We start from the raw sequence: 57,671 nt of genomic DNA on the forward strand, positions 1-57,671 counted from the left end.
TTCGCGCCTTTTTCTATGTCTCCTAATGTATCACGGAAAAATGGTCATATGGAGTTCAACATAGTCTCAATATGAGGTCAAGTAAGGTTCATATTTGGACCAAATAATTAAGGACCTCATTTAGTTGGTATGCCAGCATAGAAACTTTCCATTTTGCTGGTATAGTCATAAAATGACAAGCGGGCTCTTATTTTCGAATCATTGCTCTTTAAAGTTTGAGTGACAATATTTGATCTACTATGGTCTCCGTTTAATTCAATTGGTTCCGAAACATCCTCAATTATTGCAGTGAGACATAACTTCAAATCTTCAGATGCACCATTAAGATATTGAAATGTGTTTGAGTAAACATCCGATTGACTCCATTCTTTAGACATCCCTGATAACTCTTTTTTTATTTGTTCCAGCTCGGGAAGTAATGATTTAGCTTCGGAAACGGATAAGTTTGAAGCATCCTCATTTATACCTTCTGTTATAGCAACAAGTCTCTCGTATATTGGTTCTATAACTTCATTAAATCTCTTTGTCTCTGCCTTATTATTTTCCCTCAGTAGTGCCTCTTTCGCCATTGTTTTTAAGGCTGCTGCATCTTTACTATTAGGCTCTTCTATCAAAGCGTTTTGTATGTACTCCAGTGTTTCCTCGTATTTACCTTCCTTCATAGAATCTTTGGCTTTTCTCATGTATCCTTCGTATGCATTAAACATTGTACAAGCTGAACAAACAAGCACTATAACAATTAAAAATAAAATAATTTTACGCACCGCTACTCCCCTTTCTAATGAAAATTTTGTAATCTTCAAGTTATTATACCATCTACCCATTTAACTATTACATGAAAATGACTGATCACTCAATAAAATAGGGCGAAATAGTTTCGCCCCTGCTCTCACTGATCGTTTCTTTGCACGAATATCCTTGAGCGTATATCTCACTCCACTGCTGTTAATGTTATCTTTTTATTGTCACACCTCCTATTGCGGGAAGCATCATAGACTGAGGTGTTCCCAGCAAATATTCTCCGAAAGTGAGTACATATGCGTCTGCCCTGTCAGGCGACTTTAATCCGCGCTTTTTCATGTCCTTCTTACTCTCAAGTAGTATCTTCCCCTTACTGGTCATTGACCATTTTCTTGCGGTCAATTGAGAAGTAAGTACATCATCATCAGGCAATTGTAAAACAGCAAGATCACCATTCATGTAATTGCTCATGTTCTGCTCCAATTGTCCTTTTATGGATGCCCACATTTCTGCGCCTAAATTTCCGTAATGTTCATCCAATGAGGATGATCCGTTATTTATCGGAATTACTTCATAAGGAAGCCCTTCTTCGGCAATAATCTCATTCAGTCGATCCGTCACTCCACCACCCACGCCGGTATCATCAATCCTGATTCTCGTATGGACAACTTCCGGGTAATGTGGCAACAAGTCCCTTATCAAATTCAAAACCCAGCCGGCAGTGACCATAGTATCTTTCTTGAAATGATGATGCTGTCCAACTGTTACCGGCCCTATCCCTGCGTAAATGGACGTCTCATCGTCACCAAAACGAGCAACGTCACAGCCAATCGTCAAGATGTCACCGACTGGAGAAAGATTTACTTCCTTGGCAGCGAATTCAGCCACTTCCAACGCAATAAATGTTTCGGATTCCCCTCGTGGGAACTCACCTTCAACCCGGACACGCCATACATCAGATCCTTTACCGTATTTGCGTTCAAGCATAGCTATGTTCTCTTTACTTGTACGAGGACTGTTCAAACAGGATACTTTATGTGTATTGTAGTCAGCACGATCTCGGTTGTGAGAATCATAAAATACTCCGCTGGTTCGGGTTGGGTTACCACACATAAGCAGCTTATTGTATTCACCTGAGAGCGTACCCAGGATTGCTTCCATGATACGATCTTCAACCCCAGAAGCTTCGTCTACGATGAACAGCATGTAGTCTTCATGGAAACCTTGCATGTTCTCAGGTTTAGTTGCTGTCCGGGCTGTAGCAAACCATCGTTCCTCATAATTTCGCATGTAAATCTTCGTTTTAGTCCATTTGAGTATTCGCTTGAGCAGAGGACTCTTCTCTTGCCATTTACTTATCTCTGCCCAAAGTACATCATGTAGCTGCTGACGTGTAGGAGCTGTACAGATAACTTTCGGAAACGGGAAACATGATAGAAACCATAATGCCACCGCAGCCTCAAGACCGGTCTTCCCCACACCCTGTCCAGATCGCACCGACACCCGTGGACTTCCCGCTATATCCATTAACACTTCTGCCTGCCACTCATCAGGAGTGAATTTCAGTAATTCCACACAAAAAAGAACCGGGTTCTTCCGGTACTCTGGAATACGTTTTTTGAATGCAGCAAAGCGGCGTTTTGTTTGTGGAGACTCTTTACTCACCAGACTCCACCGCCTTTACCCAATCTTCTATGAGGTCATCCTCGGTATCTCCATCACCGTTCTTCAGTTTCTCGATCTCAAGGCGGGTTTTATCAACTTTGGCCTGCATCTGATCCAGTTTCAATCTGCGTTCATCTTCCTGCGGTGCAATATCAAGGAATTGTTTGATGGCTCCCCTAATCTCGCGCATGACCGTGGCCTCTGCTTTAATGAAACTAGCGTATTTATCCCAAGCGAATTGAATTTCCCATTCATATTCATCTCCATACTCACCTGGTTTCTCTTTTTTCAACTCTTTGGTCATATCCTCTTTGTCTTTGATGAAGAAGATACGTTGCGCCCAAATGATTTTACGGAATCCCTGGGTGATGTTATGCCAGATCATGTCTATAGGTTCCATTTGCTGAACGATATCTATGAGTTCTAGATACTCAGGATCTTGCGGCTCGAACTTACGGAACAATCCATGTGTCACAGCTTTCTGATTGCCGAGCGGACCTCCTTTACCACCTCTGTTGCCTTTAGCATTCTGATTACCACGAGGAGCACCAGGTTTAGCGTTCGCAATCTTCCCTTCCCATTGATCCAGTGATTTCCACTTCCGGACCGATTCAGGTGTTATTCCCAACTTTTCTGCAATCTCTTTCGGCTTCATTACAGCGCCACTATCTTTCCAAATTTTGAACGCCTTCTTACGATTCGGATTCTGCTTCCTGCTCACAAAATTATCACCACTTTCATCTAATTGAGTTGGAATTCCTATTTAAGGTCAGTAATAGTCAAACGTTACGAATGAGTTTGAGCGGTTGGACGCCATATTCCTTGGCACAACCAGCCTTAACCAGCTATAAAATGTCAATCAAGTTCTCCTTAATACGTATTGTGTGTAATTACTTAATTGCTCAGATTCCTTTTCACTACCAGTTTTCTACCGTTTTCCCCATTTTGAATTCATCATTACCTGTTTGAAGTGAATTCGTTACAGCTCAAAGTCCTCTAATGCATCGTCCAAGGTGTCCTGAAGGATGCCAATGTATCTTAAAGTCACCTTTTCTTCTGTGTGATTGAATAGATCCATTAGTAACGCTATATCCTTCTTTTCGTTGTAAAATTTGTGCCCAAAGGTTTTCCTCATTGAATGCGTGCCTATTTCAGTTAATCCAACTTCAACAGCCGCATCTCTGATGATTTTGTAAGCCATACTCCTGGTGATCGGTTTCTGATCAGAAGTTGATTTTCTATTGCGACTAGGAAATAAGTACTCCCAGTCCATTTTTCCTGCAATGTATGCATCCAGATCCTTGCGCAGTGATTTACGAATCAAAACCTTCTTCTCTTTCCCTGTTTTACTTTCATATATCAGAATGTGACTTCCCTTAACGTCCCTGACTCTTAATGGCAATATGTCCGATATCCGAAATCCGGTATTAGTACCGACTTGAAAAAGGATATAGTTCCTCTCATTCTTTTCTTTTAGATTAATCTTTATCGTCTTTAACTTCACTGGATCACGGATGGGTTGTACGAATTTCATTACATTTCACCCCTTTCAGTTTAGATTTTTTAGGAGATGGTAGCATGCATAATTGATTCACTCCTGTCCATGTACCCCATCCACACCCACGACATAGTTCCGGCTGCTTGTCCGATACCCTTGGAATAGCCGGTTCATTTCTACTGAAATAGTTGCCCTCCACGTTCTTCCCTCCAATGCAAAAAGGCCGCTCAAAAGAGCGACCTTCTCATTTACGTTATTATATGGATTTAAGATAACATGCATTTTATTCGGAATTACTTCGTTTTTGTGACTACCACGCCAAGAAATAATTTCCTTAGTTGAGTATGCCACTCTTAAACAAGCATTAACTTTACGTATGAAGGATTTTACATATCGTTATGGGGAGGGGGAGCGAGTGTTCTTTGATAATCACAATAAACACTCACCGAACAACAAGCCTTACTCGCAAACCTCGAAGTTCAACTGGCTGCGTTGAGGTAGGTGCGTATAAAATGTGCGTAGAATGTGTTCAATAACACATAAATAATATGGTTGTAAGTTCTACAGATGTTTAATAAAATGAAAGTAAGACAAAATAGGAGTAGCCACGCCAATGGCTACTCCTCTACAGTATTTGTGGTGGGATTATCTCCGAGTCTGTTGCACAATCAGAAGAATTAGCCCGCACGTTGGCTCGATACCTGTGGCGGGTTACATTCTTTTACGGTCAATGTATGTCAGGAGCGCAATAACAAACGTTGCGAACATGATAACATCCGAAAAAGCGAAGTTCATAGTCATCACCTCCCACTGGAGGCTTGTCTATACCCACCACAAATTGGCTGTACAAATTAAATTATATCAGGATAGGGACGCTCATACGAGTGTCTTTTTCTTTTACCTATTCTTTTACAAAATCGATATCTTTGGTGTTTAGGCAAAAACAACACAAGATGAGGATTCTGCCGACCGCGGGGTCCTTTTTTATTAGGAGGACATGTGATGAAGAAAAAAAACGACGGCGGGAAGTGGTTAAGATCGATTCTATCTTGTGTATCGTATGAGGGATGGACGCCCAGAACGGTGAATGGAAGCCCACATTTAACTCATGATGATGCGATTAACACTTGTGGCACTTCCATCCATCGCAAGTTCAAGGCGCTAATGACAAGACAGACGTAGCCCGCGTCACCATTGAGAAGCGGTATTTACCGTATGGCTATGAAGATTAGAACCTCGGTAAGTGTAATAAGTTGTTATTAATAGTCGAATCTGATTCACTTCTAACGTAAGGTACGCCGTCAGGAGTTCTTGCTACTTCAAGATATGCTTTCTGGTTATCCGCATAAGTATAGAAAGCTTTGGAGTTCATTTGAATATAGACAATCATACTTAACTTAGGCATCTCAATACCAGTATCCAAACGAAAATCTGTGATGTGATGTTCTGCAGTCCCTGGAGGACTTACTCTAACAGCTACAACTTGACTTTCAGCCATATGTATTCCACCTCCTCTCTCTATACTATTTTAGTAGAACAGGAGTAATATGAATAGGAATAATTTACTATTTTTTAGTTAATTCGTGTAACGAAGACTAATCGTTAAAATCTTTTAATTAACAGAGAAAAAGCCCCATCAACAACAGTGCTGACAGGTCCTTTCGCGCCTTTCATTTCGAGATAAGCAAGCCTATTTCTCCTTCGTTATTCCGTCCTCTCCCATAATCAATCGTTACAAAATCTAATGTCCTATTAAATTTCAAACTGTTAGCAATGTTGGCTATGGCCCTGCGCCGCTTATCTGCAAATGTAGTCGCCGCGATGCCAGGAACGTCCTTGCGATAACCTTTTTCCATGTATTCTTGCGCTTTCAAGTATTTCTTTCCTTCCAAGAATAACAATCTTGCTGCTACACCTTCGTGTACATCTTTTAAGTTGTTTATAGCAAATCGGACATTGTTGGATATAAACACGTATAGCTCGTAGTTGGCATGCCGCTTATCCTTCATGATAACAGCGTTTGCAGTGACATCAGCAGTCAATTCATGACCTGATTCACGTTTCGCAACCGATCCCTCTGCGGACAGTAACTCATACGCCGACATTCCATTCTCGATCTGTTTAAGTGCATATTCATAATTTTGAATGATGTCTATCATGTCTACATATTTTCCGAGCAACCACTTTGTTTTACGGATATCCACTTCATCCACGTCCGAGAAAAAGTTTAGTTGAATGATTTTATTGGTATCCTCGACATCTTCTCTGTTGACTACTACAACTACATCATCGTTATTCAATGCTTTACCTCCTCAAAGGTGATCAGGAAAATTTTCCTTATCTCTTTTTGTTGTTTTTTATTTATGTTGTTGTTTTTTGTTTTTTTTGATTTATTTTTTTTGTGTCATCTATATATCCGTTGCCAAGAGTTGTATAAATCTAAACAATCCTTGTTTGCTTCCCTTTTCCTCGTGCCCAATTTTGTCCAGAGACTACTTTTGTTTGATATAACACTCCAAGGGCGTAAATTCGGATGCAACGAATCCTACATATTAGCGATAACGTGTAAGTGTTAATTCGCCAATTTTGATAAATTGATTGCCGCGTTCATATCTCGGTCAATAATGAATCCGCAATCGCATTCATAGGTACGATCAGATAATTTCAAGTCTTTCTTGATTCGCCCACAACACGAACACAATTTCGATGAAGAGAACCACCTGTCGGCTTGGATAAACCTTGCGCCTATCTTCTCACACTTGTATTTCATTTGTCGGGTAAACTCATGCAGTTTTTGCCCTGCAATTGCTTTGCTCAAGTATCGGTTCTTCATCATCCCTTTCACATTCAAGTCTTCCATCACAACGGCGCTAGGCTTGGTTTTCGCTATCGCGTTTGTTGCTTGATGAATGTGATTGCCACGGATATTAGTTATTCTCCGATGAAGCAAACGAATGGAATTTTCGACTTTTACAATGTTACATGTCTTGACGAAACGGCTTCCTTCCTTATTCATTTCGTATTTGCGGGAAACTTTGCGTTGTAACCTCCGCAATCGTTTCTCCGTCTTTCTTACGACGGCTGTCTTGTTGATGTTCTTAAACACCATTCCGTTACTGCAGACCGCCAGTTCTTTAATACCTACATCAATACCAATCGCCTCGTCCGACAGTTCAGGGCTTTCTTGCTCCTGCTCAATACCTACGGATACGTACCAATACTTACCGTCAAATGATACTCGCGGATTGCTGTACTTGTCCGATTCTGGAAGTTGTTCAGAAGTTGCCACCCAGCCTATTTTTTCGAGTAAGACCTTACTGTCTTTGACCTTGAACTTGACTGTATCGTTGTAGAACGCTGGTTTGGAGCGCTTCTTGATCTTGAACTTCGGTTTCTTGGATTGTCCTTTGAACATCTTCTTGTAGGCATCGCAAGCATCTTTTACGGCTTGTTTCGCTACATTGTTGGACACATCGTACAGCCAAGCATATTCTTCTCGCTGCTTGAGTTGCGTCAACTCTTTTCGCAGTACGCCATCGTGCAAGAACTTCCCGCCATTCTGGTAATTCTCTATTTGCCGGGCAAGCGTCAAGTTGTACACCCAGCGAGCCGTCCCTGCCGAACGCCACAATTGCTGCTCCTGCTCAGGAGTTGGTCGAATTCTAACCTTTTTAGCTAGAATCATTTAATCACCACCTTTAGTTAAAGTGTACTATAATCATTTATATTATCGTACCACAGCCAGCTTGCAGCGCGGTGCCTGTAAAAGTGAGCCAGAAGCGTTTTGATCGGTATGCCTGCCATCTGTATCCCTCCTTGGTTAGAGGCCGGAGCCTCCAAGATCAAAAGTGCATTAATATTTCTACTGTGGCCCCTGATCGCAACACAATCTTGAATCCTGAAAGGTTGTCGTTTGCAAATCTAGAATGCGGTATGTGGTACCCCTCTTCTTCAAGCAGGCAACCAACATCTCTCGAATTTCTTCAACGTTCTCTTTATCCGCTTGGTTCATGTGTTATCTCTCCTTTGGTGGGCCTAAACCCTCAAAATAGTGTCAGTTGGCGGTTATCAAAGTTCATAAGCAGCATTTCCGTAGTATCTCTGCGCATGTTCGAATCACCAACCACCTGTTTATGTGCTTCGAAAGGATCTCGAGTAAAGTCTGAATACATTTCTTGTATCAAAGGATCGTCGTAATAAGACAGGACCACTTTTCCTTTGACGTTGTGCAGCAGTTGCGATAGGTCCCGATGATCGTCCTCGGTAAATCCTCCAGCGTAATACTTCTCTCTGCCCACGTAAGGTGGATCAACATAGAACAATGTGTGTTCATCGTCATATTTCTGAATAATGGTCCGGAAGTCGGTGTGCTCGATCATCACGCCTTTCATCCGTTCAGCGAAGTTTGTAATTAGCTTGCAGGCGCTGAGATATCCGTTTGCCGGACTCTGGCCAGAAACTGTGCTGTGTCTCCATCCTGTCTGCGGCACCTCTTCTGCGTTGCCTTTCCCGATTGCAGATCGATTGAGATAAAAGAATCTCACCGCACGTTCAAATGGATCATCTGGCATCGGTTCACGTTTCCAGGTCTCGAATAATTGCCGACTATAAGGTAATGCTTCACACGCTGCCTGAAGTCGTTCCGGATCCCGTATGTTCTGCATGATGAAATTCACGACCAGACCGTCAATATCGTTGTACACCTCATGTGTTATCCGTTGCTTCTGAGCAATAACGTGAGCTGCACCGCCGAACGGCTCCACATACTTCCGATGCTTGGGAAAGCGACTGATGATGTGGTCTGCGTATTTACTCTTTCCGCCAAACCATATTAACGGGCTTCTCGTTGCTTGCATGTCTCCGCTCCTTTGTGTGGTGGGAAGGGAGGGTATTCCCTTCCTCTGTTATGGGGTGCTACATGCTGAATGCCATTTGTCCTTGCTCCTGCTCTGCGTAACGTTCAAGAGTCAGGTTGTTTCCCGATCCTGTGCAGAGCTCCGGCAGATTCGCCCTTACCAATGCTTGAGCGAACGGTGGTGGTACTGCGTTACCGCAGCGTGCAACCTGAGCACTTTTTGAATACTTCTGTCCGTTGGCATCGACTGCGATGGTGTAGTTGCTCGGAAACCCTTGAGCTGCAAATAATTCGTGTGGCTCAAGCATCCGCATACCGATATCGATAATTTGGTAATCAACACCTTGAATTGTCACAAGCCCGAACCGATCCTTGGTTGTTATGGTGTGTAACGGCTGGTCGACTGTCTGACCGTTATCTGCGTTACCATAATATTTAAGAAGGAATGCTCTAACCTCTCCGAAATGTAATCCGCCTGCCGTGATGGTTTGAAGTGGGTCCGTAACCGGTTGCCCCGTATTGGTCCCACGCATCTTGACCAGGTGACTTGTGACTATGGCGCTTTTCCCGCCACCTCCGGCAGTAACTGTTCCAATCGGTTCATCCACTGAGCTGCCAATTGATTCTCCAAAGTGCCGAGCAATGTGAGCTGCTACAACCGCATGCTTGCGTCCGCCGGCTACTACTGTACCGAGTGGCTTTTGCAAGCCTGGAACTCTCGGCGCTTGACCTGGTCCCTCGCCATAACCAATCTCGATCAATGTAGGACTAACAAGAAGGTGTTCAGCTTTTGTTGTGATGGTTGTCAGCGGGTCCGTTACCTTGTATTGCAACCGATCTCCGGCATATCCCGTCTGACCGATCCGCGCAATATATGGTGTAACCAATCCCCATCCGTTCTTGGCCGTTATCGTCTTCAATGGCTCTTCGATAGAATCGCAGTAATGGTGATTACTTCCAGAGAAATTAACACGCATGATAAACGGATCAGGGTTATCGATTACGAATTTCTGAATTCCTCTCGCAATACGTCTCATAGTGTTATCAGCCAGTTCCTTCTTACGTTCAAAGATGGAAGGACAAGGAATGGACCAATCAATTATTTCTGCTGCCGTTCTCCATGGCAGACGCTTGCCTGCCTTTACTTCCGGACTGTTAGGTGCCCCATGTGTCGGTTCGGGCCAGACAATAGGACGCCCATCCCTCCGTGCAACCATGAACAGACGCTTGCGAATTGTAGGCGCTCCGTAATCACATGCCCTCAGCTCTTTCCACTCAACTTTGTATCCCTGTCGCCGAAGGGCATTCACAAACGTTCTAAACGTCCGGCCCTTCTGTTCCTTGTCTGGGTAACCATCTGCTGTTAACGGACCCCATGTCGTGAATTCCTCCACGTTTTCCAGCATGATAACCCTCGGTTTAACCGTTGCTGCCCACCGAACGGCGACCCATGCCAAACCGCGGATCTCTTTTGCAACCGGCTTGCCTCCTTTAGCCTTGGAGAAGTGTTTGCAATCTGGACTGAACCATGCCAGACCCACCGGACGACCTTTTACCGCTTCAACCGGGTTCACTTCCCACACAGATTCACAATAGTGCTCCGTATCTGGGTGATTGACCTCATGCATTGCAATAGCTGCTGGGTCGTGATTAATTGCTATATCTACACTGCGTCCGGTTGCCAGCTCAATTCCCGTACTAGCTCCGCCACCGCCTGCGAAATTATCAACGATGATTTCTTTCATATGCTATATCCCCTCCCTATCCCCTAATAGTCTTTAATTTTCGTTGTTAAGAGAACTAAATGTGTTTTAATCATCGAAGTGACCATATCCAAACGGTACTTGATGCTTCTCATCAACTCTTACAATATCGTTAATTAAAGTCTCGAAAATTGCGATTTGTTTATCATCCATCATTTCAATAAGCCTGATCTCTCTTGCTTTCAATGAACGTCCTGCCGCCGAAGAGATAAGTTCCTTAACTGGGTTTAAAGATTGTTCACGGTTCTGTTTCTCCTGATCGGTTTTCTGCTGCGCCTCTTGCTTCCGGTTATACTCGTCCCAATCCTGTTCATCAAACCAGAATCGGTCCCCATACTTATCGCGGAACGCAGATATCCAAAACTGGAGTAATTCCTCATTCGTTTGTATCCGATCATGACAGGGCCAGCAAAGCCGAAGGCCGTTGGTTTTAACTCCGCGTCCTTTTCTGCCTCGCGGATATACATGGTGAGTAGTCGTCCCTTCTGCAAGCTTGCAGCATTCACAAATTCCGTTTGATTCTTCGATAAGTTCAGCTATGACTTCTTTCGGGAAATCTCCGCGCTCCTTCGAGCCTGGTCTGGATTGGTGATGGGCTAAAATGTCCTTCTTCCATTCCGGTACAGGCTTTTTGACTTTCTTACTCCGCCCGAAGCTGCTCACTTTCTTTTCTTTTGCTTTTTTCTCCGGTTTCCAGAATGTCTGATGGGCCATTTCCTCATCCACCTTTCCAACGTTTTTCCTGTCCTTATGCTTATATTTTGAACCTAATTTACTACATACCCACTACGGATTTTATAGGCTCCAACAACCCAACACGCTCTAAAACAGCGTAATGAGCCTGTCTTTCCTGAGCAGTAGCCTGTACACCGTTTACTGTGTATCCAACATAAAAAGCTATAGCTTGTTGCACTTCGGTAGGCTGTTCGTCAAAATTGTTCAAATGTACAGTACTCACATCCAAACCTCCTTTACAAAGCCGAAAATTGACTCTGCTTTTCTTCAAATTTTGATTTTATATCGAGAGGCAAGTCACAAATCACCGCATCCCAAGTGTTTATCAATTCTCTGTTAGAAGAATTTAATTGTTTAACCTGTGCATACCTTTCAGATAAGGCTGTGGAGAATTCATCTTTCTCAGCTTCAGTCACAGAGCACACCTCCCAATTGACTATTAAGTTCAAGTAGAATGTTCCTTAGATGAGGTAAGGAAATGTTTCCTTTGCCCTTGGGTTCAGGGCTTTGTCCACTCATGCCTCCACCTCAGTTTCTGGAAGCTCCATCGTATCTCCCTCTTGCCTAAACTCGACTTGATTTGGATCGTATGTTGGTTCCCAATGACCGTTTTCTTGTAAGATGCGTACAACGTCTTCAGCGTAAGTTTCGTCTGTATTTACGACCAGGTACATGTTGAACCCAACTTTCCCCTCCGAAACTCGACCATACTGAATTTTATGAAACAAGCGCAGTAAGTCTTCTTTCTCCTGTTGGTTAAGGTGCTTTTTAATGTCCTCGTTTTTGATTACGGTATGTTTGATTTCCATTTTGTTTTCTCCCCTCATCTGCTCGTTTTCTTAGTGCATCCGCTGCTCGTTTACGCGCTGCTTTTTCCTTCTTGTATTGTGCAAGAGGAATGAATTCTCCGCGCTTTTTAACAAGTATATCTATTGGTAAAGTCGGATATTTCGCTTGAAATAGTTTCAGTTTGACGCGGAACGTGGAGGTCTCCACTCCTTTAATATCCACCACTCGCTGACTGTCATCTAATTCTGTTACCAAAAAGTCAGCAATGTAAGTGACCTGCGGTTTCTCTTGAAGAACAAATTTAGGATGACATTCGAAGGCTTTAATCTCCCCAAACCTCTTTTGCTGGAGAAGGAGCTGATAATACTCTCCCTCAGCAATGCTATCGAATCGTATACCGGTTATATCAAGGTTGTGCTTTTTCACGATCCATTCCGAGAACAATGTCCCGTCTTCAGTGACGATCACTTTGGTTGCGTTGTATTTGTTCATTACACTTCTTCCGTCCTATAAGGGAGTACAATGTGGAGTGATCTCTCGTCACTTTCATCCAGGATATAAATTGGCTTCAACTTGCCAGGGAAAACCAGTGTCACCTTATCTCCTTCTAATGCTTTGATAGCATCTATGAAATACTTGGAATTCAATGCAACGGCGAAATTTTCACCTTTAAATGACAATGGAACTAAACTCTCATTTGCCTTTCCAGATTCTTTTCCTTTGCCGCGAATGCTCACTTCATTCTCTGTGATGCTGATGATGATCTGGTTATGCTTATCTTCCTTAGCAAGTGTGTAAATGAGATCAAGGCAACTCATTAATTCTCTTTTTTCAACGCTTACTTCCGTAACACCATCTGGCACGATTGACATCCGGCCTAAATCCGGGAACGCTCCTTCCAAAACTCTGGAGTAAAAAGTGAATCGGTCTGTTCTCGCAAATACGTGTACTACTTCGCCGGTGAAGGATTTCGAAAATCCAAATTCAAGATTGTCTTTATCCAAGATGATCTTTTGCAATTCACCCAATGCCTTGGCCTCAATGACAGCTCCACCCAAGTTACCTACATCTGTGTCTTGCTCTGTTTTAGCTAGCCTGTGCCGATCTGTTGCTTCAATGCCAAATACTCCGTCATTAATGTAAACATGTGCTCCAGCTAGGATTGCCGCATTCTTGCCGGTTGGATCAGCAGCGTAGGTTGCTTTTCTGAATAGCCGTTTAAGTTCTTTTCCAGTAGTTTCAAACAACTCGCTGTCATCAATGTCAGGCACCCTTGGAAACTCTTCTGGATCAAATACACCCATGTCAATTTCCTTCTTCCGAGAAATGATAATCGCGTTGTTGCCTTTTTTCTCAATGCTCACATCTCCATTGAGTTTCTTGATAACTTCAAGGGATAGCTTAGGGAGTGCGATCTGACCAGGCGATTCAACTTGAACGTGTTCACTGAAAATGTATGACTGTATCGTTGTACGTGTATCCGTTCCAGTGACCTTAACACCTTCTGTACCAGCCTCGATTAAGAAGCAATCCAGAATAGGCATAATGTTCTTGCTTGCAATGGCCTTGCTTGCATCTTCCAAGGCTTCTGCCAGCAGCTCACTATCCACGACTATTTTCATAAGGTCTAATTCCCTCCTTCACTTCTTTTTTAGCTTGAGGATTGCATGTTGGGCACGGACCCAACATCATCATTGCGCCTTTAAATTGGTAAGTTACTTTTGCACCATCACATGTTTTGCACATACTGTTATCCCCTCCGTCTATTTCTTCCGCCAACTGGCAGCGACTTAACAAATGGTTCGATTCTCTCTATGATTCGAGCTGCCTTCTTTTCATCCTGAGATCCCTTGGCGTTAGCAAAATGTTTGAACAACTCTTGTATCGTTAAATTGGATGTGTATATCGTCGGCAACCTCTCCATACGTCTCTGGAGAACCGGACCAATAACTTCATCCCTAACCCATCCACTCATGGACTCCGCTCCAATATCATCCAAGATAAGCACTGGTACCGTTCTGAGAGCATCCAGTTTCTTTGCTACGCTCTCTTTGGAGCCGATGGCATCCTTAATCTCTTCGATAAAGTCGGGTACATACACCATAAGGACATCCACTTCACATTTAGCTAACTCCCGTGCGATAGCTCCGGCAAAACGGCTCTTGCCGACTCCCATTGGGCCGTACAAATACAATCCTTGTACCGTTTCTTTGGGAACAAATTCACTACAAAACTTCACTGCTCCCGCAATAGCTGCCATCCTCGGAGGATCAGGTTCAATGTCGTCAAAGGTGGCGTTCAAAATATGCTCAGGAATGAAGTGACTCTTAATTCGTTCCCCTATGCCCTGTTGCCGCTCGTAAGACTTCAACAGTTCGCATTTTTTAAGCCTAAACACCAACTCGTCCTGTTTATCTGGGTTTGGTTCTTCAACGCTCCTATGCCCCTTCTGGACGTTCTGACAGCTTAGTAGACCTGGGCACGTGGCGCATGCATCGCATTGAGCCAAATGCTCTGAAACATCCCTGTATCTTCTAGGACTTGTAAGGTCTCCCGATCGATCAGGATAGGCCTGTCGGAGCCGTTTGATTTCCGGATGGCCATCAATTTGCTGAATAGCTGCCTGCTGTCGTTCTGCAAACCTTGGGGGAATTAGTGCCTTGAGTTCCTCCTGAAAGCTGCCCATGTACTCACACTCCTTGCTTTGACCTTAGATTAGCAAGCAACTCTTTTAAATCATCTGCGGTCACGTTTGATGCCGTTTCAATCGGCGCATCTGGTACGGAAGTCGCTATTTGAATTTCGTCTGTGTTTGATTTTTCACGTTTGGCATGCAACGAATATACAACCGTTGCACAGTAACTCAGGTTTCGTATCTGATCCCATTTGTTCTTGGGTTTAAAATTGTCAAATGATTGGTCAATACCATCGATAACTGTTTGGAGCGGAATCCTCTCAGCTATGAATTCATTGACAGCATCCTCGTCATTAAAAGTAATCTCAAGTCCCTTGCCTTTTCTCTGGAGATATCGAGCTGCAACTTGATTGCGATACTCCATTGGGGAAACCTCCCGATCAGAGTCAGTATCTGCTTCGGTTTTAGGAACAGAATCCGGGTTTCCCATGTATGGTTTAAAGACCGAATCGGGATCTTCTAAACAACAACTAACTTTAATACTGTCTTTAAACATGTCTTTAGAGGTGCCTTCAGCCTTACTCCCGCAAGGGATTGAGACCTCTTCGACTTCCACTTTTCGTAACTCATCAGTTACACTTTTCGTAACTTCGGAGTTACACTTTTCGTAACTTTCGTCATTCTCTTCGCTTTCTGGAGTTACACTTTTCGTAACTTTTTTATTGCCTATATTTAAAGAGATAAGTTCTGAAAATTTCTCGCGATCCCACTCTTTCACAAGACTGACACGCCATTCATCATAGTTCTTGTTGAGAGAATAGACCTGTTTGCCATCCCAATAAATCACCTTACATTGCCCCAAATAAGTGATCTCTTTTTTAGCGTCCTGTATGCGTACTCCACATAGTTCGAAATGCTTCAAGAGAGGGATAACTGCCTCTTTCTTCTGGCATCCATACGACAGCCTTAGAATCAGCTTGAGAATCTTTTGTTGCCTTTCTGTGAACTTCCGGCTGATTATCTCATCCCATATTTCATTAGCAATCCCGATGAATCCATTCTTTAACTGGGGACTTGCCACTCTCCTCACCCCGGAAAATTCTGATTACTATCTCTTTCCACTGGCTGGATTGTTGAATTCCGCCAGAAGAACCTTCAAGCTATACTTCAACGAATTGATAACCTGATCATTACTTTCCACTGCGTTATGCCAGCGAACCTTGTCTGACTCAGCATCAGCTTCCTGAAGACGAATCTCAATGATTGCCAGCTCCGCACGCTGAGCTTTGTCTTTGCCAGCAGCAAGGTATGCTTCTGCATACACACGCTTTCTCTGGGCGTAGATACGTTTATAGTCTCTCACTGCTTCAGCAGCTCTACGGCCCAAAATAACCTGTACCTCGGTCAAAAACTCGATCTTCCGAGCCAGTGTAGCCGGATAATCGTGACTGCACTGTTCTGCTAGGCTGTATAACTCACCCAATGTATATTGTTTTTGTAGAGACAATGCAGTCACTCCTTACTTATACATGCGCTCCGATATGGAGCAATCGTTCCCTGACCTCAGGCCAAAGGTAAGCCTGTCCGCCTTCTCCATTTCTATCCTCACAGAACCATCTTGAAATGGTAGGTTTGCCACCAGTAACATAGTCACGCAATCCATTAATCCACGATGCTTCTGTACTCGACATCGGTAAATTACGCGAGTATAGCTTTACAGCCTGGGGTGGATCGTATTTCCTCTCACCAATACGTTGTCCCATGAAATAAGGATTCCCTTCTGTTTCTACTAATCCAAGACGACCATTCTCTTTCTTGATAAACTCGAATTTACGAGACATCCAATTTATTTCATACAGATAGGCTAATACTCTATTGGCTAAATCTGCCCTGCCGAATCTCCCTGCTTGCTTAGCTGAAGATTTCCAATTTTTAAAATTTTCTTCACTTGGAACGAACCTGGATTTAGGATTGTGATGACCCGATCTTTTCGAAAGCTTCCTCTTACAATTTTCAGGTTTTGTTAATAGATCAAACAGTTCGAATGCAGCCATGTTGGTGTAATGATCTTTGTTGATAATCACCCACCACATATTGTTGATATTGTGATAGACAGTTCCTCGCATCAGTACCCCTTTGCGGTCGCGGAAGTACTTAACTTCTCCATTGCTGATCCGCACACCATCTTTATCAAGAGCGTTGTAATCAGGTAAATTGTCGGATCTCCAATGTCTACTCGGTTCGTTTAACTTGTGAAACACCTTGTCATATGATGTTTTCAATTCAGAATCAGAGTCACAAGATAAACCTTCTTGCAACAGAAAATCCTCAATATGTTTTCGTTCTACCAAAAATCGTTTCTGGATCAAATAAGACATTTTTTTAAATTTGTTGAAGTCATACCTTCCACCGTTCCTGTTCTCAACATTGATTTCTTGGTAAAACTCAATACGAGCACCTGTGTTATATTTGTCGGCTATGAAAAGGAGGTCTCCCTTGCTTCCAGCGAAGTGATCTTTTGAAAGGATCGCATAATCACGATCTATTCTCGGGTCAGAACCAACGGTAAATCCTCTGCCTCTCATCATTTCCAACATCCGCAGAAAGATGGGATGGGATATTTCTTTATCTCCCCTAACAGTGATATTCGTTTCCCGTACAGCAAAATTCTTATTTTCTTTCACGGGACATCCCCCTATTTCCATTTTTAAGTTTTCATGTTATACTGCCGTTGAATATTTTTTTAAATGATCGTGTTGGTAGCACGATTAACTTAAGGACTCATTTGTTACTGTTGTTGCGGTAGACTCTTCTGCAATAGTAGTTACAAAAGAGTCCTTCTTCTTTTGGATCAGGAAATTTTTGTCCCGAGAACACTTCTCTATCGCAGTGTTTACACAAACCAATCACTGTCCCTTCAACCTTATAGCCTGATGGTTCTTTCCAGATTAGTCCTTCATATTCTGCGTTCTTATCGATTGAGCGTTCTAATTCCTCAAGATCGTTACGGAGCATCTTAATTTGTTGTTTGATGGGTTTGATGCTGCGTTCCATTGCTAATGCATCAATAGCAGTATCACATAAATCCCTAATCTGTCTTCGCAATACTCTGGTTTGCAACAAATCGTGAGAACGTATCATCATTTCTTTTTAGCAATGTTCCGAGTGATTATGGCATGTTGCAATGGCTTGTGTGACCAGATACGTGCCAAGTCATCCAGAGTCATAAATTTGTATCCCATCGGTTTCAACTCCTGTCAGATGTAGTCTTCCGGACGAAACTCCTTAATGAACTCTACCGCATCATCAAAGTCGATACGCCGTACATGGCTATATTTCGCTACCTCAAACCGATCTTTCAATTTACTCCAGACCATCCTACGATAACGACCGACCAGGTCCTTGAATTTCTCGTCAGACTCTTTGTACCTGTCCTTTGTTAACGAATTCGACTTCTTGCGGACAAGAGACTGGAGTTGGTAGCACTCCGCATCCGTAAGCGTTACGCTGTCCCGGACCTCCTGCACCATCATCTGAACCTCTCCAACTTTTTCAGCAACGTCATCTTGCATTTGTTTCATGCCATCCCACAATCCTCGGATAGCAACTCCCTGCGCCTCTGTAAGCTGCAACTGTCTTTCAACGATTGTCAGATAGTCAGGCTGATTAGGAATCAATGTCATGTTTCTCTACCACCTTTCTTGAATTAATTGCCGGACGAAGTTGGTCTATGAAAGATTGGAGCATATCAAGACCTTCTGACAATCGTTTCTTCTCACTTGTGCTTGCACCAGATACTGCTCCAAGCATGAATGATGTAATACCAACCTTCTGAAGAAACTGTTTAATATGAATGCTGATTTGAATAGTGTTACTGTCAGCTTCAAAGCGAAGTTTTTTCATCTGAGATGCCGCTTGTTGGTCATCAAAGTCATCAGGCTGTTGGAGCTTCATTGTCTCCAACTCTTCTTTTGTCCTTTGATAACCCGCTTTCAATTCTTCCACCTTCAGGCGCTCATTTTCTACATCACCCTGAAGCTTGTCCTTCCAGTATTGATCACGCTCTTTGATTTGCTTAGCAGCTTCCTGAGCTTTCTGCGCCAGGATAACTTCCGTCTCCTCGTCTCGGCGCTCAACCGCTGCCGCTACTGCCTCATCTACCTGATCTGCTGGAATTGCATCCTTATACCGCCGCTGGAGTTCTTCCTTCTCCTGCTCAGCTTGGTTAGCCCGAGTCTCAGCCTCTCGTACAGCAGCTTCAAGCCGTTCCTTTGTCTCCACATACGCTTTGTGTGTAGATATGATCCCTTCATCAAGTTGCTGGATGATTTCTGGTGTCGCATTTTCCATGATGTACTTGGCTTTGTCGTAGGTTCTGCCCGATCCAAAGCCTGCTTGATCAGCTACGATATCGCGGACTTGTCCAGCAGGATGCTCAGGAATATTTTCCTTGCCTCCAGCCATTCGCTCTTTTGCCTTAATTCGTTCAACATCCTCAAGGCGTTTGGCCCATTCGACTCGCTCCGAGAACGTGAACTCTTTTCGATGCTCGTTTTCGGAAATTTCTAATCGGAGTTGATGTTCATAATCCTCAATTTCCATGACGCGAACCGCTACTTCCTTACGCTCCAAATACTGATGAGCACGCAATCGACGTTCTCCAGCTATTAATTGATAATCTGGTGTTACAAGGATAGGATTAATGAGACCATTTTGATCAATGTCTTGCGCCAGTTCTTCGATACCGCCGAAGTCCTTACGAATTCGGTCACTGACTTTGATTTTGTTTATGTCAATTAACACCCTGATTCTCCTTCCAGAACGTTTAAAATAGAATCCTTATATTACTGGCTGTTCTGCTAGCCACTCTTCCAAAAATTCACGTGTTTCTCTTGCTGGAAAGTACCATTTACTTCCGACTTTTCTTTTAGGAAACCTTTGATCAAAGAAGAATTGATCCTGTATGAAATTCCAACTCATGCAAGTCCTGCGCTTCAATTCAGAGGCATCCCAGAAGATATACTCCGCATCGGCTTCTTTTAAAATCTCTGTCACTTTTTCCTTCAGGAGTTTTTTTATTTCTTTTTCATCAACGCTGATCGATAGCATAAAAATCTCCTTTCCCGTCAGATTGATAATTTAATTATCAATCAGGTTAAAAAAAATTATTCTATATTATTGACGATATTTATATTATCGTTTATATTAACATTAGATAATTTAATTATCGCTTTTTGCATGACTAAGAAGCCTTTCAAAATAATCAGGAAACAGTTTTTCTGCTGGATGACCGAAATATTTTGATAATTTGAACATGAGATCTCTGCCAGGAGTGAATGTTCCATTCTCAATCATTCGAACATAAACCGTTGAGATTTTATTATCTTGAGCCACTTTTGCTTGTGTGCCTTTATGTTTCCTACAGTCTGAGAAAAATTGTCGCTTTTGTGTTTCCACTAAACTGTTCACCTCCTTGCCTCTGATTATATTTGATAATTATATTATCGTCAATATGATTTTGATAATTTTATTATCTTTCTTATTAAAAAGGAGAAATTGCACAAAATGAAACTAGGTCAGAGGTTAACAGAATTACGCGAAAAAAAAGGATTGACTCAAGATCAAATGGCAGAAAGACTCGGTATCAAACGTCCTAGGTACAATTCATGGGAAAATAGTATCGCAAAACCTGACATTGAGTTTATTGATAAATTGGCGGAACTGCATCAAGTTTCAGTAGATTTTCTGCTGGGTAGAGATTCAACAGCATTTCCTGAATGGGCAACTCCTAAAGATAAAAGAGATTTCAAAACAATGCTAGAGGAAGATGGAGATGTAATGTTTGACGGGGTACCTATCTCAGGTGAGGACAAAGAAAAGATCAAACGCGTCATGGAAGCAATGTTTTGGGACGCTAAAAAGGATAATAAGAAAACCTACGGTCGTAAAAAGAAAGAGGAATAGCCTATGGACGATATCGTTCAAGGACTCATTAAACGCTTCAAGACAAACGACCCCTTTATAATTGCAGAAAGACTTAACATTAAGGTCTGGTACAGTGATCTTGGGAAGAATACACGTGGCATGTACTATCGTAAACTAAGGCGGCGCTTTATCGTAATTAACTCTGATCTAAGCGAGCCTTGGATGAGATTTGTTTGTGCCCACGAACTCGCCCATGATCGTCTCCACCCTGGCATAAGCAGATTCTTCTTAGATGAACACTCATTCTTTAATGCAGGCAAATACGAAAGACAGGCAAATCAGTTTGCAATTAAGTTACTGACAGCCACAATCGAACCAGAACTTGGCGAAACGAAAGAACAGTTACTAAGACGCTGCTCTATTCCAGCCGAACTACATAGCTTTTTGTAATCTTGCGCTTCCACCGTTGCAAGGCGGTTTAACATATACAAAAAAAGAACACACGTTCGAATGGAGGTAGAATTATGGCAAGTTTCAAGAAATTAAAAAGTGGCTGGAGATATCGGTTAAAGTATACCGATCCGTTCACTCGACAACAAAAGGAAAAATCAGAGGCTGGTTTTCGAACGAAACCAGAAGCAGAGTTAGCGGCTGCGCAATTTTTAAAGCAGACAATAGAAGGGTTTGAACAGTCCGACATTCCTTTGGTAGATTACATTCGTAATTGGATTGATAATTACAAAAAAGGTGTTGTAAGAAAGAACACAATCAAATTACATGATAACAATCTTAACACCCATATCAAACCTTATTTTAAGCGTCTGATGCTCCAGGATTTAAAACCAGATATGTACCAAGTCTTTTTGGACTCTCTATTTAAAAAGGGACTCAGTAAACGAACGGTCGAGATCATTAACTCAACAGTATACTCAGCCATAGAGCATGCATTGATTCAAGGGAAAATATTACGCAATCCATGTAAAGGTTCAATTATTAAAGGAGAGCACAAAAAGAAGACGATCCAATTCATTGATTCAGAGGACATTCCCAAATTTCTTCATACTTCTCGAGGAGATGGGTACATTTATTGGATTTTCTTTAAAGTGCTGATTGAAACGGGGTTACGAAAAGGTGAGGCTGCCGCTTTAAAGTGGTCGGATATCAATTTCAAAGAAAAGACGATCCGCGTGGATGAAACACTCGATTTCCAAGCTGAAGACGAGGACGAACTTTTCGGAGATACAAAAACCGAAAATTCTACCCGCACAATTAGTGTAAGTAACGGAATTATTAATGATTTAAGGTATCATGCTTCATGGCAGAATCAAAATAAGATCAATTTAGGGGAGTCAATGTACAGACACGATTTAAACCTAGTCTTGTGCAAAAACGACGGTAGTCCGATGCCTAAATCTAGTCTCTTTAATGCTTCGAAGAGGATTTTGAGAAAGGCTGGTTTGAGTGAGGAATTAACAATTCACTCCTTAAGACATACCTATGCCGTGGTCATGCTTGAAGCTGGGGCTGACATAAAATTTGTACAAGAGCAGCTTGGGCATGGCAGTGTGCAAATTACATCCGATGTATATGCTCATATTTCTAAAAAGCTAGAAAAGCGTAACATTGATAAATATGAAGAGTACACTTCCCGTATTTTTGGATCAGAGAATCAAAAACCGGGGGATGTTTGGGGGATGCAACCTCAATAGAAGTGCAATCTCCTCAAAACGTCCCCCGGCTAGATACTTTAAAACCCCGTAGTTACAAGGTTTTTGCTATTAATACAAAGTAATATATTGATCGCGTTCCCATTGGTGGACTTGTGTGCGATACATATCCCACTCAATTTCTTTCAGCTCATAGAAGTGAGCCAAGGCGTGGTCGCCGAGAGCGTCACAGATGACTTCGCTGCGGATCAATTCATTCAATGCTTCTTTCAGGTCAGCTGGCAGGCTTGGAATGCCTTCTTCCACGCGCTCTTCTTCTGACATGATATAGATGTTACGGTCAATTGGAGCTGGTAAGGAAAGCTCACGTTTGATTCCGTCCAGACCTGCTTTCAACAAAACAGCCAAAGCCAGGTAAGGGTTAGCAGCCGGATCCGGGTTACGAACTTCAACACGTGTACTCAGGCCACGGGAAGCTGGAATACGGATCATTGGGCTACGGTTACTAGCAGACCATGCTACATAGCAAGGCGCTTCATATCCTGGTACAAGACGTTTGTATGAGTTCACAGTTGGGTTAGTAATTGCTGCAAACGCACGCGCATGCTTGAGCGTTCCAGCCATAAAGTGACGTGCAGTTTTGCTCAGACCCAGCTCGTCCGACTCGTCAACGAATGCATTCTCATTGCCTTTGAACAAGGATTGGTTACAGTGCATACCGGAACCGTTCATACCAAACAGTGGTTTCGGCATAAAGGTAGCATGTAGACCATGCTGACGTGCAATCGTTTTAACAACGAGTTTGAACGTTTGGATCTGGTCTGCTGCTTTCAGAGCATCAGCATATTTAAAGTCGATCTCATGCTGACCTGGAGCTACCTCATGGTGGGAAGCTTCGATCTCAAAGCCCATTTCTTCAAGTGTGATAACGATGTCACGACGACAGTTTTCACCAAGATCCGTAGGCGCAAGGTCAAAATATCCACCTTGGTCATTCAGTTCGTTAGTCGGGTTTCCTTTTTCGTCTGTTTTGAACAAGAAGAACTCTGGTTCAGGACCGACGTTGAAGGAAGTGAATCCCATTTCTTCGGCTTCCTTCAGATTACGTTTCAAGATGCCACGCGGATCTCCTGGGAACGGATTACCATCCGGAAGATACACGTCACAAATCAGGCGTGCAACACGGTTCTCTGCAACCCATGGGAAAATAAGCCAAGAATCTAGATCTGGATAGAGGTACATGTCGGACTCTTCAATACGTACATAACCTTCAATGGAAGATCCATCGAACATCATTTTGTTATCCAGAGCCTTAGTCAACTGGCTCACAGGAATCTCAACGTTTTTGATAGCTCCAAGCAAATCAGTAAATTGCAATCGAATGAATCGTACGTTTTCTTCTTTCGAAATGCGGAGAATGTCTTCTTTTGTATAACTCACTATAACCTCTCCCTTTCTTATCTGCGTATTTGGCTTGCCTGTTATATTTGTACATTAGAAAGTTCCACGGGTCAAGGAGTCTCACACCAAAAGTGCATGTTTTCCCCTCACTCGCCAAGTTATGCGAATTTACTTTTTATTAAAGAATCGGGAAAGCTCTCCCTGAATGAGAGATACTTGTCCAGGTCTCTTACCTGATACAAGCTGTTGCTTCAGCAAGCGATGCAACTGCGTATCGGACAGCTCTCTGCGTTTGACTTCAGTATCTGGCGTGATAACTGTAGCTTCCTCGGATTCTTTCGAAACAGGATTCATCACTTGTTTGATCCCCGCGATGTTAACTCCTTTTTCAATCAAAGCCTTAATCTCTAGCAATCTCTCAACGTCATTAAAAGAGAACAAACGTTGATTACCTGACGTTCTCGCAGGAACGATCAAGCTGTGCTGCTCATAATAACGAATCTGACGTGCAGACAGATCCGTAAGTTTCATTACAATACCAATCGGGAATAAGGCCATATTTCTGCGAATTTCATCACCCATGTTCATCAACCTTCCAGTCATCTATTCTTCACCCTATTGTACATTTAGTTGTTACCAAGTGTCAATGACATGTTAGATAAACTCACAATAATTTACGATCTTTCATGGTCTGTAACGCCATTAAAACGCCATATTTGACATGAGAGTACGTTAATCCGCCTTGCATATACCCGATATATGGCTCCCGAATAGGTGCATCGGCTGACAATTCCAGACTTCCCCCCTGAATAAACGTACCTGCCGCCATAATGACAGGATGTTCATAACCAGGCATGTCCCAAGGTTCAGGAACCACGTGGCTATCCACAGCAGCTGCACGCTGAATCCCCTGCACGAAAGCGATCAGATGCTCGGCAGAGCTGAACTGCACAGCCTGAATCAGATCTGTGCGAGCTTCATTCCAAGCGGGTTTGGTTACAAATCCGGATTGAGCAAACATCGCGGCAGCAAACGTACTTCCTTTGATAGCTTGTCCTACAATTGTCGGAGCCATGTAAAGTCCTTGATAGATGCCACGTGTTGTCCCTAGCATTGCTCCCACTTCTCCCCCGATTCCTGGGGCTGTCAGACGATAAGCTGCAAGTTGTACGTACTGTTCCTTCCCACATATGTATCCACCGGTTTCAGCAATGCCTCCACCAGGATTCTTAATAAGTGACCCGGCCATCAGATCAACTCCGACTTCTGTCGGTTCACGTTCCTCCGTGAATTCACCATAACAATTATCCACGAATACGATGACATCTTCCTTCATTGCTTTAACACGTGTAACCATCTCAGCGATCTCAGCAACGCAGAAGGATGAGCGCCAGTCATAACCACGTGAACGTTGAATCCCAATGACTTTTGTAGCCGGTGTGATGCTTTTCTCAACTGCTGTCCAATCGACTCCACCTTCTGCAGTTAAAGCCGTCTCACGGTAACCGATGCCAAAATCGCGTAAAGAACCTGTACCATCGCCCGGTTTGCCAATTACTTTATGCAATGTGTCATAAGGCTTACCCGTGATGTATAATAATTCGTCACCTGGGCGCAGCACGCCAAAGAGAGCTGTACTAATCGTATGTGTACCCGAAGCAAAATGAGGACGTACCAACGCGGCTTCCGCGCCGAACACATCAGCATATACTTCATCGAGCACTTCACGCCCACGATCGTTATACGCATAACCTGTTGAACCTGCAAAGTGAAAATCACTTACTTTCCGCTGTTGAAAAGCATTAATGACCTTCCATTGGTTGTGATCTGTGATCCGATCAATCTGTTGAAGTTTTCCTTCTATCTGACGCTCCACTTGATGCTGAAGATCAGATATTTCTGAATCAAAGCTTACCATCTTACTTCATTCTCCTTCATAGCACGAATCTGACGTTGAATATCCATTATCGTGTCAACTTATCACATCAATATGTCATGAATATTACAATTCAATGAATTCTTCAAGCATATAACCAAATTTCTCATATTCACCTTTTTGCAATTCAACTTCATAAATCACATCATTCTCTTCAAAGCTGGTATCCACGACGTCACCAATTTTGTAGAGTACCGACGTAAGATCACCACGTTCTGCCGGAATACGGAAGCGCTTCGTGTCACCTGTCAGCTCCGTCTGAATCAATTCACGGATTTTAAGTAGATCGTCCGAGTCTAATGCGCTTACTTTGATATGGTCCTTATCCAATGGAAGCATCTCAAGCTGTTCAGGAGTACATGCATCTTTCTTGTTATAGAGCACTAACTGTGGCTTGTCCCCTGAACCAAGTTCTTGCAGAATCGTGTTAACCGTTCGCATCTGATCTTCACGCATAGCTGATGAGGCGTCAACAACATGCAGGATCAGGTCTGCTTCATTCACTTCCTCCAGCGTTGCACGGAATGCTGCAATTAGATCATGCGGGAGATTTTGAATAAATCCTACCGTGTCGGTAAGTACGATCTCTTTACCACTTGGAAGTTCCATCGTGCGTGATGTTGGATCCAGTGTAGCGAATAGCTGATCTTGAATATACACATCTGCAGCAGTTAACTGCTTGAGCAAGGTTGATTTGCCAGCATTGGTATAACCAACAAGGGCCACCTGAACAATACCTGTCTTTTTACGGCGTTCACGATGCAACTTGCGATGACGAGTCAATTCTTCCAGATGACGCTTCAGATCATCGATACGACCACGGATGTGACGGCGGTCTGTCTCCAGCTTGCTTTCACCCGGACCTCTTGTTCCGATTCCGCCTCCAAGTCTGGAAAGGTTCTTACCATGACCGGACAACCGTGGCAACAAGTAGCTATGTTGAGCCAACTCCACTTGAATGATACCTTCTCTGGTGTTGGCACGTTGTGCAAAGATGTCCAAAATCAATTGGGTACGGTCAATAATTTTGAGATCGAGGGTTTCTTCCAGATTACGAACCTGCGCACCTGACAATTCCTGATCAAAAATAGCTGTAGTTGCTCCGAGTTCCTCCGCAATTGCACGAAGCTCTTCCACCTTACCTTTACCAATGAACCATTTGGTATCACGTTTTTCCCTGTTCTGAGAAAGCACACTCAGCACTTCCACTCCAGCTGTCTCGGCAAGTTTCACCAGTTCCTCTAAAGAGTACTCCGGATTGATACCTGTACGTTTAACATCATCCGTAACAAGACTCACCAAGACGGCGCGATCTTTTTTGACCATATCTGTATCATGTGTGCCATTTGTCATGTATATGTTCACTCCCTCTTATTACTAATCCGTTGATTAATCGTTTTTGCCATGAATATGCCATGGCATGCCTTAAGCCGAACCGGTTGGCCCGGCCGGCTGGTGTAAAAACTATATTATCGCTTACTTTCGCTCAAAGTTCAAATCCTCTGTACGGATTGTCATCAGCTCCAGTTTCCCTGGACTGCCTTCTGAGTATTGTTCCAACAAGCGAACCGCCTGATGCCTGATCGAACGCTCAATGGCATTACGAACGTATCTGGCGTTACTGAACGCATGCAGCGAATCATTTTTTTCCTGAAGCAAATGTTGCTTCAACTTGAGTATGGTCTGTGGCATTAGAATATAATCACGCTCTTTGGCCATAATCTCAGAGATTTGAATCAACTGATCAATACTATAGTCTGGAAACTCTACCTGAATGGGAAAGCGGGAAGGTAACCCCGGATTCGTCTGGAGAAAAAAATCAATTTCTTCCGAATACCCGGCAAGAATCAGTATAAACTGATTTTTATTATCTTCCATGGACTTCACAAGCGTATCAATGGCTTCCTTGCCAAAATCCTTCTCACCACCGCGTGCCAAACTGTATGCTTCATCAATGAACAAGATCCCACCGAGTGCCTTTTTGACCAGATCTCTTGTTTTCTGCGCCGTGTGACCGATATACTCTCCTACCAGATCCGCACGCTCTACTTCAATAAGATGTCCTTTACTCAACACACCCATCTTCTGAAAAAGTTTCGCAACAATTCTGGCTACAGTTGTCTTACCGGTCCCCGGATTACCTTTGAAGATCATATGATACACGTGCGCGCCACTAAGTAAGCCTGCTTCGGTACGCATTTGAGCAATCTGTAGGAAAGCATAGATTTCAAATACCAAGTCCTTGATATTTTCAAGTCCAACCAGTTGTTCCAATTCACCCTGTATCTCCTGGAAGTGCGCATGTTTGGTTATACTCTTAGCCGCCTGTACTGCCGCTGCTTCGTCTTTGACCAACATCTGAGGTTCCTGGTTACGCAATACAATATTAATTTGTCTGGATGGTCTGCCTCCTGGTTGCTCTCCTGCAGCCATGACCCGTCCGTTCATTCGCCATCACCTCTATTTTATCGGGCTGAACTCTCCTGATTATTAATGTATTCTATCAGGTGCTCCAATATTAGAAGGATCATGAAGAATTCTAAGGCCAGGTACGTGTCTCAAATCTGAATGTTTTTTCGAAACTCTCCGTTCTCAAACAAACTCTGCCTGTGCTTCAGTGATAACTGAAAGTATGGGAATACATGTGCATCAATGGCATGCAGCAGTTCCTTTGCCGTCTTGTTTGCCAAGTCATAATCACCTGTCGTAATATGCTTCCGTGACAATGCATCTTCAAGCTCATCTTCGTCCAGCAAAAACACTTCTCCATCTTTCAGCACAACGACATCCAGATACAGGTCATCAAACCAAGGAACACCTTGATCGGTTATCCCCTGACTACGACATGTATCAATGTACCACTCTACAATCCGTTCCTGATCGTCAAACATCGCCGTAACTACAAAGTGTTCTCCCTTCGGATAGTATTGCAGCCAAGAATAACCTTTATCTGCGATACAGAAGGTACTGCCTCCATATGTTTTCCACAGAGGTTCTTTCAAATCCTGTATGGTGTACAACGTAATATAACCTGTGAAAATTTTGGATTGAACGAACCGGCATGTGAATTGTCGGTTCGTAATCCGGCGCCAGTTCGCGCGGTCCCCGAATTTCCGTTTCATACGAACCCCTCTTTGCCGACTACAGGCCCGTGACCTGCTCTCATATTGGTGAACAATGTAATAACGTCCGCATGATGGCTTCCAGCGCTCTGGACCCACCTTGCACAACGTATTACGAATAGTTACAGCTTACCATATTTAAGGTATACACTCAAAATCAAGCTTTGTCCCACCTATTCATTAAATGAGCTTTTATTACGGATGGTTCCGTATAACACAAAAAAACTGCTTCACCGGGTTTCCGGGAAGCAGTTTTTTCAATGTAGCTTAATGTAGCTATTTAGTGATTCAATGGCTTAGCCGCCAGTTCCCGCTTGAGAATCTGCAGGTACATCTGTGCCCCCAGTATCCCCACTCGTTCCGCTGTCCGGGGTTACAACTTCGCCAGGCGTCGTTACGGACCCATCATCGGAACCTTCACCTGTACTACCTGGATCTGTTGTCCCCTGACCAGGTGGGGTCGTATTTCCTCCCCCAGGTTGACCGTTTCCTTGACCGGCTCCACCGTTATTACCACCGTTGCCATTGTTTCCGTTATTACCATTTCCATTTCCGTTGTTGCCATTTTCATTACCATTGCCGTTATTACCGTTCGAGTTGCCATTATCCGGTGAACCACTGTCCGGATTCTCTGTACCAGGCTGCTCAGGGTCTATCTCTGTTCCAGGGTCTATGCCAGGATCAGGTTCCTCCGGTGGCACTTCCTGCGCTTCAATCATCAGAGAGATGGTGTTGGAAGGATCCGTCTCCAGTCCTGATGCCGAATCATAGGCTGTCACATAGTACTCATAGGTCAGACCAGGCAACGCACTTAAATCTTGTGCACTGGTAGCGCCTACTGCATCTATGAGATGAGTAAACTGCGCTTCAGAAGTTTCTTTGCGATATACACGATATTGTGTGCTCGCGTCCCCCGTACCCGCCCAACTCAGTGAGACGGTTTGAACAGAGGGATCATATGATCCACTCAATCCACTAACGGACAGAGTTGGCTGTTCTGGTTCTTCTACTGGCGGAGGTGCCTGCCCTCCAGCCGGTGTTTTGAATTGCTTCACGGGAACACCTTTCATCGCATCTCCCATGACTTTGGCAAAGAAAGCTGCCGACAGCTTACTGCTGTTCTTAAGCATATGATTCGCATCCGGATTGTCATAGCCCATCCAGACTGCGGCGGTCCATTCCGGTGTGTATCCAACGAACCATACATCACGGTTGGCACTGTTGCCAGAGATGCCACTTTGAACAGTTCCTGTTTTACCCGCTACCGGACGATCCAGACGTGCTGAACGTCCCGTACCGTCATTAACAACGTTCTGTAGCATCTGTGTAAGCTGATACGCATTTTGCTCACTCATGACACGCGTTGTGTCCGAGTTATCGTGTTTATACGTGGTTTTGCCTGCGCTATCCTTAATTTCTTTAATGGAATAGGCTGCTCGGTATTCGCCTAGGTTAGCAAATGCACTATAGGCTTGCGCCATTTCCAGTGTATTTGTACCTTTACTCAGACCACCGAGGGCAATAGCCAGGTTCTTGTCTTCATCTGTCAGCTGTATGCCTACACTCTTGGCAAAATTAATGCCTGTGTTAACACCTATTTTATCAAGTAGCCAAACCGCAGGAATATTTTCCGACTTCGTAATGGCTTCCGTCATACTGATGGTTGAAGAATATCCATGCAAGTTACCAGGACAATAGTTACCAAAACATTGCTTCGCATTACTCAGCGACGAGTTGGCACTGTAATTTCCTGATTCTAGAGCCGGTGCATAAGACACAATCGGTTTAAAAGCTGAACCTGGTTGTCTTCGACTCTGCGTTACACGGCTATAGCCTTTGGTCTGATAATCCCGTCCACCAAGGAGGGCAACGAGGCTACCATTCTCATGGTTCATGATAACCATGGAGCCTTGAACCTGTTGATCATCTTTGCTTGCCTCGAACAGACTATCATCCGTGAAGGCAGTTTCCATGGCTGTTTGAGCCTGAGCATCCATGGTTGTATAGATTTTGTATCCACCGATATTCAGATCATCTTCCGTTTTGCCTGTTACACGTTCAGCTTCACGGAGCACATAATCAATAAAGGCTTGATATTTCTGATCTTTTTCTGGTCGCTTGTAGTTATAGTTAATCTCTTTTGCTTCATCCATCTCCGCCTTGGTAATGTAGCCTTGTTCATACATCAGCTGCAATACCACACCTCGGCGTGCTTTTGAATCGTTTGGATTGCTCACCGGATTATAAGCAGAAGGGCCTTTCGGCATAGCTGCTAATGTGGCAATCTGCCACAACTTCAATTTATTGAGATCGGTAACTCCAAAATAAAATTCAGATGCTGCTTTAATGCCGTAACGCTGATGGCCGAAGAATATCCGGTTCAGGTACATCGTCAGGATTTCGTCTTTTGTGTACTTGCGCTCCAATGCCATGGCAATCGATACTTCCGTTGCTTTACGGAAGAACGTCTTGTCACGGGACAAGAACATGTTCTTGGCAAGCTGCTGGGTGAGTGTACTACCACCTTCCACCATAGAACGAGCCATGACATCCTTAACCGCGGCACGCCCAATGGACCAGATATCCACGCCTTGGTGATCGTAGAATCGTTTATCCTCCGTTGCGACAAAGGCTTGCTTCACCAGCTCTGGAATATCATCTTCATTGACGGGTTCCAGCTTCTGAATGGACAGCTCCCCCATTAATTGGCCATTTCGATCATATACTTTTGAAGTTTCATTAATTGTGGTTTTGTCCTTGTTGGCTTTGAGCAGATTTTCGCCACTTACCATAATAAATAAATATCCGCCTAGTGCACAGAATATGGCGATTGCCATTGTGAAAAACAGTGTCCATCCAACGCGTTTACCCGTAATTTTTTTCTTTTTAGAGGTCTTTGGCTTCGCTTTTTTGGGTGACTTGTTATTGTTGTTGCGATTGTTAGACCTCGACAACGGATCGTTTGGCATGTTACCTCCTGACTCCCTTTCGGTTGCATAATTTCTATTCGTCTGTAGGCTCAGGCATATATTAAACATATTTTGCCCGGAATGAAAAGAACAACCCTTTATTCAGGTTGCTCTGTTTCAATACCTATACTTGTAGACGAAATGGTTGGTGAAAAGGTTTCGTAATTTTTTTAAGCTTCGCCGCTGTTATCTTGCTGCATCAGCGATACGCTGCGTTGCGGCGTGAACGTGGAGATGGCATGCTTGTAGACCATTTGCTGGCGTCCGTCGCTGTCAATGACGATCGTAAAATTGTCAAATGCCTTGATCGTCCCGCGGATTTGGAAGCCGTTGGTCAGATAGACCGTAGCAGGAATATTCTCTTTCCGCAGTTGGTTCAAGAACGTATCTTGGATGTTGATGGACTTGTTCATTAGCCGTACCCCCATTGGTTCATTTGAATTCGTGTTCAAGTAATATTCAATATCGCTGAGTAGCTTTCGTGCTATTATATCATGAACAGTTTCATATAATCCACAAAAACCCCTTGTCTGCTATTTTGCACCCATTCTTGGCGTGGTTTACAACTAGAAGACTTATCCATTATACACCGCTTGCCAGATTTGCAAAAGAGGGACAAAATCTTCGTTTTTAAGCATACTCCTTGATTGTTTAGCGAAGCGTAATCCCTTCCATCTTTTCTAGTGATAAGCAAAAACCTCTATCTTTTTAAATTTCAAAAGGTAGAGGTTTACATTCGCTGATCTAATCCAGGCATATGAGATCAATACTAATCGTTGCTCAAATCAGTTAAATTTTCGTGTAATCAAGTCACTTACCTGATTGTAGTTTCCTTCAAAGTCTTCGGTATCCGTCATGTCCACCCATTCAATATCCTTCATATGGCGGAACCAGGAAAGCTGACGTTTGGCAAAACGCCGCGTATCCCTTTTCAACCACTCAACCGCTGCTTCCCAGCTCACTTCTCCTTGCAGGAACGCTGCAATTTCCTTATAACCCAGTCCTTGCATGGAAATATGACCTCTCGCCACTCCACGTTCCAACAGGGATCTCACCTCATCGACCAAACCTTGTTCGATCATCAGGTCAATCCGCTCTTCTACCCGGGCATACAACTTCTGACGATCCATTGTCAAACCAACAATAAGAAGGTCATAAGGCGACTCTTTCTTCTGTACTGCCAGCTGATCAGACCACTTCTCGCCTGTGAGGTGATGGATCTCAAGCGCACGTACAATTCGCCGCTGATCATTCGGATGCAGACGATCGGCACTAACTGGATCAACTTCCCTCAAACGATCATGAAGAGCCTGTGCTCCATGTTGCTCCGCAAAGCTGAATTGTCGCTCTCTGAATGCTTCATCTGAACCACTATCGGAAAATTGGAAGCCGTAACATACCGATTCCACATACAGACCGGTGCCACCTACAATAAAGGGCATTTTACCGCGTTCATGGATTTCACTAATCAATCGTGTGCAACTCTCCTGAAACTCGGCCACAGAGTACGGATACTCCGGTTCATGGATATCAATGAGATGATGGGGTACACCTTTCATTTCTTCAGATGTAATCTTGGCTGTTCCGATATCCATTTCACGATATACCTGCATCGAATCCCCTGAGATAATCTCACAATTAAATGCTTGGGCAAGCTCGATGCTCAATCTCGTTTTGCCTACTGCTGTTGGTCCAACCAGCACAAGCAGTTTAGGTTTTGGTTTAACTTCCGCTTTCAACATTAATCACTCCGTACAGGGTTTTTGCATTCGCCCGATCAAGTATTTCAAATCCGAGCCTGTCAAACTCCGCGCTGCCGCGCTTTTCTTTCATAACGACACGTTTACGGGCAACCCGTCTCGCTTCCATAATGCTCTGTTCGTGCAACGCATGAGCATTCGCATAATCTCGCAAGGGCTGTATAGCACTTGAATCCATCATCGGCTCTCGGAACATAGGGTCAAAATAAACGGTATCACAGCTTCGATCCGGCATGGAACGAAGCAACTCAAGATGATCCACATGCCGCAGATCTATCCGCCGGAAAGCCTCATCCACCAAGGGCTGATTACTCTTATAATGAGACATGCCCTCCAACAGCAGGGTATAGAGCGGTTGAGAACTTTCACATGCGATGACCCGTCCGCTCTTACCAGCTGCAACCGAAAATACCAGCGCATCTGAACCGAGTCCAGCGGTACAATCAATAATTGTGTCCCCTTCAATTACCAGACCAGCTTCCAGCATGGGGTCGGCTTCCCCTCTTAGCACACGTTTAGCACGAACAAATCCCATACTGGGGTGAAACTCAAGCTCCGTTGCATCCTTGCGAAACAGGCGCGCTCTGCCATTGAGCACGACCAGAATTTCATCGATACCATAATGTTCAATGAGTCTGGGTAAAGACGTTCTCTTGCGCGGTACGTAGGTACCTCCAGTCGTTTCGGCGAGCTTACGTGCACGCTCCACCTGAGAGGCAATCTCCTTGTCACCGGTTGTAATGTACATAATGTCCCCCTAAATAGCTACATCACTCGTTTAAATAGTTTCTCTAGATCATACGTTGAAAATGAAATCACTATCGGTCGCCCATGCGGACACGTGTAGGGCTGTCGACATGAACCCAGACGCTGAATCAGCACCTCTGCCTCCTGATCCGTCAGCTTCTGGTTGGCTTTGATAGACGCCTTGCAGGAGCACATAATGGATGCAGCTTCCCTCATCTTGGCGACATCTATACTGCGTTCACTAAGAACCCATTCGGACATTTCTTCAATAATGTCTTTCTCGTCCCCTTTAGGGAACCAGAACGGGTGGGAACGCACACGGAACGTCTGTCCACCGAAATGCTCCAAATATACACCCGCCTGTTCGAACCAGGCCAGTCTTGTTTTCAGCTTTTCCGTCTCCGAAGGTGTGAACTCCAGCGTAATCGGCAGCAGTAACTCTTGTGAGGCCTGGGCAGGGTTACCGAATTTCTCGTAGTAATACTCATAATTTACACGTTCATGAGCGGCATGCTGATCAATCAAATATAAACCTTGGTCATTTTGCGCAATCAAATACGTACCATGATGCTGTCCGATCAGACTCAGTTCCGGAAATGCGGGCATGGATGCATCCGATTTAATGGCAGCGGCCAGTTTGGTCGCATCAGGCAAAGCTGAAGTTTTCCACGTCCGTTCATTTCTCGCAATCGAAGACGGGCTATACGATGAACGTGCTTCCCTAACCGATGAATATACGGAATCGGAGCGGTACGTAGATGGTGTGCCTTCACCCAACGGTTTCTCTGTTGCTCTATGATCTCCGCGATCTTGAGAAGAGAGGTCAGTTTTCGGAAAAGTTTCGGTAGAACTTGTACTTGAATTTGAACTTGTACTTACATTCTTAGTGCCTTTTTGCACGTCAGCAGATGTCTGCTCCCCGTCATGACTAGCAATCTTCTGCAAGATATCCCCGTTCCAACTTTCTAACTGCTCAGGGGGGGGTGTAATCTCAGGTGGAGCTTCGGGCAGCGGCACCGACTGACCCTCTTCAGATACTGGTTGTCCTGTGGTCACATCCGCCGGAGCATCCAAATCCAGATCATCATCTTCCGCAGTCAACTTCAGCGGCGCACTACCAGGTTTCCCGAGCGGACCTTGTTGACCATATCCTTCTGCATCAGATGGATCTTTCAGAGGACCACGTGGAAAGAGGAATTGTTCCTGGATAAAGGAACTATCGTCTCCACGTCGAATCTGCTGCTTTTTGACCTGTGGAATCAATACCTCCTGCCGGAGTATCCCCCGTAGCGTCGTCTCTATAAATTCATATAGTTCTGGTTCCTTGCTGAAGCGAACCTCCAGCTTGGCCGGATGCACGTTCACATCCACGAGAGAGGGGTGCATCTCCAACTGCACCACGACAAGTGGGAACCGATTAATGGGCAGCAAGGTATGGTAGGCTTTGAGAATCGCCTGATTGAGACCGTAATTGCGAACAAATCGCCCATTAACAACCGTAGACATCCCACCACGATTCGCTCGTGTCCATTCAGGCAGGCTGATCAGCCCACTCACTCGGTAATCCAGACTTTCTCCCTGGATGGGGAGCATTGCTTTCGCTGCACTTGTACCATAGATCGCTGCAACCACTTGCAGCAGATCCCCGTTTCCCAACGTCTGAAGCAACACATTCTCATTATGGCGCAGTCTGAACGAAATGTTGGGATGAGACATCGCCATACGGTAAAGCACATCTGATATATGTCCAAGCTCGGTCTGGATCGTTTTCATATATTTGAGTCTGGCTGGTGTATTGTAAAATAGTTCTCTCACTGCAAAATCTGTACCTTGGGGTGAGGTTGCATCTTCATGAGATATAAGATTCCCGCCTTCAATTACGATGCGGCGCCCCCGCCCGTCATTATCACTTGCGGATAACACCTCTACCTTGGACACTGCGGCAATACTCGCCAGGGCTTCGCCACGGAATCCAAGACTTGTGATCTGAAACAGATCTCGGCCGTGGGCTATTTTACTGGTCGCATGACGATAAAAGGCAGTCTCCATATCCTCTGGCTCAATACCTGAACCATTGTCTTTGACACGAATACTGAGGAGTCCACCCTCTTCCACCGTGACTTCAATCTTGGTGGCGCCTGCATCCACTGAGTTTTCGAGCAACTCTTTGACGACTGAAGCAGGTCGTTCGACCACCTCACCCGCCGCGATCTGGTTGGCAATATGTTCATCAAGCACATGTATTTTCGCCACAGGTTTTCCCCTCCCTTATACTCAGGATAATTGCTGTGCCTTCAATTTGAGATCATTCAATATCTGCATCGCCTGAAGAGGCGTCATATTCATGACGTCGATATCTTTCATCGTACGGATAAATTCTCGCGCTGGTTTATCCACCGCAACTACATCCGCTTTCGTTGCCACACTCGGCTCATCATCTCCAAAGATGGACAGTTGAACCACATCCGATTGGCTCGCACTGGACTGTACTTTGCTGCTGTTTGATTTCTTGGCATGTTGCTTCCCAACCGAATCTTCAATAGAAGCTGTGTAATCTGTACTTTCCACAGTCTCATACTCCCGAATTAATGGTGCTGCATCCGTGTGCTGGAATTCTACAGCTTTGACATTCAGGCCTGCTTCCTGCTTCTCACTACCGATATACTCACTACCTACCGCTACCTGCGCAGCTGCATGCTCGAACCCATGCAACAATCCATTCGCCCGCTCAATAATGCTATCAGGCAGACCTGCAAGCCGTGCACAATAGATACCATAACTGCTGCTGGCTGCCCCGGCAATCAATTTGCGTAGAAAATTAACCTTGTCGCCGCTCTCCTGTACGGCCATCGAGTAGTTGGCCAACTTGTCCAGACTCTCCTCCAGATGAGCAAGTTCATGGAAATGAGTCGATACAAGAGCTTTACAGCCGATAATATCATGTACATATTCAATAACAGACTGAGCAATGGCCATGCCTTCGCTGGTTGACGTTCCCCGTCCCAATTCATCGATAATGATCAAACTGCGTGGTGTGGCTTTGTCCGTCATGACCTGAATGTCGGCCATCTCCACCATAAATGTGCTTTGTCCACCAATGAGATCATCCGCGGCACCGATCCGTGTGAAAATTCGATCCATAATCGGCACTTCTGCTTGACCCGCAGGTACAAAACAACCTACTTGCGCCAAAATGGAGATTAAAGCGACCTGTCGCATATACGTACTCTTACCAGCCATATTTGGACCGGTAATCAGCAGAATACGTGCCTCTTCCTTGGTCATTGCCGTGTGATTGGCAATAAATGCACCATCTCGCATGACAGCCTCAACGACCGGATGACGTCCTTCTTCTACAACCAGATCATAACCGTCGGTCAGTGTAGGTCGTACAAAGTTTCGCTCAGCACTGATCACTGCAAAAGATTGATATACATCAATTTCGGCTACCTGTTCGGCCAGCTTCTGCAATCTTGCAATTTCTTTGTTCAATCGCTCGCGCAGCTCTGCGAACAGTCCATACTCAATATCAACCATTTTGTCCTGAGCTTCGAGAATCAACGTCTCTTTTTCCTTCAACTCCGGCGTAATATATCGTTCTGCATTAGCGAGTGTCTGTTTACGTTCATAACGTCCCTCTGGCAACGAAGACAGATTGGACTTGGTGATCTCGATATAATAACCAAACACTTTGTTATATCCAATCTTTAGCGATCGTATGCCTGTCGCCTCACGCTCTCGCGCTTCCAGCTCCGCAATCCACTGTTTCCCGTTGACCGAAGCCTCACGCAATTCATCCAGACGTTCATGATACCCTTCACGAATAAGACCTCCGTCCCTTACCGATACCGGCGGCTCGTCCACAATGGCTTGCCCGATGGCTTCACGCAGATCATTGCAATCATCCATCGTATCGGCAATATGCTGGAGTGTTGCAGAAGAAGATCCAGCGCAATGCTGGCGTAGCCCTGGAATTTTCTCGAGCGATGACTTGAGCGCATTCAGATCACGACCATTGGCATTACCAAAAGCAATCCGGCCTACCAATCGCTCCAGATCATAGATGTCTTTGAGTTCTGCCCGCAGGTCCTCACGCAATATAAACTGGTTGTACAGTGTATCCACAGCTTCCAGTCGCTCATTAATCTTCCCTTTTTGCAACAATGGCTTATCGACCCACCGACGCAGCATTCTCGCACCCATGGACGTCTCGGTCCGATCAAGCAACCAGAGTAATGAACCTTTTTTGGAGCGTTCACGCACAGTTTCCACTAATTCCAGGTTTCGGCGGGTAAATGGGTCTAAAATCATGTAATGATCGGGCTCGTACGTTGAAATCTGTGTTAACTGCCCCAGAGAACGTTTCTGAGTCTCACTCAGGTAAGAGAAAAGACGTGCAATACACGCTTGACGTTCCGGCTCCAATCTTGCCCACACAGCCTCGCCAAACTGCTGACGGACCAGATCTTCCTTATTCTTTGTCCACGACGTGTAGACCACAGGGCGACCGATTGGAGATGCCTCGGCTTCTACCGTTTCAAGCAACGCTGCATCCCCTACAAGCTCCGATGGTTCATAGATTCCGATTTCATCCTTGAGCCATTCCTTGGAATAGGGTACTGATGTCACATACAATTCACCTGTTGAAAGATCACAAGCTGCAAGCGCCAGCGTATTTTGATTACCTGTAAGACAGACCATGTAGTTGTTGGACTTGTCCCCTAGCGTCTTTCCTTCCATCACCGTTCCGGGCGTAACCACACGTACAATTTCACGTCGTACCATGCCTTTGGTTACACTCGCATCTTCCATCTGCTCGCATATCGCGACTTTATATCCTTTTTCAATCAGACGCTGTATGTAATTGTCAGCCGAATGATAAGGTACACCGCACATCGGAATTTTGTCATCCGTGCCCCCATTACGTGCGGTCAGCGTGATCTCAAGTTCACGGGAAGCATTAATCGCATCCTCGAAGAACAGTTCATAGAAGTCACCCAGTCTAAAAAACAGAAAAGCATCTTGCGCTTCGGCTTTCACTTGCAAATATTGTTGAATCATCGGCGTATACTGAGCCATGATGAATACCCTCCATCCCGTTCCTATAATGTCAGGAAGAAACGCGTCCTGGAAGGACAATAAGACGGTCAGGCACTGTGTTTGCGCCTCCGCCTTATGTTTTGGCTAATCGCCACTTCCTTCAAGGGTTGCTGCTCCATATCTTCCGTTGCTATCATTTAAAAAGACTTGTTTCTTATTATATCAAAAAAACGTCCGTTCTTCATGAACCTGCCCGAATATTCCAGAGTTTGCGAATATCGCGGCTCTCATCCCAGGTTCTTCCGAGTTTTAATTGAAGGAGTAACGGTGACGCATACCGCTCATAACGTGCATATCCATCCAAGCTCTTCAGATCATCTACCAGAGCTGGAATGTGTTCCTTGATCACTTCGCGCTTTCCTTCATAAAAAGCGGTATGAACCTCCGCTTTCTCCAACGGACGCTGCCGTAATTGAGTATACCCGCTCACGATCAGACCTGCCAATGCCACAACGCCTTTCGCTACAAGGGGCGACACAAGGAAACTGGGTAACGTACGATACTCAAACCCACCGTAGGATTTCAGGCGAAAATCACCAAGTGCTCCATAACGGGGCCGTCTCCCCGATCCACGCGGGTCTTGAAGAAATGCCAGCGGCAATGCCAGATAATTGTCCAGTGCACGGAGCAGTTCCCCGGTAAGATTCACGCCACTAAAATGAATATGACCGCCTAGAGGTAATCCACGCTGTGGCATCCCTCCTGCCTGCCAGATGAGTGAGTGATCACTGATGCTGCGAGAAGCCGCTGCGAATGCCCTCATAAGATGAGCCAGTAGCTCACGCGGCTCAGAGCTGGGTGCGGGCCGCAATTCGGCAATTGGGTATATACGCCGGCCACCAATCGTCACGGAATCACAGCCTGCCATTCCTGTGCGTTCGAGAAATCTGGAGGCGGGTACAATTTTGGATTCTGGCATCTGTACCAGAACAAACTCGGGGTCCATCCCAAGTATGGGAACGGGTCTGTGATTCCACTCCTCATCCAGCAGTTCCTGCTGCTGCTTCCAGCTTTCCCTGTAGGTAGCCGCAAGGTTGGTCACCCCTTTCCAGGGGCACGGATCAATCGAAATCACCGCACAACCGCCGTTCCCGGAGGATTCCATTCGAACAGCTCCATGATCCAGTCCTAGCGTATACAGCGTTTTGATCGCAAGCCGTTCAACACGCTTGAACAAGGTTGAACTCGCTTCACGCTCCAACAGACTTTCCTGTGTCCCTCCCATGCCGCTAGTATCCTTACGCCTGATCCGGATCGCCTGCAGACAGCTTATCTCTACATCGTAGCGTACACGCAAACCTGGTTCACGCTTACGCCGATCCTGTAGTGACAATACTTCTATGCCTGCCTGTTTCAACCGTTCTGTACGTTGAGCAGAGGTCATATCTTCATATCGGCGTAGCGCTTCCTCCGCTTGTTCCATCACATTCATGACGCCCCCCCTCCCAGATCATGCAACTAAAATAAAAATAACCCCGCAATGCGGAGTCTTCCCGTGAAAGGTATTCCTGGCACATTGCGAGGCTCGTTACCACCCAATTTCAATATTTAAGAAGAAAGAGGGCTTACGCCCTCTTCATCGCGCCTTCTGGCGCATATGATACCTTAGGTTATCAACTATAAGCGTCAAACTCACAGCTCATCGTCGAGCAGATCAGGATCGAGATCGTCATAATCTCCATCGCCACTGCCAAAGTCATAGTCCTTGTCTTCGTAATCACCGCAACCATCTGTGCAGACCTTCACACAAACTTTAGTCTCGGCAACGAGTTCCACAGCGAATTCCCGTTCTACCCGGATAATTACACTGCTTCCACCTGCTGATACTGTGGCTTCCACACAGCTAGGTTCCTGCGTTGCATCCGCAGACACCTCTACTGTGGAAGTCCGGTGTTTCGGGTCCAAATAGGACAAAGGCACATGTTCTACATACGACACCGTTTCTTTGGCTACATCCGTCTGCGAATTCTTGTCATAGGAATACCAAATGTTGATATCGTAAGTACCAATAACTTCAATTCCGTCACCCGCTGATACGGCTTCATATTGGTGGTTGATAATCCAAGCCCCCAAAATACTTGTCGGACCATTTGGCGGAGTCACGGTATGTGTTACGGTAGAGAACTTACGACCTTTGCCGCAGATCGCCTTCGTGATAATCTCTCTACATTGATGTTTATGACTCAATGACATCTTTAAACCTCCTCCATACAATCATTCACTACAAGTGTATGCAGGGCATTCGTCTAGGGTGACAACTATTTTCTATTATTCGTTTGTAGATTGGGACCGGTCCGAGATTGGGGACGGTGCTTTGTCCTTCTTCGCGACTTTCAGATACAGCGCGAGTTCGCGGCACAGCTGGAGAATTGCGGAGCGAATCTCGAATTCTTCCCTTGTATCCGGCAGCTCCATACGTCTGAATTCTTCTTGCACATCCGCAAGAAGTTTTTCAGTTCGTCCAGTGTAGGATTCAGTAAGCACATCCTGACTGAGCTGATCGAACAGCTCCGATACCATTTCCGCATGTGGCATCTTCTCATAGATCTGGGACACCAGATGCATCATGTGCTGGATGGAGTCCAGCTGCGTTTTGCGCATATAGAAGTAGACACTCCATTCCTCATTCGGATGAATCACCTGATTCTCCAGAGATCGCTTGGCTGCTTCGATGCCGCCCAGAATCGCTTTATCTGCTTCAATCAGTTCTCTCCCTGCCCACGCTTCATTAGGATTACGCAGCGTCGCCGCAAATTCTTTGAAGATCTTCGAGAAAAGTTCATCGATACGTTTGCGGATGCGCAGCATTTGTGGATCGGCTGCCGGCATATAAGCAAGGTTAACTGCCATTGCTGAACCAAGACCAATCAGCAGCAAAGCAATTTGCACGAGAATGACATGAATGTCCATCTCCCCGCCCCCAAACACCCGAAACACCACGACTGATCCTGTTACAATGCCTTCCTTGAAACCTACCCGAACAATCACCGGGAATGCGATCAATATGTATACTGCCAGCACCCAATAATGGAAGCCTAGAAAGTGAAAAAGTACACTTGCAAATAAAAGCCCAACTACTGAAGCAAAAAAACGCGCCGATATGGTGCGAATACTTCGTTTTCTCGTTACATCCACGCCAAGAATTGCAAGCAATCCCGCTGATGTTGGTCCCGGCAGGCGGCACCAATCCGCAATCAATACGGCCATTAATGCGGCAATTGCGGTTTTAATTACCCTAAAACCCATTTAACATTCCATCTCCTCTAAGCTGCAAAAAAGTTCTTAGCCCGCTCGTCGCCTCATTCATTTATCATAACTAGTATGACTCATCCAACCGTAAACTAGACGACATCAACCGACATGCGCATGCATGCCGGTCACAGCAACACGCCCCGAATGAGGGACGCTGGCAAGTTAGATCGTTGCGACAGAACCTCAAGGCCCTCTTCTCCAATCATCGCATTCATTCCGGATCTCCGCGGAATATTCATACTAAATATGGTACTTGATTTTACGGTATCGGGCAACGTGACACCCCTTGTGAAATTGTATACATATTATAAACATTCATAATACGAATAAAACACGGCCAAATCACCTGCGCCCAGCCAGTAATTTGCGCTCTGCATACACAACAAGTTGATACATGGCTGTTGCAACTGCAGCAATAATTAACAGACTCGATAATACGAGCGTGAAGTTGAATACCTGGAATCCGTAGATAATCAGATAACCAAGACCTTGTTTAGCGACCAGAAACTCACCTACGATTACCCCCACCCAGGCCATGCCTACGTTAACTTTCAAGGTCGATACAATCGCCGGAAAAGAAGCAGGCAATACGACTTTCGTAAAAATCTCGGAACGGTCTCCACCAAACGTACGAATGACTTTAATATAGTTGGGATCAACTTCATTGAAGCTGTTATATACCACCAGTGTCGTGATAATGACCGTGATGGACAACGTGGTCATGACAATCGCTGTAAAACCCGCGCCGAACATAACGATAAAGATCGGGCCGAGGGCTACCTTTGGCATACTGTTGAACACAACCATATAGGGGTCCAGCACTTTAGACAAAAAAGGAGACCACCAAATTAAAACCGCAAGCAAGGTTCCCACCAGTGTTCCCAGCAAAAAACCAACTGCCGTTTCCCCTACGGTAACTCCTACATGTGCCCACAACTCACCGCTGGCGATGTCTTTACCGATCTGAGCAAAAATTTTACTAGGATAACTGAACAACAGCACATCAATCCATCGGAGTCTGCCCGCCAGTTCCCACAGCAAAAACATAGATACCAGCATGGATAACTGTACAGCAAGCACTTGATGTCGCCATCTGGCCACCTGCTGAATATGATTCCGATGCAGCTGCCCCATCCACTCGTCACGCTTTTCCTGCTTCGGATTCGTTTGATTCACGCGTCTCTCTCACCTCCCCCGGACTGGTCCAGTTCGCTCCATAACGCCTGAAACAGCTCATTGAATCCTTCTTGTTCCCTGGCATGAAATGGCTGAGATTTGCGAATTCCATCGGGAATGATAAATTCACGACGGATGCGACCTGGATTGCGATCCAGTACAATGACGCGGTCGCTGACCGCAATGGCTTCAGACAAGTCATGTGTGACAAGTACAGAGGTTTTGCCAAACTCTTTTAACGTGTCCGAAACTAGATCTTCCAGTTGCAGCTTGGTTTGATAATCGAGTGCCGAGAACGGTTCATCCAACAACAAAATTCCCGGATCGGTTGCCAGCGTACGCACCAGGGCCACCCGCTGTCTCATCCCCCCTGAAAGCTCTGAGGGGTATTGGTTCTCTGTCCCAGCCAAACCCATACTTATCAGCAGTTCCCGTACACGCTCACGGCTACGCTCATCCAGTCTGCCTGTCAATTCAAGTCCGATCAATGCATTATCCAGAATGGTCCGCCACGGAAACAGATAGTCCTGTTGAAGCATATAACCAATCTGTGCGGAGGGGCCGCCTACGAGCTTGCCTTTAATCTTGACCTCTCCTTGAGTAGGTGTGAGCAGCCCGGCGATGATCGACAACAATGTCGTTTTACCGCATCCGCTCGGTCCAACCAGACTGACGAACTCCCCTTTCTGGATCTCAAGACTCAAGTCTTCAATCACCAATGAAGCTTCCCTCTCGCTGACATAGACTTGAGAGATTCCTTCCAGTCGGATCACACTTTCGGATTCAGGCATTCTGCTCACTTCCTTTCCTGAATACCCCATTACTTCGATATCGTAGCTTCTTCCGCATAAACATTATCCACAATGGCATCCAACTCCACGCGTTCTTTCAACTCGCCGGCAGCACTCATGACATCAAGCAGATTGTTCCACTCTTCCTCATCAATGATCGGGTCCGTTGCATAGCTGCCCTGTTCCTTATAACGGTTCACACTGCTTACCAAAATGGCTGGATCGATGTCTTTGAAAAAAGGAGTAATGACTTCTGCAATCTCTTCAGCCGTATGGGAATCTACCCATGCTTGCGCTTTGTGCAGACCATTCGTAAACTTCTGCACGACATCCTTGTTGTCGTTAAGATAGCTCTGTTTCGTCATGAAGACGGTGTAAGGCAGAAGACCACTTTCTGTTCCAAACGATGCAACAACTTTGCCCCGACCTTCTTGTTCGAAGATGGATGCCTGGGGTTCAAACAATTGAACATAATCTCCCGTGCCTGAGGCGAAAGCAGACGCAATGTTGGCAAAGTCCACATTCTGAATCAGCTCCAGATCACTTTGCGGATCAATACCATGTTTGTTCAGTGCAAACTCCCCTGCCATTTGTGGCATGCCGCCTTTACGCTGCCCGAGAAATGTGGAATCCCTCAGTTGCTCCCAATCGAAGCTACCTTCCGGGTTACGTGCGAACAGGAAAGTACCATCCGTCTGGGTAAGCTGGGCAAAGTTAATGACCGGATCTTCCGCTCCCTGCTGATAGACGTATATGGACGTCTCTGCACCTACCAGCGCAATGTCCACTGAACCGGCGAGCAATGCCGCCATCGTTTTGTCACCGCCAGCTGTCGTCTGAATCTCCACCTCAAGTCCCTGCTCCTCAAAAAAACCTTGAGCCACGGCCACATACTCCGGTGCATAAAATACCGAACGAGTCACTTCGCCAATCGTAATCTTGGCTTCATTGTCTTCCTTATTACAGCTGGTGAGTGCCACAATGATAATCAGCAGAATAACGATGCCCCGGACGAACCATGGCGTGTATTTCATGTTGTTTCCCTCCTTCACTGGTTTCAGCAGTTTCTCTCTATTATGGATATGCTGATGCCCAACAAAAGGTTAAGAACTTGAATGCAAAAAAGAGCCGGGCAATGATGCCCGACTCTTCAGCTCTTCGAAATGCTACTGTAATACGCTGTTTAAGCGCTATTACAGCTTGTAAATCTCCGCATATTTAGCTTCCAGATAATCGGCTAGATAATCCGGATTCAATTCTTCACCCGTTACGGCAACAATCAATTCCGAAGGTGTGCGACTTTTGCCATATCGATAGATTTTGTCTGTAAGCCATTCCTTAATCGGAATCAGATTACCTTCGGTAATATGGGTATCAAACCCCGGCATTTCCTTGCGCAATGTATGTAGAATTTGAGCTGCATACATATTACCCAGAGAATACGATGCAAAGTAACCGAAGTCGCCACCGGACCAGTGAACATCCTGAAGAACGCCGTCTCCATCATTCGTTGGCATAATACCGAGGTATTCCTTGTATTTTGCATTCCAGGTTTCCGGCAGGTCCTTCACTTCTAAGCCATCGTTGAACAACATTTTCTCGATCTCATAACGGATAATAATGTGCAGGTTATAGGTCAATTCATCGGCTTCAATCCGAATGAGTGAACTCTCCACCCGGTTGATTGCACGATAGAAATCTTCCAGTGCAACCTCGCTCAGTTGCGGGAAATGCTGCTGCAAATCTTTGTAATAGCGTGTCCAGAACGGCAGACTGCGACCAATCATGTTTTCCCAAAGACGGGACTGGGATTCATGAATACCCATGGACGTTCCTTCTGCAAGAAGGGTACCCGCCAGACTGTCATCAATATTTTGCTCATACAGGGCATGTCCGCCCTCATGCAGTGAACTGAAGACTGCGCTCGCTACATCATCCTGCAAATAATGTGTGGTGATCCGCACATCACCCGGGTTAAGACCTGTTGCAAAAGGATGAACACTCTCGTCCAATCGTCCAGCTTCAAAGTCATAGCCCATCTGTTCCAGGATGAACAGACTGAACTTTTCCTGCTGTTCAGTGTCAAACAACTGATTCAGGAACTCTGTATTTGGCTTGTTTTCTGAAGCATTAATCTTCTCTTGTAGAGGCACCAGACGTGCTTTGAGGCGGGCAAATACAGCATCCACTTTCTCAACGGTCAGATCCGGCTCATACATATCAAGCAACGTATCATAACGTGTATCCTTCACACCCCAATAATCAATAAACTCCTGTTTGAGCTTAACGATATCTGTCAGATATGGTGAGAACCCTGCGAAATCGCTGTTATGCTTGGCATCTTCCCATGCGGTTTCGGACTTGGCCGTGAGCACGGTATACGCTTGTACTTTCTCAGGCGGTACAGACTGACTGCGATCATATTCTTTCTTGCAATCCTCAACCAAACGACGATCTATATCTTCGAGTTGTTCCAATACTGCTGGAGTAGTTAATGCATCCAGGTAGGTCTTCATGTCAGCAGAAGTTTGCAGCTTGAATGCTTCGGTGGACAACATACCCAGCGTCTCCGAACGAGTCGGAACGCCTTTTTTCGGCGCACCTGTGCGCAGATCCCAGTGAAGCAAACCAATGGCTTCATGATAGCTCTTAATTTTACGAGCCAAATTACGGAAGGATTCCAAATGTTCTAGTGTTTGTTTATCCATTGTTATCGTTCACCTCTTCAAAAAAAATGTTATACCCTATTGATGATACTTTTCCCATTGCGTATAATCAACTTTTAACAGAGGCAAATTGCATTATCCTCCTGAAGATACGTGGTCAAAAAGTCTGGTTTTCATTACCGAGAAGATGAAATGCAGATAGAAATGGTGTATCGGAGCGTAGGAAAACTACGTGTGCAACTACATGTTTCCGAAGGAAACAATCTTCGTAAGCGTCTGCTTATTTCGGCTGAATTTCAACTTCGATGCTGATGATGCTCTTAGGCATCATTCGTAATCAAAAACGGACTTTTTGAACAACCTCTAAAAAGGTTGGAGTAATGTGATCTGCTGACCGTGATATACTAATAACGCAAAGGCGCGTAGGACAAGCTGCATCAAATGCAAGTGGCCGTGCTCGTCGTATTGGATAACAGGAGGCAATGGACATGAACAACATTCAAGAGATTTTGGCTTACAACAAATCATTTGTCGAGACTAAAGAATACGAAAAGTATACGGCTGGAAAGTTTCCAACCAAAAAGATGGTTATCATCACTTGTATGGATACACGTCTGGTGGAAATGCTGCCCAAGGCCATGAATCTGAAGAACGGTGATGTGAAAATCATCAAAAACGCTGGCGCGATTATCTCTCAGCCTTTCGGCAGTGTAATGCGTAGTGTGCTTGTCGCCATCTATGAACTGGGTGCAGATGAAGTTCTGGTTGTTGGACATACGGAATGTGGTATGGCTTCCCTTCACGCAGAGACCATGATTGGACATATGGTTGAGCGTGGTGTATCGGAAGAAGTCATGACAACCCTGGAGAATTCTGGCATCCGTCTACAAAAGTGGTTGCGCGGGTTTGACAGCGTCGAAGAAGGGGTAAAACATACTGTGGAAGTGATCAAGAAGCATCCTCTACTTCCACCCAATGTACCCGTCCACGGCATGGTTATCGATTCTGCTACAGGTGAGCTTGATCTTGTCGCTGAGGGGTATGGACAACAGGCATCTCTCTAAATGGTTTGGAGTGCGGACCTTATGGTTCGCACTTTTTTTGTCTAAATTGAGGCAGTTGTTCTGTCAGGTTGTCAAACCATACAGTTTCAGTGTACACTTTTATGAAAGCGGTCAAAGAAAGCAAATTTGTTTATTTTCTCTGACCCAGCCCTAATATTAAGGAGACATGTGCATGAACATACTTTCCTACGGATTGCTCGGGCTACTTACCCGCGAGGAGTCATCGGGCTATGATCTGATGCTGAAGATTCAGCCGCATTGGCAGGCGAAGCACAGCCAGATCTACCCGCTCCTGTCCAAGATGGAAAACGATGAGTTATTGGCCTCCCGCTGGGTACAGCAGTCTGACAAACCGGACAAGAAAATGTACGCAGTTACGGAAAAAGGCATTGAAAAGCTCTTGGAATGGATGATTACTCCTGTTACCGCACCGGTTACACGCGATGAATTTAATTTGCGTATCTTGTGTGTTGGCATTGCGGAAGACGGAAGCATGAGACGCATTCTGAATGAGCGTAAAAGCTGGTTTATGGAACGCATCCGTTATTTCGAGGATTTGAAATCACGTATACCTCTGGATAATCTTCGTGTAGGCAACCGAGATTTTGGAAGCTACATCCTGGTACAAAAAGGGTTAATGCATGCGCAAACAGGCCTGGAATGGTGTCATTGGGTTACCCAATTGCTTGATGGCCAAGCTGCAATTCAAGACCCAAATCCAAGCGTTTCAGAAATTTAATAAAATTTGAAACGTTACTACAAGTTGACCGTATTACATGAGTAAGGCCCATTTTTGGGCGATTCAAACAAATTAATCGGGGGGTTACGATCTTTACAATGAAGAAAAAATTTGGAGTTAAACATCTAATGATGGTATTTATGGCCTTTACATTATTGTTCGCAACAGTGGGAGTAACGAATCCGGATTCTGCGGATGCAAGACGTGGTGGCGGATTCAAATCCGGTACGAAAAGTTATACTAACACACCTAAGAAATCCGACTCCAACAGTAACGTGAATCAATCCAATTCCGGTAATAACTCCGGTACTGGTGCAGCTGCAACCCGTGGTGGTGGATTCTTCGGCGGTGGCGGCGGCTTCATGAAAGGCATGATGCTTGGTGGTCTTGCTGGTATGATGTTCGGTGGATTGTTCGGTGGCATGGGCGCCCTGGGTAACATCCTTGGATTGCTCGTGAACGTTGCCGCAATCATGTTGATTGTTATGCTGGCTATGGCACTCTTCAGAGCCATCTCCAACCGTCGTAAACCTGCAGCGGATGGTCGTTATGACCGCCGCAATGATGATCGTGATGATGACCGTAACAGAAACGGACGGTACTAATCTCTATGGTTCTGAGCATGGATGAAATTGTGAATGCAATCTGTATTCATATGGCAGAACGTAAGGGTGTACGTCCAACCGATGTGAACGTAGAACTGAGCTGGGAAGAAGATACAGGTTATTCCGCTGAAGTTTGGATTCAAGGCCGCAGTCAATATCTGGTGGAGTCCAATATGATTGAAGCGATTCTTCGCTACCTGCACAGTGAATACAACATCCGGGCGTACCGTGAGAACGTACGACTTGATCTGGATGAAGAGATCACAGCCATCGTTAATCAATAATATAGGTCAAGCAATGACCTGTTATACAAAAGACCGTCTCCGCTCTGTCGCTTGACAGAGATGGAAGACGGTCTTTTTGTTTCTATATAAGTGTTGTGGTATAGTCTGATACGTTTCCGTATTTCGTTCTAATACTCCTAATACTCAGACACTATGATTGGAGTTTAACCAGGCTGTAGTTCTTTTTACCTTTACGGATAATGATGAATTTACCGCCAATGGCATGCTCTGCCGACACCGTGAATTCAAGCTCCGTGATTTTCTCACCATTCATGGAAATCGCACCTTTGGTGACATCCTCACGCGCCTGGCGCTTCGATGGCTCCAGACCCAGATCCACGAGCCAGTCCACAATATTTTTCGCTTCGCCGTCCGTTTCAAATGTTGGCATTTCCTTGAAGCCCTGCTCGATTTCATCTGCTGTCAGGGAACGGATATCACCACTGAACAGCGCCGCTGTAATACGCTTAGCCTGTTCCAGCATTTCTTCGCCGTGAACGAATTTTGTCATTTCTTCCGCGAGTGCTTTCTGTGCTTCACGTTTATGTGGCTCTGTCTCTACCTTTTCAGCCAAAGCTTCAATCTCTTCTTTGCTCAGGAAGGTAAAGTATTTCAAGTATTTAATGACATCACGGTCATCTGTATTCGCCCAGAATTGGTAGAACTCAAATGGTGTCGTTTTGTTCGGATCAAGCCAGATTGCGCCGCCAGCTGTTTTACCGAATTTGGTTCCGTCGGATTTGAGCATCAGCGGAATGGTCAGACCGTACGCTTTCGCTTCAGATCCTTCTTTTTTGCGGATCAAGTCGAGACCACTCGTGATATTACCCCATTGATCAGAACCGCCGATTTGAAGCTGTACGTCCTCGTTCTGGAAAAGGTGCAAGTAGTCGAGTGATTGAAGAATCTGGTAGGAAAACTCAGTAAACGAAATTCCGCCTTCCAGTCTGCTCGCAACGACATCCTTAGCCAACATCGTATTGAGGTTAAAGTTTTTGCCGTAGTCACGCAAGAATTCGATGACATTGATTTTGTGTGTCCAATCGTAGTTGTTCACCATCCGAACCTGATTATCACCGTCGGTTACGAACAGCTTCTTCATCTGTGCTGTCAGTGCATCCACATTCTCCTGCACCTGCTCCATCGTTTGCAATGAACGCTCTGCCTGACGTCCACTTGGATCACCAATCGTACCTGTAGCTCCACCAATCAGAATGACTGGACGATGTCCTGCCAGTTGAAAACGTTTGAGCATCATGAAGGGAATTAAATGTCCGATGTGCATGCTATCCCCCGTAGGGTCAACTCCGCAGTACAAGGAAACGGATTTCGTTTCAGTCAACTCACGCAGTCCCTCTGCATCTGTCTGCTGGTTAATGGCGTCACGCCACTGTAGTTCATCAATAATATTCATTCGTAAAAACCCCTTTTCTATCCTCAAGATTCAGTCATGATCTACGTTAAATTACGAAATTACACGCTGGAACGGCTTTTTTGGACACAAAAAAATCGCCTCCTTGTCTTCATTAGACACAGGGACGATTATCATAACCGTGGTACCACCCAAATTGCATGGACAACACGTGACCTTAACACGTTATCCATACCACTTTTGGCAATATATCGTTTGCCCATCCGCTTGGCATTACCCAAGTACTCCAGAGTGTAATTCGCAGCCCTTGTATGTATCAGGTTCCATCAACCCCTGACTTTCTGTAACAGGGACAAAGCCGCTACTGCGCTCTATCAACGTGATTCATGTATTCAATTTATAGCAAGTATAGCCGAACGTTTGAGTCATTGCAAGGCCAAGTATGCATTCTTTCAACAGAGCTATGGATGCATAGTTAAAACCAACTTATATAATCATCATGTTCAATTTCCCGTGATAATAAGCAAAGGCCTTCTCCGCGATCTGATCCTCATTGCTCCAAAATTGCTGATCCAACGTATCTAAACGCTGCTCCTGTTCCTGTGTCAGAAATTTAGGAATATCCCACAGTTCAGTAAGCCGTTCATCCTCTTCGAGATGCTCAATGCAGTCGTATGCTGATGTTACAATCTCCAACACTTGAGTCGCACCAATGGTATGTAATGCCCGTAACGCGTAACGGTATACCTCTTCACCCCAGTTACAGAAAAACTGAATAAAACCGCCATTAAACACATCCGCCTCTAACAGCCATAAAGCAGCAATGTCCTGCTCGTTCGAAGTCAACGAAGCCCAGCCCTGTTCAGATTCATTCTTTTTTTCGACAAATAACACAGCATAGTCATACCATCCATCATTAATATCTTGCTCGCTCACGTAACACACCTCATTTTTTATTTATTTCATGCCCTCTAACTCCTGACGTTTACCCGTCTGATACCAATGTAAATACGGATCACCGATCTGCTGGAAGGCTTCCTGAACACCCCTGTTTAGTTCATTCATCACTTCATTTGTGTAGTTCAAATGCGTCTGTTTATTATCCACGCCATATCTTTCCAACAACCCCACATGCGTCGCGGTGAAAATTATATCCTCCAGCAGCCAATAGATGACTTCATCTGGCTGTTTCACCCGTTTCTCTAACGAGACGAGACCACGTTCGTATATTCGAACGATATACGTATCTTTTCCACACTCTACATAGGGGACACCATCCGATTTAAAGCTCTCAAACATACGGTTAACATAGTTCTGCATCTGTTCCCTATGGAAAGCTGTTCGCTCTAACAACTCTAAAAGGATCGCTACCAGTTGTTGTTTGCTTAACATGTTGGACATCACTACACCTGCCTATATAAGTAAATCACTTCTTCTCTAATTATTACATGACAATCTCCGAATTCAATGTCAATGTTGGATATTAACGTCGATGACAGTGTGAAAAAATGAAAAAGCTGCCCACGGCAGCCTCTTCTTCTTTCATATTGTTTAATCAGGTCCCACAAAAAGTCTGATACGAAGTATTACATTGTGCAGGTAATTCAGCATATTCAGCCTGTTCAGGTGAATGCTTGAATGGATCTGAAAGAACAGCCAAAAGCTTCTCCAACAAGCTAAGATCTCCATGATTCTCTGCTCGCTCAAGCGCTTCTTCGACCCGATGATTGCGAGGAATGACGGCTGGATTGCTTGTTCTCATCAACTGCTTAGAGACTTCCTTCTCCCCTTGCTGACTGTCCAATCTTGATTGCCAACGCGCATACCATTCAGCAAATTCTGTCGTGCCAGACAACGTTGTCCCTTCCAACGTATCAAAGGTCAAAGCCAGGAACGTATTTGTATAATCTGCTCCATGCTTCTCCATGAGTTCAAGAAGGTCCTTGATCAGGGCTTCATCTTCGGTCTCTTCATCCAACAAGCCCAGTTTGGAACGCATGCCCTTGAGCCAATGATAATGGTACAATTCAGAAAATTGCGCGATAGCATCCTGAGCGATTTGCACGGCCTCTTCTTCGTCTTCATGCAGCAGAGGTATAAGAGTCTCGGCAAAACGTGCCAAATTCCATCCGCCAATATACGGTTGATTTCCATAAGCATAACGACCTTGTTTGTCAATAGAGCTAAATACAGTTGAAGGATTATAAGCATCCATAAAGGCACATGGCCCGTAATCAATCGTTTCTCCACTAATCGCCATATTGTCCGTATTCATCACGCCATGAATGAAACCCACACGCTGCCACTGAGCTACGAGTGCCGCCTGCCGCTTAATTACTTCCTGAAGGAGCAGAAGATAGCGATTTTCCGCTTGAGCGACCTCAGGAAAATGTCGATGGAGCGTGTAATCAGCCAACGCCCGAAGATCATCAATAGACCCCCATCTTGCTGCGTACTGAAAGGTTGCTACTCGGATGTGACTGGTAGCCACACGGGTCAAGATAGCACCAGGCCGTTCTGTTTCGCGAATAATGTTTTCTCCTGTAGACACCACTGCTAGACTGCGAGTAGTCGGGATACCCAGTGCATACATTGCCTCACTAATGATGTACTCACGCAACATGGGTCCAACAGCAGCTCGTCCATCCCCTCCACGGGAGTATGGTGTTCTACCTGAACCTTTCAGCTGGATATCCACTCGCTCGCCTTGTGGCGTAATCTGTTCTCCCAGCAGTAAAGCCCGTCCATCACCAAGCATGTTAAAATTGCCGAATTGATGTCCTGCATAAGCCTGCGCCAGAGGCTCGGCTCCTTCCGGAATCGAATTACCTGCAAAAATTTGTGCTCCTTCATCACTGTCAAGAGACTCCACATCCAGTCCTAAGCTGGATGCAAGCAATCTATTGAAAATGATCAGCTTCGGTGATTCAACCGGAACCGCACCCTGACTTGTAAAAAAGGGTTGCGGTAGCTGCGCATAACTATTGTCCAAATTCCAGCCTTTGTTCAACGTTTCTTGTTGCATGGTGATCACAACTCCTTTTCTGTACCCAAGGGATACACCCCAGGTTTTATTTTAGCCTTGTGAACCAATGCTCATTTATGTAGTCGCATGGAAATTCAATGTAGAGAACATCTAAAATGTTCTTGATGAAACTTTAGCATATTTGCATTCCTTTTGCATTCCTCTTAAGTAGCAACTTTGATAAACTGCCCACCTATCGTTCTTTCCGCACAAAAAAATCCAAGAGGTTCTTTGCAAGTGGAGTCATTGCCTCTCATTCCACTGCCCAGAAAAACCCTCTTGGATCTGTTCCCTTTACCTATGAAATGCCTGATAATACAAGAATTACGTGTGCGCTTCCTGTGCCTGTACAGGCTGTACTGGCAAGCTCTTATTTTTGAAACCGAGGTTAAAGAAGACATTAAGCAGGATGGCTGATAAACTTCCGGTGATAATACCATCGCTCACAATAATACGAATGCTTTGGGGAAGCTGTGCAAACAGATCCGGTACAGCGGTAACACCAAGTCCAAGGGAAACGGAGCAAGCCACGATCAACAGATTGGATTGTTTGGCGAAATCGACGTTTTGCAGCATTTTGATCCCGGATGAGACGACCATTCCGAACAATACGACAGTCGCTCCACCTAATACAGCACTTGGAATAATCGTTGCAAAAGCAGCTACTTTCGGAATAAGTCCGAGAAAGATCAGAATGCCACCGGCTGCAACCACTACATTAGTCGTTTTCACTTTGGAGAGCTGAACCAAACCGACATTCTGAGCAAATGTATTGTATGGAAAGGCATTGAATATGCCACCTAGAACAAACGCAAGACCTTCTGCGCGATATCCCCGTGCCAAATCTTTTTCGTTGATCGGTTGATCACAGATTTTACTCAAAGCCATAAACACACCTGTTGATTCGATAATAACTACCGTACCTACAATGATCATTGTAATAATGGGGCCGATTTCGAAGGTTGGCCATCCAAAGTAGAAGGGTTGGGGCAAATGGAACCAGGAGGCTTCCTGTACAGCGGCAAAGTTCACTTTTCCCATGAAAGCTGCGATGAGGGTCCCCACGATAATACCCAGGAGAACAGCCAGGGATTTAACAAAACCACGAGCATATCGATTCAGAATAAGAATGAAAAGTAATACTCCAAAGGAAAGAGCCAAATTATCCAAGCTTCCGAAATTCTCGCTGTTTGCTCCACCCGCCATGTTTTTAATACCGGTTGGGATCAGCGCAAGACCGATGATGGTTACCACTGTACCTATCACAACTGGTGGAAACAATTTGACAATTTTGCTGAAAAATACGGCAAAGATGACGATAAATAACCCGGCTGCAATGATCGACCCATATATGGCGGGAATTCCGTATTGCGATCCAATCGCAATCATCGGTGTGACCGCTACAAAAGAGCTTCCAAGCACCGCTGGCAAACCTATACCCAGATACTTCCCTTTTCGCGCCTGAAGCCATGTTGCAATCCCGCACGTTAACAGGTCAATAGATACCAGATACGCCAACTGCTCTGCAGTCAAATTCAGTGCTCTGCCCACGAGCAAAGGTACCAGAATTGCTCCCGCATACATCGCGAGTACGTGCTGAATCCCCAGTGAAAAAACTCTCATCTTTTTGGTTTCTTTCATCCCACGTTGCCCCCCTGAAATTAGAATCAACCGAACCGCTGCAAAATCATGTTATGTTGATTCACATTATATAAACTATTCAGGGAAGTTCCATGATTCATAACATAGAATTGTTATAAGAGATAAAGAGCCCAACTAAAATTGGGCGTGTTGTACAAATGGTAATCTCAAATCGTTTATATCGCGTCATATTTTCTAACACTTTATACATTCTCAGCTTGTCCAGTTGAGAGGCCTGATGTTAAAACGCTGCTCCATAACCTCTCCGTTCTGATGAACCCTCTCCGTGAAAAACACTTCTTCTCTGGTCATCAGGACAACGGACGAAGCTCTGGTTCCATAGTCAAATTTCTCACTTCTAACGAAGATGGGAGAAAGCAAACGTTCCCATTCCAATGGAACACCTGTATGGGGTAGAAGATCATCCACTGAAGGGTCTGCAATTTGCAGCAAATCTAATATTTGCTCTGTCAAGGAAGCTTCATCCTCCCCGTTGATGATTTTCTCAAGCCCTTCTTTCCCGCGTTTCACCTTGGGCCAATCCGTATTGATCAAGTGATTACTAATCCCGTATATTCCGGGTGTCAACTTCATCACAACGTTGCCCACATTAGAGTAATAATAGAGGTCGTCAGGATCACCCACCAACAAATTGTAGCCAGGATAATCATTGCGACTTTGCTCCGCACAGTGCATATATTGCTCAGGTGTGGACGTGCCCTTTAAAAAATCAGCAACCAGATCTCCTCTTGAACCCTTGGCATGTACATCTTCATTAGGATCACGATAATTCGTAACAGCAGCCAGTCGTCCCCCTGTGGTTACGCCCATCCAAGTTCCCATTTTCGATAAATCCCGACCTGCCAATATTTGAGGGTGATCTTCCCAATAATGTGCTTGAGCCGTAGGTCTGTGATAGAATTCATCCCTATTTGATCCCAGAATAAGCGGATACTTTGGATGCATGTTGTAAGCAAATAAAATCAAACACATGGAAACCTTCAACTCCTATATTCATTAAACCTCTGATATTAGGGCTTTATATCGCATAATCAACTACAATGACATCTTCCACCCAACCATCTAGGGAAGCTACAAATGCCTGATGAGCAGGATGTGGACCATAGGCGCGCAATGCGTCCTGATCTTCAAATGTCACTCTCAACCCAATCGTATAACCTTGAATACGGTCCGTTTCTTCCGTTGCATTGATCCCTGCGGTCAACGCCACAATCCCCGGGATTTGTTCCTTCAACGCGAGCAATTGAGCCACCCATTCCCGTTGCTTGGCTAATGTGATTTTATCGTTAAATTTAAAAACAACCAAATGTTCAAACATTTTGTTATTCCTCCTATGTCCATTCGAATAGTAAATGTAATTTCGTTAAATGAATTTAATTCAACAATTCCAATCCGCCCATCATATAGGGGACCACCCTGTTGGCTAATTCAGCAGGGGATTCCTGCCCGCCTTCAATATTCCATCGATAGGTCATTCCATAGATCGACCAGCTTAGCATGGTTGCCGTAATTTTCAGCGTTTTGGGATCTAGATCCCCCGCTACTTTGCTCATTAATTCAAGAAGGAATTGCTCCAGTTGAGTCTTGATATTCTCTTCAATAATTGGTGCAACCGTCTCATATTTTTTGATGCATCCATGACTTGAGACGTGATAGTCACATAATGAAAATATAAGCTGCTGTATGGTTTCGGCTGATAACCGAGCATCCGGGTCCACCCTTTTCGT

Annotated in this window: 59 protein-coding genes and 1 other annotated feature (1 of these 60 only partly in view); of the genes, 8 read left to right on the plus strand and 51 right to left on the minus strand. The window is 44.9% G+C overall.

Going from position 1 to position 57,671, the window contains the following annotated elements; all coding sequences use genetic code 11:
• Positions 1–116: 116 nt before the first annotated feature.
• The 4 genes from MKX75_RS16990 to MKX75_RS17005 form a co-directional block, all read right to left on the minus strand.
• A complete protein-coding gene (locus MKX75_RS16990) occupies positions 117–803 on the minus strand; it encodes a hypothetical protein (protein ID WP_339166126.1) in 687 nt (228 codons plus the stop codon).
• 148 nt (positions 804–951) lie between these two features.
• Entirely contained in the window at positions 952–2,352 is a 1,401-nt protein-coding gene (locus MKX75_RS16995; RefSeq protein ID WP_339170504.1) for a DEAD/DEAH box helicase family protein, read from the minus strand.
• A 46-nt stretch (positions 2,353–2,398) separates the two neighbouring features.
• Positions 2,399–3,127, minus strand: a complete 729-nt coding sequence (terS, locus tag MKX75_RS17000; RefSeq protein ID WP_062834966.1) for a phage terminase small subunit — start codon at positions 3,125–3,127, stop codon at positions 2,399–2,401.
• Positions 3,128–3,385: 258 nt separating this feature from the next.
• The gene (locus MKX75_RS17005) at positions 3,386–3,940 is read right to left on the minus strand and encodes a tyrosine-type recombinase/integrase (RefSeq protein WP_339166127.1); all 555 of its coding nucleotides are present in this window, start codon (positions 3,938–3,940) and stop codon (positions 3,386–3,388) included.
• Positions 3,941–4,906: 966 nt separating this feature from the next.
• On the opposite strand from MKX75_RS17005, the gene MKX75_RS17010 reads away from it, so the two are divergent.
• On the plus strand, positions 4,907–5,086 hold the full coding sequence (locus MKX75_RS17010; protein WP_339166128.1) for a hypothetical protein: 180 nt from the start codon (positions 4,907–4,909) through the stop codon (positions 5,084–5,086).
• Between the two features lie 46 nt (positions 5,087–5,132).
• Here the strand turns inward: MKX75_RS17010 and MKX75_RS17015 are convergent, their stop codons facing one another.
• The 20 genes from MKX75_RS17015 to MKX75_RS17110 all read right to left on the minus strand — a co-directional run bounded on the left by MKX75_RS17015 (position 5,133) and on the right by MKX75_RS17110 (position 20,138).
• The gene (locus tag MKX75_RS17015) at positions 5,133–5,402 is read right to left on the minus strand and encodes a DUF3892 domain-containing protein (RefSeq protein ID WP_339166129.1); all 270 of its coding nucleotides are present in this window, start codon (positions 5,400–5,402) and stop codon (positions 5,133–5,135) included.
• A 172-nt stretch (positions 5,403–5,574) separates the two neighbouring features.
• The gene (locus MKX75_RS17020) at positions 5,575–6,204 is read right to left on the minus strand and encodes a hypothetical protein (protein WP_339166130.1); all 630 of its coding nucleotides are present in this window, start codon (positions 6,202–6,204) and stop codon (positions 5,575–5,577) included.
• A gap of 272 nt (positions 6,205–6,476) precedes the next feature.
• On the minus strand, positions 6,477–7,589 hold the full coding sequence (locus MKX75_RS17025) for a transposase (RefSeq protein ID WP_339166131.1): 1,113 nt from the start codon (positions 7,587–7,589) through the stop codon (positions 6,477–6,479).
• A 358-nt stretch (positions 7,590–7,947) separates the two neighbouring features.
• Complete coding sequence (locus MKX75_RS17030) at positions 7,948–8,760, minus strand: DNA adenine methylase (RefSeq protein ID WP_339166132.1); 813 nt, start codon at positions 8,758–8,760, stop codon at positions 7,948–7,950.
• 58 nt (positions 8,761–8,818) lie between these two features.
• The gene (locus tag MKX75_RS17035) at positions 8,819–10,504 is read right to left on the minus strand and encodes a DNA cytosine methyltransferase (RefSeq protein ID WP_339166133.1); all 1,686 of its coding nucleotides are present in this window, start codon (positions 10,502–10,504) and stop codon (positions 8,819–8,821) included.
• A gap of 66 nt (positions 10,505–10,570) precedes the next feature.
• Positions 10,571–11,236 carry an HNH endonuclease signature motif containing protein gene (locus MKX75_RS17040; protein WP_339166135.1) on the minus strand — a complete coding sequence of 222 codons (666 nt, stop codon included), beginning with the start codon at positions 11,234–11,236 and terminating at the stop codon, positions 10,571–10,573.
• Positions 11,237–11,297: 61 nt separating this feature from the next.
• A complete protein-coding gene (locus MKX75_RS17045) occupies positions 11,298–11,480 on the minus strand; it encodes a hypothetical protein (RefSeq protein ID WP_339166137.1) in 183 nt (60 codons plus the stop codon).
• A gap of 13 nt (positions 11,481–11,493) precedes the next feature.
• A complete protein-coding gene (locus tag MKX75_RS17050; RefSeq protein WP_339166138.1) occupies positions 11,494–11,673 on the minus strand; it encodes a hypothetical protein in 180 nt (59 codons plus the stop codon).
• Positions 11,674–11,772: 99 nt separating this feature from the next.
• Entirely contained in the window at positions 11,773–12,066 is a 294-nt protein-coding gene (locus MKX75_RS17055) for a hypothetical protein (protein WP_339166140.1), read from the minus strand.
• On the minus strand, positions 12,026–12,538 hold the full coding sequence (locus MKX75_RS17060; protein WP_339166141.1) for a DUF1064 domain-containing protein: 513 nt from the start codon (positions 12,536–12,538) through the stop codon (positions 12,026–12,028). The genes MKX75_RS17055 and MKX75_RS17060 overlap by 41 nt, the downstream gene beginning before the upstream one ends.
• Positions 12,538–13,668: a DNA polymerase III subunit beta gene (dnaN, locus tag MKX75_RS17065; RefSeq protein WP_339166143.1), complete on the minus strand. Its 1,131-nt coding sequence runs from the start codon at positions 13,666–13,668 to the stop codon at positions 12,538–12,540. Before dnaN ends, MKX75_RS17060 begins: the two co-directional genes overlap by 1 nt.
• Before the next feature lie 128 nt (positions 13,669–13,796).
• Positions 13,797–14,732 carry a primosomal protein DnaI gene (dnaI, locus tag MKX75_RS17070; RefSeq protein WP_339166144.1) on the minus strand — a complete coding sequence of 312 codons (936 nt, stop codon included), beginning with the start codon at positions 14,730–14,732 and terminating at the stop codon, positions 13,797–13,799.
• Positions 14,733–14,736: 4 nt separating this feature from the next.
• A complete protein-coding gene (locus MKX75_RS17075) occupies positions 14,737–15,762 on the minus strand; it encodes a replication protein (RefSeq protein WP_339166145.1) in 1,026 nt (341 codons plus the stop codon).
• A 27-nt stretch (positions 15,763–15,789) separates the two neighbouring features.
• Positions 15,790–16,188 (minus strand): hypothetical protein, encoded by a 399-nt coding sequence (locus tag MKX75_RS17080; RefSeq protein WP_339166146.1) that lies wholly within the window; start codon positions 16,186–16,188, stop codon positions 15,790–15,792.
• Between the two features lie 16 nt (positions 16,189–16,204).
• Entirely contained in the window at positions 16,205–17,365 is a 1,161-nt protein-coding gene (locus tag MKX75_RS17085; RefSeq protein WP_339166147.1) for a hypothetical protein, read from the minus strand.
• Between the two features lie 97 nt (positions 17,366–17,462).
• Entirely contained in the window at positions 17,463–17,804 is a 342-nt protein-coding gene (locus MKX75_RS17090) for a hypothetical protein (protein ID WP_339166148.1), read from the minus strand.
• 134 nt (positions 17,805–17,938) lie between these two features.
• Complete coding sequence (locus tag MKX75_RS17095) at positions 17,939–18,364, minus strand: ORF6C domain-containing protein (protein ID WP_339166149.1); 426 nt, start codon at positions 18,362–18,364, stop codon at positions 17,939–17,941.
• Positions 18,348–19,484: a ParB N-terminal domain-containing protein gene (locus MKX75_RS17100; RefSeq protein ID WP_339166150.1), complete on the minus strand. Its 1,137-nt coding sequence runs from the start codon at positions 19,482–19,484 to the stop codon at positions 18,348–18,350. Before MKX75_RS17100 ends, MKX75_RS17095 begins: the two co-directional genes overlap by 17 nt.
• Before the next feature lie 36 nt (positions 19,485–19,520).
• A complete protein-coding gene (locus tag MKX75_RS17105; protein ID WP_339166151.1) occupies positions 19,521–19,790 on the minus strand; it encodes a group-specific protein in 270 nt (89 codons plus the stop codon).
• A 111-nt stretch (positions 19,791–19,901) separates the two neighbouring features.
• Entirely contained in the window at positions 19,902–20,138 is a 237-nt protein-coding gene (locus MKX75_RS17110; protein WP_036674139.1) for a helix-turn-helix transcriptional regulator, read from the minus strand.
• Positions 20,139–20,246: 108 nt separating this feature from the next.
• Here MKX75_RS17110 and MKX75_RS17115 point away from each other — a divergent pair, with 108 nt between their 5' ends.
• From MKX75_RS17115 to MKX75_RS17125, 3 genes are all read left to right on the plus strand, one after another.
• On the plus strand, positions 20,247–20,645 hold the full coding sequence (locus tag MKX75_RS17115; protein ID WP_339166154.1) for a helix-turn-helix domain-containing protein: 399 nt from the start codon (positions 20,247–20,249) through the stop codon (positions 20,643–20,645).
• Between the two features lie 3 nt (positions 20,646–20,648).
• A complete protein-coding gene (locus MKX75_RS17120) occupies positions 20,649–21,056 on the plus strand; it encodes an ImmA/IrrE family metallo-endopeptidase (RefSeq protein ID WP_145148562.1) in 408 nt (135 codons plus the stop codon).
• 74 nt (positions 21,057–21,130) lie between these two features.
• A complete protein-coding gene (locus MKX75_RS17125) occupies positions 21,131–22,315 on the plus strand; it encodes a tyrosine-type recombinase/integrase (RefSeq protein ID WP_339166156.1) in 1,185 nt (394 codons plus the stop codon).
• A 69-nt stretch (positions 22,316–22,384) separates the two neighbouring features.
• On the opposite strand, the gene glnA is transcribed toward MKX75_RS17125, so the two are convergent.
• From glnA to MKX75_RS17220, 19 genes are all read right to left on the minus strand, one after another.
• Positions 22,385–23,713 carry a type I glutamate--ammonia ligase gene (gene glnA / locus MKX75_RS17130; protein ID WP_062834996.1) on the minus strand — a complete coding sequence of 443 codons (1,329 nt, stop codon included), beginning with the start codon at positions 23,711–23,713 and terminating at the stop codon, positions 22,385–22,387.
• A gap of 129 nt (positions 23,714–23,842) precedes the next feature.
• A complete protein-coding gene (locus tag MKX75_RS17135) occupies positions 23,843–24,256 on the minus strand; it encodes a MerR family transcriptional regulator (RefSeq protein WP_056689944.1) in 414 nt (137 codons plus the stop codon).
• Between the two features lie 82 nt (positions 24,257–24,338).
• Complete coding sequence (locus MKX75_RS17140; RefSeq protein WP_339166157.1) at positions 24,339–25,592, minus strand: methionine gamma-lyase family protein; 1,254 nt, start codon at positions 25,590–25,592, stop codon at positions 24,339–24,341.
• Positions 25,593–25,676: 84 nt separating this feature from the next.
• A complete protein-coding gene (gene hflX / locus MKX75_RS17145; RefSeq protein WP_339166158.1) occupies positions 25,677–26,963 on the minus strand; it encodes a GTPase HflX in 1,287 nt (428 codons plus the stop codon).
• 123 nt (positions 26,964–27,086) lie between these two features.
• A complete protein-coding gene (locus tag MKX75_RS17150) occupies positions 27,087–28,058 on the minus strand; it encodes an AAA family ATPase (protein ID WP_062834999.1) in 972 nt (323 codons plus the stop codon).
• A gap of 110 nt (positions 28,059–28,168) precedes the next feature.
• Positions 28,169–28,732 (minus strand): DUF402 domain-containing protein, encoded by a 564-nt coding sequence (locus MKX75_RS17155; RefSeq protein WP_062835000.1) that lies wholly within the window; start codon positions 28,730–28,732, stop codon positions 28,169–28,171.
• 296 nt (positions 28,733–29,028) lie between these two features.
• A complete protein-coding gene (locus MKX75_RS17160; RefSeq protein ID WP_339166160.1) occupies positions 29,029–31,701 on the minus strand; it encodes a PBP1A family penicillin-binding protein in 2,673 nt (890 codons plus the stop codon).
• A 170-nt stretch (positions 31,702–31,871) separates the two neighbouring features.
• Positions 31,872–32,114 carry an RNA chaperone Hfq gene (hfq, locus tag MKX75_RS17165; RefSeq protein WP_017687918.1) on the minus strand — a complete coding sequence of 81 codons (243 nt, stop codon included), beginning with the start codon at positions 32,112–32,114 and terminating at the stop codon, positions 31,872–31,874.
• Between the two features lie 372 nt (positions 32,115–32,486).
• Positions 32,487–33,443 carry a tRNA (adenosine(37)-N6)-dimethylallyltransferase MiaA gene (gene miaA / locus MKX75_RS17170; RefSeq protein WP_339166161.1) on the minus strand — a complete coding sequence of 319 codons (957 nt, stop codon included), beginning with the start codon at positions 33,441–33,443 and terminating at the stop codon, positions 32,487–32,489.
• Entirely contained in the window at positions 33,424–34,209 is a 786-nt protein-coding gene (locus tag MKX75_RS17175) for a class I SAM-dependent methyltransferase (protein WP_076331533.1), read from the minus strand. Before MKX75_RS17175 ends, miaA begins: the two co-directional genes overlap by 20 nt.
• Before the next feature lie 17 nt (positions 34,210–34,226).
• Positions 34,227–36,461 (minus strand): DNA mismatch repair endonuclease MutL, encoded by a 2,235-nt coding sequence (mutL, locus tag MKX75_RS17180; protein WP_339166163.1) that lies wholly within the window; start codon positions 36,459–36,461, stop codon positions 34,227–34,229.
• A 21-nt stretch (positions 36,462–36,482) separates the two neighbouring features.
• On the minus strand, positions 36,483–39,287 hold the full coding sequence (gene mutS / locus MKX75_RS17185) for a DNA mismatch repair protein MutS (protein WP_339166164.1): 2,805 nt from the start codon (positions 39,285–39,287) through the stop codon (positions 36,483–36,485).
• 202 nt (positions 39,288–39,489) lie between these two features.
• Entirely contained in the window at positions 39,490–40,740 is a 1,251-nt protein-coding gene (locus MKX75_RS17190; protein ID WP_339166165.1) for a hypothetical protein, read from the minus strand.
• 200 nt (positions 40,741–40,940) lie between these two features.
• Positions 40,941–41,501, minus strand: coding sequence for an outer spore coat protein CotE (locus tag MKX75_RS17195; RefSeq protein ID WP_062835006.1), 561 nt, complete (start codon positions 41,499–41,501; stop codon positions 40,941–40,943).
• Positions 41,502–41,576: 75 nt separating this feature from the next.
• On the minus strand, positions 41,577–42,554 hold the full coding sequence (locus MKX75_RS17200) for an aromatic acid exporter family protein (RefSeq protein ID WP_062835007.1): 978 nt from the start codon (positions 42,552–42,554) through the stop codon (positions 41,577–41,579).
• Positions 42,555–42,902: 348 nt separating this feature from the next.
• On the minus strand, positions 42,903–43,694 hold the full coding sequence (locus MKX75_RS17205; RefSeq protein ID WP_062836083.1) for an ABC transporter permease: 792 nt from the start codon (positions 43,692–43,694) through the stop codon (positions 42,903–42,905).
• A gap of 38 nt (positions 43,695–43,732) precedes the next feature.
• A complete protein-coding gene (locus MKX75_RS17210; RefSeq protein WP_062835008.1) occupies positions 43,733–44,527 on the minus strand; it encodes an ABC transporter ATP-binding protein in 795 nt (264 codons plus the stop codon).
• A 29-nt stretch (positions 44,528–44,556) separates the two neighbouring features.
• Complete coding sequence (locus MKX75_RS17215) at positions 44,557–45,561, minus strand: ABC transporter substrate-binding protein (protein ID WP_339166166.1); 1,005 nt, start codon at positions 45,559–45,561, stop codon at positions 44,557–44,559.
• Between the two features lie 159 nt (positions 45,562–45,720).
• Entirely contained in the window at positions 45,721–47,235 is a 1,515-nt protein-coding gene (locus tag MKX75_RS17220; RefSeq protein ID WP_339166167.1) for a carboxypeptidase M32, read from the minus strand.
• 446 nt (positions 47,236–47,681) lie between these two features.
• On the opposite strand from MKX75_RS17220, the gene MKX75_RS17225 reads away from it, so the two are divergent.
• The 4 genes from MKX75_RS17225 (at position 47,682) to MKX75_RS17240 (ending at position 49,885) form a co-directional block, all read left to right on the plus strand.
• Positions 47,682–48,257, plus strand: a complete 576-nt coding sequence (locus tag MKX75_RS17225) for a carbonic anhydrase (RefSeq protein WP_062835011.1) — start codon at positions 47,682–47,684, stop codon at positions 48,255–48,257.
• A gap of 172 nt (positions 48,258–48,429) precedes the next feature.
• Positions 48,430–48,996 carry a PadR family transcriptional regulator gene (locus tag MKX75_RS17230; protein ID WP_062835012.1) on the plus strand — a complete coding sequence of 189 codons (567 nt, stop codon included), beginning with the start codon at positions 48,430–48,432 and terminating at the stop codon, positions 48,994–48,996.
• Positions 48,997–49,094: 98 nt separating this feature from the next.
• Positions 49,095–49,601 (plus strand): hypothetical protein, encoded by a 507-nt coding sequence (locus MKX75_RS17235; protein WP_062835013.1) that lies wholly within the window; start codon positions 49,095–49,097, stop codon positions 49,599–49,601.
• A gap of 5 nt (positions 49,602–49,606) precedes the next feature.
• Entirely contained in the window at positions 49,607–49,885 is a 279-nt protein-coding gene (locus tag MKX75_RS17240) for a YxcD family protein (RefSeq protein WP_017687903.1), read from the plus strand.
• Positions 49,886–50,036: 151 nt separating this feature from the next.
• Here the strand turns inward: MKX75_RS17240 and tyrS are convergent, their stop codons facing one another.
• From tyrS to MKX75_RS17280, 8 genes are all read right to left on the minus strand, one after another.
• Positions 50,037–51,299, minus strand: coding sequence for a tyrosine--tRNA ligase (gene tyrS / locus MKX75_RS17245; protein WP_062835014.1), 1,263 nt, complete (start codon positions 51,297–51,299; stop codon positions 50,037–50,039).
• A 117-nt stretch (positions 51,300–51,416) separates the two neighbouring features.
• Positions 51,417–51,644 (minus strand) — a binding site (T-box leader).
• Between the two features lie 99 nt (positions 51,645–51,743).
• Complete coding sequence (locus MKX75_RS17250; protein ID WP_339166169.1) at positions 51,744–52,193, minus strand: DUF4375 domain-containing protein; 450 nt, start codon at positions 52,191–52,193, stop codon at positions 51,744–51,746.
• Positions 52,194–52,214: 21 nt separating this feature from the next.
• Entirely contained in the window at positions 52,215–52,658 is a 444-nt protein-coding gene (locus tag MKX75_RS17255; RefSeq protein ID WP_339166171.1) for an Imm63 family immunity protein, read from the minus strand.
• 154 nt (positions 52,659–52,812) lie between these two features.
• Positions 52,813–54,282, minus strand: a complete 1,470-nt coding sequence (locus tag MKX75_RS17260) for a YdiU family protein (RefSeq protein WP_339166173.1) — start codon at positions 54,280–54,282, stop codon at positions 52,813–52,815.
• A gap of 324 nt (positions 54,283–54,606) precedes the next feature.
• The gene (locus tag MKX75_RS17265; RefSeq protein WP_339166174.1) at positions 54,607–55,923 is read right to left on the minus strand and encodes a nucleobase:cation symporter-2 family protein; all 1,317 of its coding nucleotides are present in this window, start codon (positions 55,921–55,923) and stop codon (positions 54,607–54,609) included.
• A gap of 213 nt (positions 55,924–56,136) precedes the next feature.
• Positions 56,137–56,916 (minus strand): NRDE family protein, encoded by a 780-nt coding sequence (locus MKX75_RS17270; protein ID WP_339166175.1) that lies wholly within the window; start codon positions 56,914–56,916, stop codon positions 56,137–56,139.
• Positions 56,917–56,962: 46 nt separating this feature from the next.
• Positions 56,963–57,262: a Dabb family protein gene (locus MKX75_RS17275; RefSeq protein WP_076331523.1), complete on the minus strand. Its 300-nt coding sequence runs from the start codon at positions 57,260–57,262 to the stop codon at positions 56,963–56,965.
• Positions 57,263–57,317: 55 nt separating this feature from the next.
• Positions 57,318–57,671, minus strand: the 3' portion of a protein-coding gene (locus MKX75_RS17280; RefSeq protein WP_339166176.1) for a TetR/AcrR family transcriptional regulator. Its footprint extends 228 nt past the window's final position; only the last 354 of its 582 coding nucleotides appear in the window; its start codon lies beyond the right edge, outside the window — the gene reads right to left on this strand; the stop codon is at positions 57,318–57,320.

The sequence above is a fragment of the Paenibacillus sp. FSL R5-0341 genome, from assembly GCF_037975235.1.
GTDB lineage: Bacteria > Bacillota > Bacilli > Paenibacillales > Paenibacillaceae > Paenibacillus > Paenibacillus amylolyticus_A.

Coding starts and splice junctions, on each gene's coding strand:
- MKX75_RS17005 (WP_339166127.1), bottom strand. CDS start 3,940: ATGAAATTCGTACAACCCATCCGTGATCCAGTGAAGTTAAAGACGATA.
- MKX75_RS17010 (WP_339166128.1), top strand. CDS start 4,907: ATGAAGAAAAAAAACGACGGCGGGAAGTGGTTAAGATCGATTCTATCT.
- MKX75_RS17015 (WP_339166129.1), bottom strand. CDS start 5,402: ATGGCTGAAAGTCAAGTTGTAGCTGTTAGAGTAAGTCCTCCAGGGACT.
- MKX75_RS17025 (WP_339166131.1), bottom strand. CDS start 7,589: ATGATTCTAGCTAAAAAGGTTAGAATTCGACCAACTCCTGAGCAGGAG.
- MKX75_RS17030 (WP_339166132.1), bottom strand. CDS start 8,760: ATGCAAGCAACGAGAAGCCCGTTAATATGGTTTGGCGGAAAGAGTAAA.
- MKX75_RS17035 (WP_339166133.1), bottom strand. CDS start 10,504: ATGAAAGAAATCATCGTTGATAATTTCGCAGGCGGTGGCGGAGCTAGT.
- MKX75_RS17040 (WP_339166135.1), bottom strand. CDS start 11,236: ATGGCCCATCAGACATTCTGGAAACCGGAGAAAAAAGCAAAAGAAAAG.
- MKX75_RS17055 (WP_339166140.1), bottom strand. CDS start 12,066: ATGGAAATCAAACATACCGTAATCAAAAACGAGGACATTAAAAAGCAC.
- MKX75_RS17060 (WP_339166141.1), bottom strand. CDS start 12,538: ATGAACAAATACAACGCAACCAAAGTGATCGTCACTGAAGACGGGACA.
- dnaN (WP_339166143.1), bottom strand. CDS start 13,668: ATGAAAATAGTCGTGGATAGTGAGCTGCTGGCAGAAGCCTTGGAAGAT.
- dnaI (WP_339166144.1), bottom strand. CDS start 14,732: ATGGGCAGCTTTCAGGAGGAACTCAAGGCACTAATTCCCCCAAGGTTT.
- MKX75_RS17095 (WP_339166149.1), bottom strand. CDS start 18,364: ATGACATTGATTCCTAATCAGCCTGACTATCTGACAATCGTTGAAAGA.
- MKX75_RS17105 (WP_339166151.1), bottom strand. CDS start 19,790: ATGCTATCGATCAGCGTTGATGAAAAAGAAATAAAAAAACTCCTGAAG.
- MKX75_RS17115 (WP_339166154.1), top strand. CDS start 20,247: ATGAAACTAGGTCAGAGGTTAACAGAATTACGCGAAAAAAAAGGATTG.
- MKX75_RS17120 (WP_145148562.1), top strand. CDS start 20,649: ATGGACGATATCGTTCAAGGACTCATTAAACGCTTCAAGACAAACGAC.
- MKX75_RS17125 (WP_339166156.1), top strand. CDS start 21,131: ATGGCAAGTTTCAAGAAATTAAAAAGTGGCTGGAGATATCGGTTAAAG.
- MKX75_RS17135 (WP_056689944.1), bottom strand. CDS start 24,256: ATGGGTGATGAAATTCGCAGAAATATGGCCTTATTCCCGATTGGTATT.
- MKX75_RS17140 (WP_339166157.1), bottom strand. CDS start 25,592: ATGGTAAGCTTTGATTCAGAAATATCTGATCTTCAGCATCAAGTGGAG.
- hflX (WP_339166158.1), bottom strand. CDS start 26,963: ATGACAAATGGCACACATGATACAGATATGGTCAAAAAAGATCGCGCC.
- MKX75_RS17150 (WP_062834999.1), bottom strand. CDS start 28,058: ATGAACGGACGGGTCATGGCTGCAGGAGAGCAACCAGGAGGCAGACCA.
- MKX75_RS17155 (WP_062835000.1), bottom strand. CDS start 28,732: ATGAAACGGAAATTCGGGGACCGCGCGAACTGGCGCCGGATTACGAAC.
- MKX75_RS17160 (WP_339166160.1), bottom strand. CDS start 31,701: ATGCCAAACGATCCGTTGTCGAGGTCTAACAATCGCAACAACAATAAC.
- hfq (WP_017687918.1), bottom strand. CDS start 32,114: ATGAACAAGTCCATCAACATCCAAGATACGTTCTTGAACCAACTGCGG.
- miaA (WP_339166161.1), bottom strand. CDS start 33,443: ATGTTGAAAGCGGAAGTTAAACCAAAACCTAAACTGCTTGTGCTGGTT.
- MKX75_RS17175 (WP_076331533.1), bottom strand. CDS start 34,209: ATGTACATTACAACCGGTGACAAGGAGATTGCCTCTCAGGTGGAGCGT.
- mutS (WP_339166164.1), bottom strand. CDS start 39,287: ATGGCTCAGTATACGCCGATGATTCAACAATATTTGCAAGTGAAAGCC.
- MKX75_RS17190 (WP_339166165.1), bottom strand. CDS start 40,740: ATGAATGTGATGGAACAAGCGGAGGAAGCGCTACGCCGATATGAAGAT.
- MKX75_RS17195 (WP_062835006.1), bottom strand. CDS start 41,501: ATGTCATTGAGTCATAAACATCAATGTAGAGAGATTATCACGAAGGCG.
- MKX75_RS17200 (WP_062835007.1), bottom strand. CDS start 42,554: ATGGGTTTTAGGGTAATTAAAACCGCAATTGCCGCATTAATGGCCGTA.
- MKX75_RS17205 (WP_062836083.1), bottom strand. CDS start 43,694: ATGGGGCAGCTGCATCGGAATCATATTCAGCAGGTGGCCAGATGGCGA.
- MKX75_RS17210 (WP_062835008.1), bottom strand. CDS start 44,527: ATGCCTGAATCCGAAAGTGTGATCCGACTGGAAGGAATCTCTCAAGTC.
- MKX75_RS17215 (WP_339166166.1), bottom strand. CDS start 45,561: ATGAAATACACGCCATGGTTCGTCCGGGGCATCGTTATTCTGCTGATT.
- MKX75_RS17220 (WP_339166167.1), bottom strand. CDS start 47,235: ATGGATAAACAAACACTAGAACATTTGGAATCCTTCCGTAATTTGGCT.
- MKX75_RS17225 (WP_062835011.1), top strand. CDS start 47,682: ATGAACAACATTCAAGAGATTTTGGCTTACAACAAATCATTTGTCGAG.
- MKX75_RS17230 (WP_062835012.1), top strand. CDS start 48,430: ATGAACATACTTTCCTACGGATTGCTCGGGCTACTTACCCGCGAGGAG.
- MKX75_RS17235 (WP_062835013.1), top strand. CDS start 49,095: ATGAAGAAAAAATTTGGAGTTAAACATCTAATGATGGTATTTATGGCC.
- MKX75_RS17240 (WP_017687903.1), top strand. CDS start 49,607: ATGGTTCTGAGCATGGATGAAATTGTGAATGCAATCTGTATTCATATG.
- tyrS (WP_062835014.1), bottom strand. CDS start 51,299: ATGAATATTATTGATGAACTACAGTGGCGTGACGCCATTAACCAGCAG.
- MKX75_RS17255 (WP_339166171.1), bottom strand. CDS start 52,658: ATGTCCAACATGTTAAGCAAACAACAACTGGTAGCGATCCTTTTAGAG.
- MKX75_RS17260 (WP_339166173.1), bottom strand. CDS start 54,282: ATGCAACAAGAAACGTTGAACAAAGGCTGGAATTTGGACAATAGTTAT.
- MKX75_RS17265 (WP_339166174.1), bottom strand. CDS start 55,923: ATGAAAGAAACCAAAAAGATGAGAGTTTTTTCACTGGGGATTCAGCAC.
- MKX75_RS17270 (WP_339166175.1), bottom strand. CDS start 56,916: ATGTGTTTGATTTTATTTGCTTACAACATGCATCCAAAGTATCCGCTT.
- MKX75_RS17275 (WP_076331523.1), bottom strand. CDS start 57,262: ATGTTTGAACATTTGGTTGTTTTTAAATTTAACGATAAAATCACATTA.